This is a genomic window from bacterium, from assembly GCA_019695335.1.
In the GTDB taxonomy this organism is placed as follows: domain Bacteria; phylum CLD3; class CLD3; order SB21; family SB21; genus JABWBZ01.
The window spans coordinates 1-52,669 of sequence record JAIBAF010000022.1 but is presented as its reverse complement, the minus strand read 5'-3'; the positions used below and the strand labels follow the sequence as shown (position 1 = coordinate 52,669).

Sequence of the window (52,669 nt, the reverse complement as noted above, 5' to 3'; positions counted from 1 at the left end):
CTTCCTTCCAGACTTACTCCCAATAACTTCTGCGCTTCGACGGCAAATTCCATCGGAAGTTCGCGGAAGACTTCCTTACAGAATCCGTTGACGATCATATTGACGGCGTCTTCGGTCGAGAGTCCGCGCTGATTGCAATAAAAAATCTGGTCTTCGCCGATTTTAGAAGTGGATGCTTCATGTTCGACCGTTGCAGAATTGTTTTTAACTTCGATGTAAGGAAATGTGTGAGCGCCACATTTATCGCCAAGCAGAAGTGAATCGCATTGTGAAAAATTGCGTGCGTTGGCGGCGCCTTTTTGAACTTTGACGAGACCGCGATACGTGTTTTGACCGAAACCTGCCGAAATACCTTTTGAAACGATCGTACTGCGTGTATTTTTACCGATATGGATCATTTTAGTGCCAGTGTCGGCTTGTTGACGGCCATTGGTCACAGCGACGGAATAAAATTCGCCAACCGAATTATCACCCATCAAAATACAACTCGGATATTTCCATGTAATAGCCGAACCGGTTTCCACCTGTGTCCATGAGATTTTAGAATTGACACCGGCGCATTTACCGCGTTTGGTGACGAAATTATAAATACCGCCTTTGCCTTCTTTATCGCCGGGATACCAGTTCTGGACGGTGGAATATTTGATTTGTGCGTTGTCGAGAGCAACCAATTCAACAATCGCCGCGTGCAATTGATTTTCGTCACGTACCGGTGCGGTACAACCTTCGAGATAGCTGACGTAGCTGCCTTCATCGGCAACAATCAACGTGCGCTCAAATTGCCCGGTATTTTTTGCATTGATCCGAAAGTACGTCGAAAGTTCCATCGGGCAGCGCACGCCTTTGGGTATATAGACAAATGATCCGTCACTGAATACGGCTGAGTTCAGTGTAGCGAAAAAATTATCGGTGTAGGGCACAACTGACCCGAGATATTTTTGAACCAGGTCAGGATGTTCTCGAACGGCATCGGAGAAAGAACAGAAAATGATACCGAGTTCTTTCAGTTTGGATTTGAACGTTGTCGCAACCGACACACTGTCGAACACGGCATCGACGGCAACACCGCTGAGAATTTCCTGTTCCTTCAGCGGAATACCTAGTTTCTCATAAGTTTTTAGAAGTTCAGGATCAACTTCATCCAGACTGTTTAATTTTTTCTGCTGTTTGGGAGCGGCGTAATAAACGATGTCCTGATAATTGATTTTCGAGTAATGAACATTTTGCCATGACGGCTCGCCTTCTTCCAGCATTTTGAGCCAATGGCGATACGCCTTTAAACGCCACTCGAGCAAAAAAGCAGGTTCATTTTTTTTAGCCGAAATTAATCGAATGATGTCCTCATTCAGCCCGGGAGGAATCGATTCGGATTCAATATTGGTAACAAAGCCGTATTTGTAATCGGTACCGGTTAGTTGCTCAATTTCATGCACTTCAGTGCTCATGAAATCTCCAATATAAATTAAATATTAATAATATTTTAAAACAAACGTCATTTGAAAATTTTATTTTCAAACGGGTTGTAGTATAATCATTCTATACAAAAATGTCAAGATTAGATTTTGACTTTCTTGGTGGTAAGATATAACTTGACAGTACTGATTAAATATTACTACACTCGCGGACGGATTTATCAGAGGACGTGTGAAGATGAATATTTTGCTTATAAGTTTGGTCCTGCTATGCTTTCATAACACGGCGAAATCTCAGGAAAAAAAGATAACGCCGATTCAGAAAGGCGATTCCGCGCCATCATTTTACTTGCCCACACTAGACGGTGATAAATTTTTTTTGCGCGACTATGTCGGCATACCGCGTGAACTCAAACCATTGCCGCGCCGGGTTTTGATCATAAGCTTCTTTGCATCTTGGTGTGCTCCATGTCGTAAAGAAATTCCGGAGCTACAAAAACTTAGGCAACAATATCCCGGTAAGGAGTATGAAATAATTCTGATCAATACCGGTGAAAAAGAAGAGTTCGTCAAAAAAATTACATCAGATCAAGGATATTGGCTCCCGATACTTCTGGATCACTATGGAGTTGTGGCCAAAAAATATTGCCCGTCGGATTCAACCGGCGCCATAATATTACCAACTCTCGTTATTATCGGCGAAGATGGCATTATCCAATACGTTCGTACAGGCTACGAAGATGGGGATGATGAACCGATCAAAAATATCATTAAAAGTCTGAAAGCTGATTGAAAAAAATGTTTGATATAAAACTTTTTTAAAAACCTCTTGCAGTTGGCATCCGGAAATCCTATCCTTGCCCCGAAAAAAACAACGAAATCACCATTTAATTTTAATGATATTCAGATTCATTACAATATTGGCAAGTATCATCATTGTCAATTCTTTATCGGCGCAATCGCAATGGTATTGGCAAAATCCGATTCCTGCAGGTAATGTTTTTACAGATGCGCACTTTAATAGTCAGGGGCATGGAGTGGTAATCAGCCTGCGCGGATCCGTGACCAGAACAACGGATGGCGGTGGTACCTGGCTGACTCCGGATAGTGTCAGCAATCGCGACCTGACTGCGGTTTCTTTTATCAATGAATCGACCGGATTTATTGCCGGTGACAATCGAATTTATCGTACTCTTGACGGTGGCAAAACGTGGGATGAAAGGTATCATTCGGAAGATACCGTATTTTCCGTTGAAGATTATTTCCTGGATATCGCCTTTGGCGATCAACAAACCGGATTTGCAGTCGCGTATCTTGGAGAAGTCCTGCGAACCAACAATGGCGGGGCGACATGGACTCCACTGCCTCCACTGCCGGATAATCCGCAATTATCAGCCGTAATGATGCGTACTTCGAACACTGGTATCGTTGTTGGTACAGGAAGTTCCACACACAATTATTCAATTTATCGTACGACGGATGGCGGCGATTCGTGGACAATACCCGCTATTACCAATAAATCTGACGATGAATACATCGGGCTTAATCACGTCACGTACGTAGATAATTCGATCTGGGTTGGAGTTGGAAGAAACGGAGTAATTGTACGTTCGACTGATGATGGAAAAACTTGGAATAAAATTCGCGAAGAAACGGACATAATCGCTTTTGATTTTTATCATGTTGCTTTTCGCGATCCTTCGAATGGAGTCGCCGTTGGTGATGCAGGAAAATATTTTACCACTTCGGATGGCGGGCTTTCATGGAATGAAGAAAGTATCGGCATTGACGATGACATTCGCAGTATCCAATTTCTGACGGACGGAACGGAATGGTTGGTAGGCGCTTTTAACACAGTTTATAAAAAGCCGCCGGGAGCAAATCGGACATCACGCATGCAAGGCGCCGTCGAGCCGGTACTTGATATAAAATTATTTTCTTCTACGCACGGTATTGGCGTAGGCGATCACGGAACGGCCGTATATACTACTAATTCCGGAAAACAGTGGCATACAGCCTCGCTTAATTCTTCGAGAACTTTTCATTCCTTGTCTTTAACCGGCGAGGAGTCGGCTATCGCTGTCGGTGACAGCGGATGGGTGATTCGCTCAACCGATGGCGGAATATCGTGGTCATCAATGCATTCGGGTTATTACAACACGCTTTACGGAGTGGATTTCGTTAACTCGAACAATGGGTTATCGGTTGGTCAATCCGGTATTATTTTGCGAACCACGGATGGTGGTAGCTCGTGGACACAGTGTGTCTCTAACGTTATAGCCAATTTACGGTCCGTTAAATGGGTAACACAACAAAAAGCAATAGCCGTTGGCTCGCATGGGCTGATTACACGGTCGACCAACAGCGGATTGTCATGGCAAGTCGTCGCTTCTCCAATTCAAAGTGATCTCCGATCGGCAGTTTTTGCGGATAGTATGAACGGCATTGCGGTTGGAATCGATGGAGCGGTCATTCGTACAACCAATAGCGGATTTTCGTGGGAAAAAATTGTCATTAAACGTGACGGAGGTTTGGGCGTACAGATACCGATCGAAGATGCTTTCTACGACGTGGATTTTATCACGCCGTCAAAGGTAATAGTTGTTGGAGAGTTCGGCTCGGTCTATCGGAGTCTGGATACCGGCAAAACTTGGCAAATTGATACGGCGTATGCTACCAAATTTTTTCATGACGGTTACGCCGTTGATTTTCTAAATGATACTACCGGTACAACTGCCGGTCAATACGGTAATATCATTGCCTATCGTCCGGCCGGATTCGTTCCACATGAACCGGAACCGGAGATTCCCGAAACGATATTTCTTGCTCAAAATTATCCGAATCCTTTTAATCCTGAAACGCGCATTCCGTATGGTTTGACTAATCCCGGCCCGATCAAGATTACGATTTACAATGTTCTGGGACAGGAAATACGGACATTACTTGTCGCGCATTCACATCCTGCCGGTGAATTTACCGTTACATGGGACGGAAGGAATCGAAACGGTCGCACCGTTGCCAGCGGAGTGTATATATGTGTCATGCGTTCAGGAAAAATTACTAAATCACGAAAGATGTTATATGTTAAATAGATCGCTGATTATGTTTCTTCTCGCCATAGTCGGACCTGTAACCGTGTTTGCTCAGGCTCCGCAACCGCGGCGCGTCATTGTTAAATTCAAATCGGCCACATTGCAGAAACTTTCCGAACCGACCTCATCCGCATTACGAAAAGAAATGGCATTGTCGCGCGTGGCTTCCTTGCATGTGATGAATGGAGAAATCTGGGAGTTGCAGGATTCTACCGTTTCAATCTCCAATGTAGTAGCTCGGTTGCGCGATCAGGATTGGATCGAATATGCGGAGTTAGATGAATGGATTCCATTCCCCAAAATCATTCAGGAAGAAAGTGTTTCGGCAGCCGATGCTTTAGCCAGCGATCCGCTCTTCAATGATCTGTGGTCAATGAATAATACTGGACAATCCGGAGGTAAAAGTGATGCGGATATTGACGCCGTTGAAGCGTGGAATTTTCAAACCGGTAAACGAATCAAGATCGGCGTGATCGATACAGGCATTGACTGGAATCATGAGGATCTTAAAGAAAATATTTGGATCAATCCGGGCGAAGATATCGATCATGACGGAAAACTTACATCCAACGATCAGAATGGAATCGACGACGACGGTAATGGTTTTATCGATGATATAGTGGGTTGGGATTTTGTTAATAATGACAATCAACCATACGACGATATAGGCCACGGAACACACGTGGCCGGAACAATTGCTGCAGTTGCCAATAATGGAAAGGGCGTGGCCGGCATTGCGTGGAGTGCACAGCTAATTGCATTGAAATTTTTGGGTAAACGCGGTGGTCGAGTTTCAGACGCCGTGCAAGCGATTGACTATGCCACGATGATGGGCGCGAAGATTACCAATAACAGTTGGGGCGGGAGCGGTTACTCACGCGCTCTTTACGATGCAATTGAAGCAGCGAATCATGCCGGATGTTTATTCATGGCGGCGGCCGGCAATGATGGCTGGGACAATGCCGTATTTAGTCAATTCCCGGCTAATTACGCATTGGATAATATTATTTCCGTCGCAGCGACCAATCGGCAGGATGTGCTGGCTGGTTTTTCTAATTATGGAAAAACCATTGTCGACCTTGCAGCGCCGGGGGACGAAATTATAAGCACTGTTCCTAATAATAAATATGCCAAATATTCCGGTACGTCGATGGCAACACCGTTGGTCACCGGCGCGGCGGCTTTATTATGGTCTGAAAATCCGCAATTGCCCCATTGGCGCATTAAAGAAATTTTATTGGAAACAGCCGATAAATTAAACTCGCTTGAGAGTAAAGTCGTAACCGGTGCAAGACTCAATGTATTACAAGCGCTTTTAGAAACTCATACTTCAGTTATTGTTGATCCCGATACGATTTCATTTCCTGTGATCTTGACGGGATTGACATCCGAAAAAGCCATTCGCATAAAAAATTATACTGATCAAACCAAAACGATTACTGCAAGTTCTAATTCGGCTGCATTTCAGCTATCTGAAATGTCTTTCCAACTGGCGCCTCATACAGCCGTTGATATTTCGTTAACTTTTTCTTCGGTAGTTGCCGATAATTTCGAATCAACCGTTGTGATTAAGGAAAACGATATTACGATTAAATCGGTGGTCACCGCGGCGACGGCCGTTAATAATCTCCCGACGGTGGGTTATTCAAAAGATGTATTTCAAAAACAAATGCTTTCGCAATCAACGGTATACGACACGCTTAAACTGAATAATTTGGGCAACAGCGATCTTAACTGGAATATTACTTCGCCCATGCCGTCATGGTTGAGTATTATGCCAATGAGCGGAACGATTCCGTCCGGGCAAACGACAGAGGTTGTTTTAGAATTCTCTTCCAACTCGCTCAAAGTTTTTGATGAGCATTTTACCAATATTGATTTTGCGACTAACGATCCGAATTTAGTACTATTGCGCATCGGCGCATATGTAAATGTTGAACAATTTACTCGCGTCACCACTGGATCCATCGTGACTGGCGGAGGAAATTCGTATTCGAGTAATTGGATTGATTATAACAACGACGGTTTTCAAGATCTTCATGTTGTAAACTACGGTGAAAACGATTTTTTGTACAAGAATAATGGTGATGGAACATTTACATCCATAACCAATTCCGGGATTACACAAGATGGCGGCGCAGGATCGTATTCTGCAAGCTGGGCGGATTATGACAACGACGGATATGTTGATGCGATGGTAGTGAATGCTGACGAAAATGGAAATAATGCGTTATACCGTAATAATCAAAATGGCACATTTACAAAAATCACCGGTCAGATCGATCACGGGGCAGCAAAGCAGTATTCAGTTGCCGGGGCATGGGGAGATTTTAATAATGACGGGTTTGCTGATTTATTTGTAGCCAATGAAGGTTTTATAGTCAATCGATATGGGAAGCAGAATTTTTTATATTACAATCAAAATGGAATATTTACACGTTCAACTCAGCCATTGATTGCCAATGACACGACTTGGGAGAATAGCGTTTCACTGGTCGATTATGACAATGATGGCGACACGGATGTATTGACAACTAATTGGCCATATCCTAATATTTTATACACACAAACCTCTGCCAATCAGTTTACGCGTATGTTTCTCGGACAAGGAATTCCGAATGATTACTGGAGCAGTAACTGGGCCGATTATGATAATGACGGCGATCTCGATGTTTTCATGACAGGATTATCCCAAGTGAGTTTGAATCCCAATAAACTTTTCCGTAACGATGGTAACGGAATGTTTACGGAATTGGTTGACGCCGAAATGGCTAAGCATCGTGCGTATTTCTCGATCGGAAGCACTTCGGGCGATTTTGATAATGATGGCGATATCGATATTTATGTGGCCAACACCAAAGATTTTGTTGGCGGTCCTGATCCGGGTTTCTTTTTTGTCAATGAAGGTGGCATGCAATTTAAACGTATTGAAAGCAGTGTCATCACTTCTGAAATGATCGTGGGACACGGTTGCAGCTTTGTTGATGTCGATCGAGACGGTGATTTGGATCTTTTCGTCGCCGCAGGTACGGACGATCACAATGATCCCGACAATCCAATCTCAAACAATAACTTGTTGTTCCTCAATAACGGCAATGCTTATCATTGGATGAGTGTGCGTGCAGTCGGTGAGACGGCTAATCGTAGCGGAGTAGGAGCTCATATTCGTGTGAAGGCGACGATCAACGGGCATTCGGTTTGGCAATTGCGTGAAGTACAGTCATTGACGGGTTATGCATCGCAAGACGGCTTTGAAATCCATTTTGGGTTAGGCGATGCTACGACCGTAGACTCACTTGTTATTGACTGGCCGAATACAAATCATACACGTACAGTTTACACGAATTTAGCGGTCGATAAATTTTATACAGCCAAAGAAAACGGGCAGATTCTTTCAAAATCGCCGCGAACGAAAATTCCCGAAGTTTTTTCTCTTGAACAGAATTATCCAAATCCATTTAACCCGACGACCTCGATACACTATGAATTATCCCAAAAGGCAAAAGTGACATTAAAAATTTATAATGTTTTCGGGCAGGAAGTGAAGACATTGATTGCCGGAAAAGATCATGTCGCCGGGCGTTATGATGTCGAGTGGAATGGCCGTAACGATCAGGGAAATCAGGTCGCGTCAGGCATCTATTTTTATCGTCTCCAAGCCGGTTCACTTAACAAAGTCATGAAGATGACGTTTATAAAATAAGCGCATGTTGCATCATAGATAAAATTCAATTATTTTTAATTCTAGTTAACTGAAAATGCACATGAAAATTTTGATTCTAAACGGACCCAATCTTAATCTGCTCGGCGAACGTGAACCGGAAATTTACGGACACGAAACCTTAGCGGATATTGAGAAAAAGTTGCGTGGAAATTTTCCCGACGTTGAGATCACCATGCGTCAGTCGAATGTTGAAGGCGAGTTGATTAATTGGATCCAGGAAGCGCGCAAAACCTTTCAAGGCATCGTATTGAATGCTGCGGCTTTGACGCATTATTCGTACGCATTACGGGATGCCATTGAAGCGATTACTATTCCGGTTGTGGAAGTCCATATTTCCAATATCTATGCCCGGGAGACATTTCGGCATCATTCGGTTTTGGCGCCTGTATGTATCGGACAAATTTCTGGGTTTGGTTCCGGGAGTTACGAGCTGGGCGTGCGGGCTATTTTAAATTATCTGCAAAAAAAGAGTTGATAAGACTCACGATTAGAACTGTTGAAATTAAAAACCCCGAAGATATCTTCGGGGTTTTTTGTTTATTTTTTCTTCTTCTTGGCAGCTTTTTTAGTTTTTTTCTTCGGAGCCGATTTTTTCACTTTTTTCTTAGCTGTTTTTTTCGCCGGCTTGGATTTCTTTTTCTTTTTGTTTAATCCCAATGCATCCGCCATGGTGATGCCGATGTCTGCGGGACTTTTGACAACCGTGATGCCGGCCGATTTCAAAGCCTTCATTTTTTCTTCAGCGGTACCTTTACCGCCGCTAATGATCGCGCCGGCGTGGCCCATACGGCGTCCCGGAGGCGCAGTCTGACCTGCAATAAATGCTACGACCGGTTTTTTGAAATTTTTCTTCACCCACGCGGCAGCTTCTTCTTCCGCCGTGCCACCGATCTCTCCGATCATGACAATGCCATCGGTATCTTTATCTTCAGCGAACAGTTTGAATGCATCGACAAAACGGGTGCCGATTACCGGATCGCCGCCAATGCCTATACACGTGGACTGTCCGATACCGAGCTGCGTCAATTGATAGACGGCCTCGTATGTCAGCGTCCCTGAACGCGAGATTACTCCAACGCGGCCGGATTTGTGAATGAAAGCAGGCATGATGCCGACTTTACATTTGCCGGGCGAGATCACACCGGGGCAATTTGGACCAACGAGATGTACGTCTTTACCCTTGAGGTATTCATATACGCGCGCCATATCCGATGCAGGGATGCCTTCCGTAATACAAATAATGGTTTTGATTCCGGCCTCGGCTGCTTCGATGATCGCATCCGCAGCAAATGCCGGCGGAACGAAAATTACCGATGTATTGGCCTTAGCCATTTTAACGGCATCGGAAACGGTATTGAATACCGGAACATCATATTTGAGTTTGTCTTTTTCGTTGCCTTTATACTTCATACCGCCTTTGCCCGGCGTGACACCGGCAACGACATAAGGGCCGTATTCCGTCATTTGGCTCGTGTGGAAAGTGCCTTCTTTGCCTGTGATGCCTTGCACCACCAATCGTGTTTTCTTATCCACCAGTACGCTCATCGGATGATTCTCCAGAAGTTAAAAGTTCAAAAGAAATTTATAATTTTAATCAATGTATGCAACATAATACAACTCCAAAAACCGGCAACCACGTCATCCATCATTACGCCCCAGCCGCCTTTCAATTGTTGCATGTGATCGGCGCCCAACCATTTCGTAATATCCATCAAGCGGAATAGAATTAATCCTATCAGAATCCAAATCCATGATTTTGGGATTAGAAACAGCGTTAACCCCATTCCAACAATTTCATCGATGACAACGCATGAAGGGTCGTGTCCGTAGATCGTTTCAACGCGTGTGGCTGTCCACACGCCTAGGCTGAAAAACAGCGCAAGTATAATGAAAAAAACCGCATGAATCAATACCGAAGGCTCATTTGGGAAAAAAATATAATACAAAAAAACGGCCAACAAGCTTCCTACCGTGCCTGGCGCTTTAGGAAAATAACCGACGCCGAACCCGGTGGCGATCAACTTGGAAAAAAACATCATAAGGGATTAAGAATTTTTGAAGAAACTGAACATGGCGAGATGGCGCAGGCTTTCACGATTTTGATATAAGTAGACAATGCCGGATGCAGCCGTCAGCATGGTGACGCACAGCATTCCCGCATAGATGACGTTGTATTCATTAATAACCATGACCGTCGTATTGATATGGTCACGATAATCGGTTTGCCACGAAGTAAGTCCGGATTGTAACGAAACGAAAATCAAAATCACACCAATCATAATCATCTGAGAAACGGTTTTGAACTTGGCAAACAAATTGGTCATCATCGGTTGACCATGGCTCATCGTATACGAACGCAATGTCGTAACGACAAAATCACGCGACATAATCACCACGACCATCCACAATTTGACGACGCCGAGATAAACCAATGAAAAAAATGCCGAGAGCACTAAAACTTTATCGGCCAATGGATCAAGGAATTTTCCCCATGCCGAAGTATAACCGTATTTGCGCGCAAGGTAACCGTCATACCAATCCGTTACGGATGCAAAAAGAAAGATTAAAGCGGCGAAAATTTGCAGACTGTCGCTCAATAAACAGTAAACAAAAACAGGCGTGAGTAAAATGCGAATGACCGTAAGAATATTGGGAAGGCTGCGCATCCATTTCCCCCAATTGAATTAATTTAAACAGTGACTAAGAAATAACTTGTAATCCAAAAAGCCGCGAAATATATTTACACGCCTAATGTATCAGAATTGATGTTTTAAGGCAAGTTTTTTCTTAATTACCAATGTGTTAATACGGTATTTCGCGATGATCTGGCACTACATCGATAGCGGCGTCCATCCCGGTCAATGGAACATGCATCAGGATCAAAAACTGGCGAAGGAACTTGGAAACGGTTTGCGTCCACCGACTTTACGTTTTTTTCAATGGCAGCCTTATTGCATTTCGCTCGGTAAACATCAGAAGATCGATGATATTGACATGGAAAAATGTACATCCGAAAACATTGACGTGGTGTATCGCCCGACCGGAGGCCGTGCTATTCTGCATGCGGAAGAATTGACTTACAGCGTCATTTTCAGCGAACGTAACGCAGGGGGAATTGAAGAAACGTATCGTCAAATCAGTGAAGCGCTCGTGACGGGCTTACGGGAAGTTGGAATTCCGGCGGCGATGGTGATGACGCAACCGGATTTTAAATCCCTGTATCGTCAAACGCAATCAATGTCTTGTTTTTCAAGTTCCGCTCGATATGAAATACAAGTCGATGGCCACAAACTCGTCGGCAGCGCGCAACGTCGTTTAGCAGGTGCCGTACTCCAACACGGATCCATTCTCACCGGACCGTATCATCGGAGGTTAATTGAATTTCTTCGATTAAACGATCAGGACCGTCAAATGGCCGAAACAATGATGAACGAAAAAACCATCGACATTAGTCAAATCAAAAATGTCGATTTGGGCGAACTCAAGCAGTCGATTCGAACGGCATTTCAGAAGCTTTTTAACATTGAATTTATGGATGAACAGCTTGAAGATTGTATTTCAGCTTGATGAACTTCCGTGTTTGCGCAATTGCTTTAATAAACTGTTAAAATCTTTAGGCAATGGCGCATCGATAGTTTGCATACTGTGTCGGCGTGGATGCTCAAATGTTATGGATTGAGCGTGAAGGGTCAGTCGGGACATAAGCGGCTTTTCGATTTCACCGATTTTGGTTTTATAATCTTTCTTCAGTGTAGAAAGATAAATTTCATTCTGTTCTCCATAAATTTCATCGACGGCCAACGGATGGCCGATTGCTTTGAAATGAATGCGAATCTGATGGAGACGTCCGGTTTCAGGAGCCGCTTCCACCAATGTGTAGGATCGAAACGTTTCCAAAACTTTATAGTGCGTGATCGATGGTTTACCTTTGGAATCAATACAAACGGTTCCGGGATTGGAAGGATGTTCGGCAATGGGTAGATCAATCGTACCACTCGACGATGATACAATACCGCTTACTAGAGTGAGGTATATTTTTCTAATGGAATGTGTTTCAAATTGACGGTTCAATACCTGATGCGATTCCGCATTTTTGGCGACGATCATTACGCCGCTTGTTTGTTTATCAATACGGTGAACGATCCAAATTTTTTCATACTGTTTTTGCAGCAAGCCAAGAACATTGGAAATAGTACGATCAAAACGGTCGGGAATAGATAAAACGCCGGCGGGTTTATTAATCAAAATACAATCGTCATCTTCGAACAAAATTTCCATACAGGCAAGAATAAGCGTAATCCTTTTGAAGTTCAATTAGATTTTTAGGAAAAGTATGAACGATCTTCCGAACGTGACGATTTATACCGACGGTGCTTGCAAAGGAAATCCCGGACGCGGCTCGTGGGCGGCCATTTTGATTTGGAATAACGGCGAAACCGTTATCAAAGAAATTTCCGGAGTGTTTGAACAAACGACCAATAACCGGATGGAATTGACCGCCGTTGTCGAAGCGCTGAAAAACTTAAAGAAAAAATGTAATGTGACCATTTACTCCGACAGCGCGTACATCGTAAATGCGTTTCGGCAAAATTGGGTGACCAATTGGCAGCGCAACGGTTGGAAAACGGCGGATAAATCGCCGGTCAAAAACCGTGAACTTTGGGAAGCCATTATCGATTATTGTTCACAACATCATATCCGATTCGAAAAAGTTAAAGGTCATGCCGGCGTTCATTACAATGAACGTGTCGATCAATTGGCCAACCTGGCATTAGAACAATGAAATGGGCGCATCGAATTGAATGGGTACTGCTTCGGTGTTTTCAAAAAACCTTGAAACATACTTCTGCCGATCGAGCATCCAACGCAGGGGCCTGGTGCGGACGGCTTTTCTACAAACTTGGCATCAGAAAAAAAGTTACGATAGCAAATTTATTGGCTGCAGGAATAGTAACTGAAGAAGTTGCGGCAAAGCGACTCGGAAGGAAAGTCTATCAGAATCTGGGCCGGACTTTTTTTGAATTACTGATTTTACGAGAGATTGATGTTTCAGACGAAACTTTTTTTTGTTTGGAAATTCCGGACGGATTCGAAGAAGCGATTAAAAACGGCGCCATATTTATTTCGGCCCATATAGGCAATTGGGAGTTGCTGGGCAAGAAGCTCGTTCAACGCGGAATCCGGTTGGCAGTAGTCGTGAGGAAGCAGACCAATCCGTTTATCGATCGATTGGTCAACCATGAACGTGAGGCTTGTGGTATGAAAGTCGTTTTTGATGACGAACCGCTCAAAATCCGCCAATTGATCGACGAGCATTATTGTATTGGCTTATTATCAGATCAGGATTTCGGAAGTAATACCGTTCAGGTTGAATTTTTCGGTCGAAAATGTTTTGCGCCAAGCGGACCGGAATTCCTTACTGCTAAATATCGGTTGCCGGTTTTTATGTGCCTGGCGCAACGCGTTGATAAAAATCGACACATTTTTAAAGTTGAACAACTGCAAATGGTCCAAAATTTTACACAAACATATACATCCAAAATCGAGGCTGCAGTTCGGGAAATGCCTGAACAATGGCTTTGGGCGCACAAACGCTGGAAAGAACGGCCTTGATTTAAAAAAACTGTTTCGCTAAAATAGTCTAGTACTGCCTTCCTGAATTGACCCTATACAGTATGATTTTGAAAAGGTTACAAAATACCGACACGGAAACGCTCCCATCTTCTACAAAAATTTCAACTGAAATTTTAGTTGTCGATGATGAAGAAAATGTGTTGCATGTCCTAAAACGGGTGTTGGAAGAAACGTACGTCATTTATACAGCGACGAACGGACAAGACGGCCTGAAGGTATTGAAGCAAAATCCCAATATTGCATTGATTCTATCGGATCAAAGAATGCCGAACATGTCGGGAACGGAATTTCTCAACCGTTCAATCGACATCAAACCGGATTGCGTCCGGATCATACTTACCGGGTATACGGATGTTAAAGACCTCATCGAATCGATCAATGCCGGGCGTGTTTTTCAATATTTAACCAAACCTTTCGAACCGGATGACCTGCGTATTGCCGTTAAACGCGGCGTCGACTATTATATCAAGAGCAAAGAGTTAGAAATTGCTCATGCGGAACTCAAATCTGCTTATGATAATCTTAAGAATGCCAAAGAGCAATTGGCGCGCACGGAGAAGATGTCGATGCTCGGTCAATTGATGGGCAGTATTTCGCATGAGATTCGTAACCCGATCAATAATATCGGCAACTCCGTACGCCTCATTCGATTTGACTGGGATGTCGTCAAAGATATTTTGCTTGCCATCGACAATGCTTCACAAAAATATCCTGAAATTAAAAAAATCTTTGCCTCACTTGTTGAAAAATTCAATATCCGCAATTCCGTCAATGATTTCGATGCGGCTTTGCAGATTATCGGTCACTCGTGCGAGTTGGTTACGGAAATTATCGAAGATCTCCGGGGGTTTTCACGGTTGGATGACGCGGAATTTGCACGCATGGATCTTCACGGTGCGATTGAACGTGCTCTTTCATTATTGCGGCCTAAATTCAAACACCAGGTCGAATTTGTAAAAGAATTTTCGCCGATCTCTCCTGTGATGGGTCTGCCGGGACCGGTTTCGCAAGTCATGATCAATATTGTCAATAATGCCGCGCAGGCTGTTTTTGATAAAAAAGGGGTTGTCAAAATTAAGACGGAAGAAACGAACGGCTTTGCAAAAGTTTCTATAACTGATAATGGCATAGGAATTCCTCCCGAAAACATGAATCGTTTATTCGAAGCTGGCTTTACTACAAAAAATGATGAGGAAGGCACTGGGTTAGGTCTGACGATTTCGTACGAAATCATGCAGAAACATAAGGGGAAAATTGAAGTGGTGAGTGCGGTAGGTAAAGGAAGTACGTTTACGTTATATTTTCCAATCGATCAATAAAAGTGCCGAGGAGGGGAGTTGAACCCCTACGCCCTTGCGGGCACTAGTACCTGAAACTAGCGTGTCTGCCATTTCACCACCTCGGCAAAAGCGAAGCGATTATACAAAATTAGGTAAGAAATTTCAATAAGAAATTTCAATAAGAAATTTCAAATGATTATTCGACCTCTCCGTCGTAACGCTTTCATAAAAAATTATATATATTTTTCACTTTTACTTTAAAGAAAAAAAACCTATACTTCCCACGGTTCACACTAGTCACCTGTTTTATCGAATTTCTATCTTTCGCTGTATTAACCTGGTACTTGCATGCTTCTCGAAGAGGTCATTGGCCAATTAAAGACATTGGCGCATTTGGAAGCAGTAGAAAACATGCGTCGTATTGAAGTTCCTACCGACCATGTTTTAGGCGTGTCCATTGCCGCTTTGAGACGATTTTCCAAAAAGATCGAAAAAAATCATAATTTAGCTCAACAATTGTGGAATGCCGGTTTCTATGAAACCCGTGTGCTCGCGGCTTTTATAGACGAGCCTGATAAAGTTACGGAAAGACAAATGGACCGCTGGATTCGGGAATCAGAATCGTCAGAGCTTTGTGATCTATGTTGCGGTAATTTATTTGATAAAACTCCGTGGGCATATCAAAAAGCTGTCGAATGGTCCGGTAAGAGTGAAGAACTGACCAAACGATCAGGATTTATGTTAATGGCGGAACTGGCTGTTCATGACAAAAAAACGGCCAACGAAGAATTCACAGCGTTATTGGAAATCATTAAGCGCGAAGCGTCCGACGACCGCAGTCTTGTAAAAAAATCAATGGGGTTAGCCTTGCGTCAGATTGGAAAACGCAATGCGTGCCTGAATGCTCATGCTATACAAATAGCTACATTACTTAATACTTCCGAACTTAAACCTGTTCGCTCAATAGGCCAGGAAGCATTGCGTGAATTAACCGATGCTAAGTTACTTCATCGGCTCCAACCTCTTCAATCTTCTTAAAATCCCGCATACATAATTGCTGTGTCTCCCGGCATTTTCTGATTCGAGAAATTATGTGAAATGACTGCGTTTTGATCCAATACCACAAAACGTTCATTCCCTATTCGTATCTCATCGGAATCATTCACCTCATAAGCATACGCGTCAAATACCGGGATACCGTTAATGATAGTCCCATTGGTGCTATGCAGATCACGAATATACAAGCGCTTATTTTTCCAGCCAATTGCCGCATGATGTCTGGAAACGAACGGCGCATCGATGACGATACGATTGTCAAATGCACGCCCAATGGTTAACTCGATGTCTTCTTCAAGCAGAAAATTACGGCCACTGTCGATATGATAAAGATACTTTAAAGATTTCACAAAGACCTCCTTTGGTTGTTATGAGGTCAAGGCGGGTCACATGCAACTTACAATTCTCTATCTAACAGAACATTGACGGCGGTCACATTTTTTTGGGAAAAATGTCGTAACTATTGAATGGAGTTTTAACGTTTTGTAATCTTAATGTCGAAAGGCATACTATGAAGAATAGTAGTATCGTAATTATTTTACTGATTACCGCAATTGGAGTGCATGCACAGGACAAAGGATTTGGGTTGGGTGTTATTATCGGGGAACCAACCGGTTTGAATGGCAAATATTGGTTAACCCAAAACACGGCATTGGATTTTTCGGCAGCCTGGTCGTTCGTCGATGGAGGCCGTAAGGGCGATGACAAAGACGCTGTACAGCTGCATTCTGATTATTTAATTCATCATTTTAATCTGATTCCGGTTGATAAAGGCAGACTTCCTTTGTATTACGGTATTGGGGCACGTATCGTATTAAGTGATAAAACCGGATTCGGCGCACGTATTCCGGTAGGCCTTGATTACCATTTTCAAAATGCGCCCGTTGATATATTTTTTGAAATTGTGCCGGTGCTTGATTTAATTCCCAGTACGGATTTTGATCTCAACGGCGCCATTGGTGTACGTTTTTGGTTTAAATAATTTTCTAAACGGAGCAAAGATGAAACGTTGGTTATTGATCATCGGGCTTTTACTTAACACGCTGGCCGCTCAGGAAATGACAAACAAATCCGGTACGGCCAATTACGATTTGACTGCCAGATTATTACCTGTACAAAAAGCCGTACAGGGGTCGTACAAATTGGAGTGGTGGAATTTTTCTAAAGATACGGTTCGAGAAATGCAATTTCATCTCTATCTTAATGCTTTCAAAAACGAACGATCAACTTTTTTCAAAGAAGGGGGCGGTAGGACCCGTTCGTCATCCGAAGCGATGAGTGAACAAGATTGCGGATGGATTGACAGTCTTGAATTTAGTATCGATGGAACAAAACTGCCTTACGAATTCATACAAATGGATGATGAAAACGAAGACGATCAAACGGTTATTCGTATTTCGTTGCCCCACCCAGTATGGCCTCAATCTTCCATACGGATCGATGGCCGTTTTTACTCTAAATTGCCTAGGGTATTTGAACGAACAGGATTCACTGAAGATGAGTTTTATATGATCGCACAGTGGTATCCTAAAATTGGTGTATGGGAAAACGGGCAATGGAATTGTCATCAATTTCATGCCAATTCCGAATTTTATGCTGATTTCGGAGATTACCGTATGCGCATTACCGTTCCCTCCGAGTACATTGTTGGCGCCAATGCGCAGTTAGAAAAGAAAGAAACGTATGATAGTACAACAACGTACCATTTTTTTCAAAAGAATGTGATCGATGCTGTGTGGACGGCATCGCCGCATTTTACGGAGATGAAACAAACTGTGGCATCGGGAGAACGCTCCGTCGAAGTAACTTACTTATTTTCGCCGGGTCGGGAAAAAATGGCTGAACGTTATCGGGCGTGCGTTCCGGCGATGTTTCAATATTTTTACGAATGGATCGGTGAATATCCTTATCCGAATTTTACTATCGTAGATGTGCCGCTTGGAGAAGAACTGGCGTCGGGCGGTATGGAATATCCTACATTAGTGACAACCGGATCGTATTTTGGCCCATATTGGATGAACCGGTTTGTCGATAACTCATTTCTTGAAGTAGTGACATTCCACGAATTTGCACACAATTATTTCCAGAGTATGTTGGCTTCGAATGAATTTGAAGAACCATGGCTCGATGAAGGATTCGCATCGTATGCCGAACACCGTGCTCTTGAGCGTTATTTCAATACCCCGGGTAAAGTCGGTTTGATGTTTGATATAGGTGGAGCGGCCTATACATCAATGGATTATCATCGTTCGAGTTATCTCAAACATCCTGATAGGGGTACGGTTGCCGGAAAGTCGTGGGTGATTCCCAGAAGCTTTTACCAGACGGCCGTTTACAGTAAACCCGTCTTAATTCTGACGACTCTTGAACGTTACCTCGGGCGTTCGGTAATGGATAAAATTTTATCAACGTATTATCAACGATGGCGTTTCAAACATCCGAAAACGCAGGATTTCATAGATGTAGTCAACAACGTTTCCGGGCGCGACATGCAATGGTTTTTTGATCAATTTATTTTTACTTCCAAAGCGGTCGACTACGAAGTAGTTGATATTACTTATGAAACAGATGAAGCATCCGGGCTGATCCATAACATCGTGAACATACGAAATAATGGAGAAGCGGTGATGCCGGTCTCGATTTGTTTTCGATTTGAAAATAGCGATTCACTGACGGCCGAATGGGATGGAAAAGCAACTGAAAGAAAATTTGAATTTAACACCACTTCAAAAATCGTTTCATGTTGGATTGATCCCGAAAAAATCAACGTAATGGATGTACGCTGGAGTAATAATTTTTTGTCAGTCGAATCTTCATATGAAGGCATTGCCCGATATACTTTGAGAATTCAGAATTGGGTACAATCTTTATTAATGAATTTGTCCGTGTTTATTTGAGGAAAAAAGTTATGATCGATCTGTGGAGTTCTAGTTGGAGAAAAATCGGGCGTTATAAAGGCTTGGTTGTATTGTTGTGGATTTCGACGATTTTATTTTCTTTACCGGTGATGATTTATCTTCAAACGTCTTTTGGACGCTTAGATAAAACCCATGTTCCGAACGAATGGCTTCAATCATTTGTTTTTACTTACCTGACAGAATTTATTTCCGATGATCCGGCATTTCTCGGGCTATTATTGGTGTTAATAGTGCTTTTGGTTTTCATGTACGCCCTGCTCAATGTTTTTCTGACAGGTGGCATCCTTGGCGTCGTTACAAAGTGCAGTTCGGTTAATGATTCTATGGAATGGTCCTTTTTTTGGTTAAGTGCAAAAAAATTCATGGCTCGCTTTTTTTTGCTGTTGATGATAACCGGTGCAACAAGTCTGGCTTCTATGCTATTGCTTACATTGGGATTTCCGGGTTTTGTAATGATCCTGTTGCTGTGGTGCTTCTTGATTATGGTATCGGATATGACCAAAGTCAAAATGGCTTCGTCGGATCTCGGACTTGCGCGCAGTTATTTTGATTCGTTTCGATGGGTTTCAAAAAATCTTTTTCCATTAATCGGCTTGTATCTTCTTAATATCATTCCCTTATTGATAATTTTTTTGTTATGGAGGTGGGTGGACGGTCTGATTAATGCAAATTCTACAGCGAAAATTGTTTTAATTTATTGTAGTCACCAAGTGCTGATGATTATCCGTGCTCTGGTTAGAGTCCAAATTTATGATCTCCTAGCCGTTTTTCATAAACTGAAGAGCAATCAGCCTGAAAATGTATCGGTTAATGGTACAACTTTTCAGGAAAGTGCATAAAATCACAAGCTGGTTCTTCATTGAGTTAAATGCTTGAAAAATCCGCAATTTTAACGGGTTTTTTATCAAAAAAAAGTTTGACAATTCATCTTCTTTTCAATATATTTCGGTGCTTTTTTTGTGAATTCAGTAAATTCAAGAGTTTAATTAAAAAAACGATTGAAAATCTGGTGGCGAAGCTTTAATAAGCTCGTACTACCAGCCGGGTGAGTGGTGAACATAACTTGCTACAAAGTGCAAAAAAATCATCGCCAAAGTACGTAACCTTATTGGTGATGTTCGACCAGAGTTCGAATCCTAAAAGTTTTCGAATGAAGGTTAACCGGATCAAATGGCTGACCGGTTTTTTTGCAGCTGTTTTCTTGGTATTGATCGGTTCTTTGATATATTATTATGCGCATGCCTATAAGGTTTTTTATTACGATGATCTTCAAACGCAGTACGATCAATTGGCTGCGGATAATTTGCGCGTAAAGTCGATTGAAAGGGAATACCGGCGGGTTAAACAAGAGAATGAAAAAATCCGCAAAGTTTTCGGTTTGTTAGGTCAATTGGAAAGCGACAGCGGCGTTGCAGCGCGTGAAAAGCGCGACAATAGTATGTTCAGTACTATGCAAGCAATGAACGCACCGGCTGATGAACCTATCGAATCGAAAAATATCGCGGCATCGGATCAGGAAAGATTGTGGATTCCAGATTATATGATTTCATCTCGCGTCGTTCCATCGCTGATGCCGGTTAATAGTAACTTCATCGCCCGTGGATATAAAGAAGTCAGCGAAAACCAGAAAGCGCCACATTACGGAATCGATATTGTTGCCGAAGAAGGCGCTTTAGTTAAAGCAACAGCCGATGGCTGGATTATGTTTGCAGACTGGTTGACCGATTACGGCAACACGATTATTATGTATCATGGTTACGGATATTTTTCTGTATATAAACATTTGGAACATATCTTGAGCCGTGAAGGATTGGCCGTAAAGTTAGGCGATCCGATTGGAACGGTTGGGAAAACAGGATTAATGGCAACTGGGACGCATTTACATTTTGAAATTTGGAAAGACGGTATCGCACAAGATCCGGGTGAATTTTTGCCGCAGATCCGCGAGGCTTTGGCGGCATCGCAAATAGACAGTTTAACCATCAAACCATAGTAAAGGCATTATATGGCCTTTGGTAACAAAGACAACCCTCAAGAAACCCCTACCGGTTCAGGATTGAATTTAATCGGCCGTGGTACGTCCATTACCGGCACGATTCAGTCAGCGTCGAGCATTCGTATCGAAGGCGAGATCAAAGGACAAGTCATCTGTCATGATCTGGTCACCGTAGGCGGAACGGGTGTTATCGAAGGTGATGTGACGGCCAAAAATGTGGTGATCGGCGGTAAAGTCATCGGCAATTTGGTCGTACAGGAAAAGTTAGTGCTGGAAGCAAAATCGGTTGTAACCGGTGACATCAAGGCCCGGCGTCTTGTGATCGACGAAGGTGCAACTTTCGACGGACAATGCGCGATGAAAGACAATGGACTGGTCATGACTGAGAACCCTAATAAGGATTCGATAGAATCCAAGCTGAAGAAAACCGGTCAAGCATAAACCGGGGTTGTGAGCGATCCTAAAAAAATCCATAAGTCCGTTGGTGAAACAACGAGTCAATTAGGACCCATCCTGACATGGGGATGGCAATTTGCATTGACGCTGGGAGCGCTGGTATGGATTGGTCACTGGCTGGATGAAAAATTTGAGACGAAAATTTTGTTTGTTTTAATTGGAATTTTTATGGGACTTTTCGGCGGATTCTACAGGTTATTCAGGATTGTCGCCGAATTGCCTAAACCAGGAAAAAAAGAAAAACAATCGTGAATCAGAAATATTTTTTATTTACTATTTTTGTAATTGCCATTGTCGTGTTATTGATACTTAATTCTTTTTTGACAACATCCGGCGAAATGACCATCGTACTTTCTGGTCTTGGGTTGGCATTGGTTCACGTATTATCGGGTTTTTATATGTCACGTTGGGCGTTAGCCAAACCTGTAAAACTTTTCATGAGCATCGTTATGGGCGGTATGGGAATTCGTCTCATGCTCGTGGCAATTGTTTTGGTGCTGATGGCTAAGTTAGTGAACATTGATCTTAAATTATTCGTTGTCGCTTTTGGAATTTATTATTTGTTGTTTCAAATCGTCGAAATTTATTTTATCAATCGCGGTCTTCAACTGAAGAAGGTGATGAAGAACTCATAGCATTGTTGGCGGTTATGCCGGAATGCTCGAAATCATAGGATACTACGCTCATGCTGTTTTCAACTGCCGCATCAACGGCTCAGGATTCTTTAGCCCATGCGCCCGAAAAGGTCGATATCGGCGGGACGATCCTCCATCATATTACTAATTCCAATCAGATCGAAGTTCCTTTTTTAGGATACGTAAATTTACCGCATTTTCCTGATATTCACATTGCTGGTTTGACCATCAATCTTTCACCGACGAAACACGTCGTGATGATGTGGCTGGTCGCTTTACTACTGCTTCTGGTTTTTACCGTGCTTGCCCGTCCAAAACTTATTCCCAAAGGATTATACAATTTATTCGAATCCATCATTGTTTTTATTCGGGAAGAAATTGTTCGTCCGAATTTCGGTGACAAAACCGATCGCTATATTAATTATTTCCTGACACTATTTTTCTTTATTTTATTCATGAATTTGCTTGGCCTTATCCCTTTCGGCGCAACGGCCACAGGCAATATCGCGGTCACCGCAACTCTTGCGGTGTGTACATTTATTGTGACCCAATTTACGGCGATCAAAGCGCAAGGTATTGGTGGGTATCTCAAGCACCTTACAGCCGGCGTGCATTGGCTTTTGTGGCCGATCATGGTGCCGGTTGAGGTCATCGGCCTTTTTACTAAACCGTTTGCATTGAGTGTCCGTCTTTTTGCTAACATGACGGCAGGACACGTGGTGATTTTGTCCCTGATTGGATTGATCTTTGTGCTGAAGTCGCTTGTGGTGGCTCCGATTTCAGTGGTCTTTGCTTTATTTATTTATGTGCTTGAATTATTTGTCGCATTTCTTCAGGCGTATATTTTCACATTACTATCGGCGTTATTTATCGGTATGGGGTTGCATCATGCGCACGATTCGCATCACGATGAAGCTGGTCACGAAGCGGCGCATCATTAAATTATTTTAAAATTTTCATTAAACACTTTAACCAACATTAATCGGAGGACATTGAACATGGGTGATTTAGGATTAGGCTTTTTGGCTGCAGGTATTGGCGCAGGATTGGCGACGATCGGTGCAGGTATGGGTATCGGCAGGTTAGCGGCGTCGGCGCTCGAAGGCAGCGCGCGTCAACCGGAATCGGCCGGCGATATTCGTACAACGATGATTATCTCCGCTGCGCTCATCGAAGGTGTGGCGTTGTTTGCGGAAGTTATTTGTATCCTTTTGGCTCTCAAATAACAATAACGTTTGTAAAGGCGGGAACGAAAAGTTCCCGCCATTTACCGGCTCAAAATTTATAAAATAACACAGGGATGCTATGAAGACGTTATGGCTATTGGCTTGGCTTTCTGGCGATGGAGAGCATAAAGGCGGTTTGCTTGACATTGATCCGGGATTGATGATCTGGACGATCATTATATTCATTCTTCTTCTCATTTTGCTTGGTAAATTGGCGTGGAAACCGATCATCAAGACGCTGCAGGAACGTGAAGAAAAAATTAAAAATTCGCTCGATCAGGCTGAAAAAGCCCGCCGCGATGCCGAACAATTAATTGCCAAAAATGAAGAAATTTTATCCCGTGCCAATCGCGAAGCACAGGACATTATGAAAAAAGCCAAAGAAGAGGCGGAAAAATTACGTTTCGATTATGCTGTCAAAGCCAAAGAAGATTCGGATAAAATGGTGGCATCGGCTAAAAAAGAAATTGAGAATGAGAAAAACACTGCGTTGATGCATCTCAAAAACGAAATTGCCGGGATCGCGGTGGAAGCCGCCGGCAAAGTCATCGGCGCCAATCTCGACGCGGACAAACACAAAAAACTGATCGACGATTTTATTAAAGAATTACCGGTCAATAAAAACTAAAAAAGATCTATGAAAAGTACCCGAACGGCACGACGATATGCGCAGGCTTTGTTAGAACTGTCCAGTGACGCCAAAGTGATGGAACGCCTGACGCAGGATATCCAAGGCCTGAAAGAAGCGGTCGACCAATCGCCTGAATTCCGTAATTTTTTGATCAACCCAGTAATCAAGGAAGATCAAAAGAAAAAAATTATTAAATCAATGTTCGAGAAAAAAGTTTCAACCGAAGCGCTCCAGTTTCTGGAAGTTTTGTGTCAGAAACGCCGGGAAAATATTCTGGGTGAAATCGTCGAATCGTTTTTAGATTTACGCAATGAACAACTCGGCCTGGTCAACGCTGAAGTCGTATCCGTTGTTGATTTGCGTGCCGATCAGATCGAAGCTCTGAAGAGCAAATTGAAATCGTTGACAGGAAAGACGCCGCAACTTTCTTTTCGCAAAGATCCTAGCCTCATCGGTGGTTTTTTAGTTCGCGTAGAAGATACGGTCATCGACGGCTCCGTCCGCAGGCAGCTTGAAAAATTGCGCGAAGGTTTCGGTAATACACATGCACATTGAAAACAATTGAAATTTAGAATATAAAGGAATTCAACTATGGCAGTTTCATTAAGACCGGATGAAGTATCCAGTATCCTGAAGAAGCAGCTTGCGGAATTTGAACGCGAGATTGATACGTACGAAACAGGTGTGGTTCTCCAGATCGGAGACGGTATCGCGCGCATTTACGGCTTATCCAAAGCGATGGCGAGTGAATTGATCGAATTTCCCAACGGTTCGATCGGTATGATTTTGAACTTGGAAGAAGATCACGTAGGCGCCGTGCTTTTCGGTGAGTCAAGTGAAATCAAAGAAGGCGACATTGTCAAACGTACGGGCCGCATTGCGGAAGTACCGGTCGGAGAAGAAATTCTCGGTCGTGTGGTCAATGCACTTGGCCAGCCGATCGACGGCAAAGGGCCGATTCACACCAAACACACATCGTTGATTGAACGTAAAGCCTTGGGCGTGATCGAACGCCAATCGGTAAAAGAACCTTTGGCAACGGGCATCAAAGCGATCGACGCGATGATTCCCATCGGACGCGGCCAGCGTGAATTGATCATTGGCGATCGTCAAACGGGTAAGACTGCCGTTGCGGTCGATACGATCATCAATCAGAAAGGCAAAGGCGTTTATTGTATCTACGTTGGTATCGGTCAGAAAGAATCAACGGTAGCGCGCGTCGTCCGCACACTTGAAGAAAATAATGCGATGGAATATACGATTGTTGTGTCCGCTTCGGCATCGGAACCGGCACCGTTGCAATATATTGCGCCGTATACGGGTGCGGCGATGGGAGAATTTTTCCGCGATAGCGGACGTCATGCGCTGATTGTGTACGACGATCTATCGAAACACGCAGTGGCGTATCGTCAGGTGTCGTTATTATTGCGCCGTCCTCCGGGTCGTGAAGCGTATCCGGGCGACGTATTCTATCTGCACTCACGGTTGCTGGAGCGCGCGGCCAAACTGAACGACAAACTCGGCGGCGGTTCGATGACGGCTTTGCCGATCATTGAAACGCAGGCAGGCGACGTCTCGGCCTACATCCCGACCAACGTTATTTCGATCACCGACGGGCAGATCTTTTTGGAATCGAACTTGTTTTATTCCGGTATTCGTCCTGCGATCAACGTCGGTATTTCCGTGTCGCGCGTCGGTGGAAGCGCCCAGATCAAGGCGATGAAGCAAGTAGCCGGCCGTCTGCGTCTCGATCTCGCTCAATACCGTAACCTTGAAGCCTTTGCAAAATTCGGATCCGATCTCGACAAAGTCACTCAGCAACAGCTTCGCCGTGGTGCACGATTGGTAGAAATTCTCAAGCAAGGTCAATACGAACCGTATTCCTTTGAAAAACAAATTTCGATTATTTACGCGGCGACGAACGGTTATCTTGACGAAATTCAAGTTCAGGATTGCCGACGCTTTGAAAAAGAAATGCTCGAATACATGGAATTGCGTTATAAATCGTTGCTGGATGCTATCGCGACGAAAAAAGAATTGACGGACGAAATCCGTAATCAATTGAACACGGTAATCGCCGAATTTAAATTAACTTTTAAAGTTAGCGCGTAAGCGCGGGGTGCCTTTCTACCGGCATCCTCAGCAGTTATTCTAAACGTCCTCCCTGATCAAACGTCACGGAGCGGCAAAAAACAAAGAGGAGAGTTATGAAAAGAATGTTAAATGTAATAGCCATGATGTTCGCCGCATCCGTGATCGTGGTTGCCTGCGGTGGCAGCGCTAAAGAAATTCCAATGGACAAGATGGCCAAAATTACTTTGAAACTTGTTATGGAAGGCAAAATCGAAAAAGATAAAAGCCCCAACGATCTTGAAAATACAGTAGTCGAGCCTTATGCCAAAGAAGAAGGATTCACCGCAGCCGATTTCAAACTTACGGCCAATATGATCGACAAGGACGAAAAGAAACAAAAAGAATTTGAAGAAGTCATCGGTAAACTGATGATGGAAGAAATGATGAAAGCATTGGGCGGATCGGATCTTGGCAAAATGATGCAGGGCGCCGCGGATTCAGCCGCAACGGGCGAAACCAAAAAAGAAGAAGCAAAATAATATAGGCCGAGAGGCTTGCTGAGGATGTTGGTAGAAATCATTCGCCGGCAAAACAATACCGTTCATATTTACCATAAAATGTGAGGTTGATTATGAAACGTTCACTAGGATTCATTGCAACGATCATCACGATCATGGCGCTCGGCTGGTCCGGGTGCGCACAAAAACCCAAAGAGATTCCAATGGACGCGTTCGTGAAAATATTTCTGAAAATGGCCGGCGATGAAGTTTTTATAAAAAAATATCAACGCCCGGAAGATGCCCCAATAGATGAAATCGAAAAATTTACTCAGCCATTAGGCTATACAGGCGCCGATTTTAAACATACGATGGCCGAGATCAACAAAAACGACGAAAAGAAAAAGCAATTCAACGATATATCGACGCAGGCGATCATGGAAGAGGCTATGAAAAGTCTGGACGAAAAAGCCCTTTCCGACAGCGCTGACACTGAAAAGCAATAAAAACACAGGCTATTTTTAAGGAATTGCATGGCAACGTTACGTGAAATCAGACAACGCATCAGTACCGTCAAAAGCACTCAAAAAATTACGAAAGCCATGAAAATGGTAGCAGCGGCAAAATTGCGCAAAGCGCAGGAAAATATTTTGTCCGCCCGGCCTTACGCGTATAAATTGGGCGCTCTGATCAAACATCTGGCGCTCGATCCTCAAGCGCAAAAAAATCCGCTCATTCACCATCGCGAAGTTAAAAACGTTTTGCTCGTTGTAGTGACGGCCGACCGTTCGCTGTGCGGCGCTTTTAACAGCAACATTATTCGCCGTGTCAATCAATTGATCGGTAATGAATTCAAACCCTTTCATGACGAAGGGCGTTTGAAACTGATCACGGTCGGAAGGAAAGGCGATGAATTTTTTACCAAACGCCATTATCCGGTGGCTCAGCGGTTCGTCAATTTTTTTAATCATCTTCAATATGGAACGGCGCAGGATATCGTATCGGCGTGTGTCGAGGAATATACGTCCGGCCGCGCCGATGAAGTACATGTGATTTACAATGAATTCAAATCGGCTTTGCAGCAAAATCTGATCGTTGAAAAAATGCTGCCGGTCGAACCGGAAAAGGTTCAGGCCGATCGCCGGCATAGCGTAGAAACCGATTATATCTACGAACCATCTCAATATGAAATTATCAATACGCTTGTTCCCAAACATTTGAATGTGCAGATGTGGCGTATTTTGTTGGAATCTTTTGCCGCAGAAATGGGCGCTCGTATGACGGCGATGGATTCTGCGACAGAAAACGCGGGTGAGCTTATTCAAACGCTGACGCTGTTTTACAACCGCGCTCGACAGGCGGCGATTACGAAAGAAATTCTTGAAGTCGTCAGCGGCGCCGATGCGCTTCAACAGGCCGAATAAAATTTAACATTATAAGATAAAAGGGCTAAGCTAACATGAATAAAGGTAAAATCGTTCAGATCATCGGGCCGGTGGTGGATGTGGAGTTCACGGGAGGCCACCTTCCTCACATCTACAATTCCAATATCGTTCACCTTGTCGATGGAAAAAAATTAGTACTCGAAGTTCAGCAACATCTCGGCGAAAACCGCGTGCGTGCCGTGGCTATGGATTCCACCGACGGTTTGGTTCGCGGAATGGAAGTCGAGGATACCGGTAATCCGATTCAAGTGCCGGTCGGCGATCAGGTTCTCGGACGTTTGATGAATATCATCGGCGAACCGATCGACAATAAAGGTCCTGTTAAAACTGAAAAACTTTATCCGATCCACCGTCCTGCTCCGAAGCTGAGCGAACTGGCGACGAAAAGCGAAATGTTTGAAACCGGCATCAAAGTCGTCGATTTGATCGAGCCCTATTTGCGCGGAGGAAAGACCGGGCTTTTCGGCGGCGCCGGCGTTGGTAAAACGGTGTTGATCCAGGAATTAATCAATAACATTGCCAAGCAGCACGGCGGTTATTCCGTGTTTGCAGGCGTCGGTGAACGTACTCGCGAAGGTAACGATTTGTATCACGAAATGACGGATTCAGGCGTTATCAATAAAACCGCACTTGTTTTCGGTCAGATGAATGAACCGCCGGGTGCTCGTCAGCGTGTTGGTCTGACGGCATTGACCATGGCGGAATTTTTCCGCGACGAAGAAGGCCGCGACGTGCTGCTCTTTATCGACAATATTTTCCGTTTCACGCAAGCCGGCTCCGAAGTATCTGCATTGTTGGGCCGTATGCCTTCCGCTGTAGGTTATCAGCCGAACCTTGCTACGGAAATGGGCGAATTGCAGGAGCGTATTACGTCAACGAAAAAAGGTTCGATCACATCCGTGCAGGCGATTTACGTGCCTGCGGACGATTTGACCGATCCGGCGCCGGCAACGGCGTTTGCTCACTTGGATGCAACGACCGTGTTGTCTCGTTCCATTGCTGAAATGGGTATTTATCCCGCGGTGGATCCGCTCGATTCAACTTCGCGTATTTTGGATCCGCAAATCGTCGGACAGGAACATTACGACGTGGCAAAACGCGTTCAGGAAATTTTACAAAAATATAAAGACTTGCAGGATATTATCGCTATTCTCGGTATGGACGAATTGTCCGACGAAGACAAAGTCACCGTTGCGCGTGCGCGTAAGATCCAGCGATTCCTGTCACAGCCGTTCTTCGTAGCGGAACAATTTACCGGAACGCCCGGCCGTTACGTCAAGAAAGAAGATACGGTTGCCGGCTTCAAATCTATTGTCAACGGCGAAATGGATGAATTGCCGGAGCAGGCGTTCTACATGGTCGGAACGATCGACGAAGTGGTCGAACGTGCGAAACAAATGCGCGCGTAAGGATAAGCCCATATGGAAAAAACTTTTCATCTTGAAATTATTACACCTCAGCGCGTGATTTTCAGTGGCGACGTTATTGATTTTGCCGCACCTGGAACCAATGGTGGATTTGAAATTTTGAAAAATCATGCCGCGTTCATTACGTCAATTAAAATCGGTGAAATGCGGGTTCGTCAGACCGACGGCTACGACGATTATTACGCGACGAGCGGAGGATTCGTCGAAGTGCACGACAATAAAGTCATCGTGTTGGCTGAAACATGCGAAAAAGCATCCGAGATTGATGTCAATCGCGCCAAGTTGGCTCATGAACGTGAATTGAAGCGTCTTGAAGAACGGAGCAATCTTGAACCCAACGGCGCTATGCAAGCGATTGCGAGAGCTCGTAACCGAATGCGAATTGCTGAAAGACGTTTGAAACGATAGAATTATACATTCGTTTATAAAAAACCTCATGATTTTCATGAGGTTTTTTTATTTTAAATTGTTTGAAAGAATTCTATTAAGTCGTTGGCCAGCAATTGTGGTTGTTCAATCGCGGCAAAATGTCCGCCGGTCGGCATGTCCGTCCATCGCCGAATATTGAATCCTCTTTCGATGAATTTGCGCGGTGGGAAAGGTTCTTCAAATGGAAATCGCGCAATACTTACAGGAACATTGATAAAATCGTTCTTACCAAACCGCATCGGTACTTTACTGTTCTCGTAGTAAAGCCGGATAGAGGAATGCATCGTTTCGGTAACCCAATACAGCATGACGTGTGATAACAGTTCATCTTTGGTGAAAACGTTTTCGACGTTGCCTTTGCAATCGGCCCAGCCATATAATTTCTCAACAATCCATGCAGCCATACCAATCGGAGAATCATGTAATCCGTATGCCAGCGTTAACGGTTTGGTTTTGTGCTGGTGTGAATAAGCGCCCTCTCGCCGGTACCAATCCTCGTCGTCTTTATCGAATTGAGTTTCCTCAGGGGTCCATTGCTCGCCATCGGGCAAATATGGATAATAATTTCCTGGAATATAATTTAAATGTAATCCGGCTACATTATTGGGGTACTTCAAAGCGAGTGCCGTACTGACGCCGGCACCGAAATCGCCGCCTTGTGCGCCAAATTTATCATAACCCAATTGTTGCATCAGCTTAAACCACACGTCAGCCATCAATCCGACGTTATTACCCGGAACCGTAATTTTCTGAGAGAAACCATAACCCATCATTGACGGAATCACAAGATCAAATGAGAAGTCTTTGTTTTCAGTCAATAACGGAATCAATTTCATCATCTCCAGAAATGATCCCGGCCAACCGTGAGTGATGATCAGCGGAAATGTTTTTTTCCCTTTTCCTTTGATATGGAGAAAGTGAACTTTGTATCCGTCGATTTCGGCGATAAAATTCGGATACGAATTGATCTCATGTTCCGTTTTTCGCCAGTCAAATTTTTCTGACCAGTAGACAGCCAACTCTTTCATGTAATCCAATGAGGCGCCGAACGTCCATCCGGAGTTGTCCATAGTGTCTGGCCAGCGCGTGTTTCGGATCCGCATTTTTAAATCATCGAGAACGGCTTGAGAAATATTGATAATGAAAGGTGTCATAAATTCTCTTTTTATGAGTTTTAATTTGATTCCTTACTTTTGGCTTTGCTGATTATATCACCACTTAATTCCAAATCCAGTCGAGATCAGGATGCTATTTTTATCAGTTCGGCGGTACAGACCAAGTTTGAAGTTACCGAAAAAAAATGAGGCATCGCCGGAAATGCCTACAAACCATTTTTCGGGTTTGGCTAACCATGGGTTGCGCCACGTTCGAAGAACCGAAACACCGTAAGAATATCCAAATAGGGCCGGGCGGAAGTATGCCGCATGTCCAATAAATCCACGTGCGCCGCCGAGGCCCGCTTCGGCTTCAATTGAAAAGCCGCTAATCGCTTTTAGATTTCCATCGGTCTCGAATCTTCCGCCAATCAAACCAATCGTTGCGCTGACTTTTTGGGGATTGGTGACGTGCACTCCCCATAAAAAGCTCACCACCACATCCCCCGGTTTTTGTGCAAACCCAATTCCAGTGAACAGGATCAGAAATACCATCAAACGATTGATCATAATGAAGTCAGTTAAGAGTCAAATTTATAAAGAACTAAAATACTATTTCACAGGATTTTATCCAATACAAATTACTGCAATTCAATCCTCAAATCAGGCATTTCAAACCGACCTATTGCCATTCAGACGAAATGCCATACGGATCGGATATCCGGCCTATATATTTAATGCAACGTTCCAAACGGGAAGCGACGAATTGTTACCGTAATCAATTTTATAAACAACCAAACGAAAGGGAAAACGCAATGAAAAAACTATTCTTAATGGCCGTATTGACAAGCCTATGCTTTTCACGTCTTATGGCACAGGATCACAATACAATTCAGTCGATGATCCTTGACGGCAAGGTAAAATTTGAAACGGCCTACAAAAAATGGAGCCGTGACGAGATGGTTAGCGCGAAAGCGATTTTTGAAAGAGCACTGGCCGTCGAGCCGGACAATGTTGATGCCCTGTATTGGAAAGCATATGCCGATTATCGTTTGACCATACGCAGTTTGTATGGTTCTCAAAAAGATGAGCAGATGGCTGAACAATTAGTCGAAGAAGGTATTCAGACATTGGAAACGGCAATCAAATTATCTCCGAACCATTCAGAGTGTCTTGCATTGATCGGCACACTGACAGGAATGAAAATTTCATTCAATCCGATTTCGGGAATGTGGCTTGGTCCGAAATCGAGTGGATATTACGACGATGCTATTAAAGCCAATCCAAAAAATCCACGTGCTTTTCACCTGAAAGGGATTGGCAAACTGAATACTCCGGCAATGTTCGGCGGCGGTGCGGATAAAGCCATTCCTGAATTTGAAAAAGCAATTGCGCTTTACAAAGAACAAGTAACGGACTCTATGTCAATAACACCGGGTTGGGGTTATGACGAATGCCTGACATTCACCGGTAATGCTTATGCCGAGTTGAAAGATAATGAAAAGGCCATGACTTATTATAAAGAAGCGCTCGCTATCAACCCCGATTCACGGCAAGCAAAAGTTGCAATGGCTAAGTTGGGAGCGACAAAGTAAATATTGCCTCGAGGCATGACTTTAAAAAAAAAGAGAACTTTATGACACGAACAGTATTCCTTTGGTTAACAATCTTTGTGATGGTCACACCATCACGAGCGCAGGAAAAAATGATTTTTAAAGGAACCATTATAGATAACAAAGGCGAAAAACTGGCTTTTGTAAATGTCTTCTTCAAAGATGGGGATTATGCCGGCGACGTGAGCAATGACAGCGGTTACTTTGAAATTAAAACTTCGGTTCCAGGTCCTCGGACCTTGGTCGCCGCTTTAATTGGTTATGAAACTTTTCAAAAAGCGATCCAGCTTCCGCATGAAGCTTTCATTGAAATAGCGCTTGAGGAGAAATCGCTCGATTTAAAGGAAATAACCATTGAAGCAAGTGCGTACACCGGCGGTGAAGGTAAAGTGACGCTGAATAAAATTGATGTCTATACTACTCCGGGAGGCGCTGCCGATATTTTTCAGAGCATTAAAGTCCTGCCGGGAGTTGTGCAATCGGACGAAACTGCTGCTTTGCCTGTTCGTGGCGGAAGCCCGTCGGAAAATCTGATTCTGATTAATCAAGCGACACTGAGTCATCCGTATCATAGTGAGAACACGGCAGGTAACGGGCTTTTTACGGTTGTTGAAACGGCTGTCATGAAACGGTTGTACTTTTCCAGCGGCGGTTTTTCAGTTAAGTATGGCAATGCGTTGTCAGGCGTATTGGATATTGAAACCGAAAATCGGATCCAGCAAAACCGATTTAACCTCGATTTGAATATGGTCGGGGTCGGCGGCGGGCTTCTCCGGGTTGTGAATGATAAAGTCAATGTACAACTTTACGGAAAAAAAACGAGTACGGACCTTCTTTTTAAATTGAACAAGCCTGCTTTCGATGTCGTTGAAGATCCGACATCGTCGAATGTTACCGGAATTGTGAACTATAATTATTCAAAAACAGGATTAATTCAATTGTTTGGACTCTACAGCGATGATGCGCAGAAATTTGATCTCACGCTTCAATCCAGTCAAGGCCGGTATGATTTGACGTCATCGAATCAAGTCGCAAGCTTATTATGGTCGGATGTTATCCGAAAATCATGGTTTTCGAAAACGGCGCTTTCTTTTTCGGGTTACAGCAATCGCTGGGAGTTTTTTGATTGGTACCGCGATAATTATGAATATAATCTAAAATTGCGATGGGACAATACGGTCGAAATCAATTCAAAAATGATACTGCTGTTCGGCTCGGAAGCGTATCTCGACCGATATGACATGAATTTTTTGCTTCCGAAACGACGGGGAGAATTTTATCCCGGCGCTGACAGTGTTCGCACTCAAAGTAACGATCATTCTTTTGTGCAGGGCAATTACGTCGAATTGCAAAATAAACTGGCACGTCTTTGGTCGTTGTCTTTAGGCATACGTGAAGATTATCATTCATTGTCGCAGTCTTTGACGGCGGATGTTCGTGGATCGATTGCGCACGAAATTGCATCGAATACATTCTTGAGATTTTCTGTGGGATCGTTCCATCAATATCCCGGAATAACCATGTATGATCAAAACTCCGGAAATCCCGATTTAAACCCTATGCAGGCCGTTCATACCGTCGTCGGATATGAAAAAAATATGGATGCCGTACAATTGAAAATCGAAGGATACTACAAATGGTATACTAAACTGCCGCTTGAAGATGATCAAAAAAACTATGTCAGTAAAGGCAAGGGTTTTGCGCGGGGCCTCGATTTTTTCATCAAAGGAGGTATTGGACGCACATCAGGCTGGATATCGTACAGTTTTATTCAGACACAGCGCTCGGAGTTGGATGTTCTTACCCGTCGTCCGACGATATACGATGTCACGCATAACATCAAAATTGTCCAGAAAACACGATTAGGGAAAGGATTTGAATGGTCATCAACGGCGCGGTACGCCAGCGGCAGGCCTTTCACGCCTATTGAATCCGGATCGTATGACGGACAATACTGGAGACCTGTTTATGCTCAGAAAAATTCAGACCGGTTCCCGGCATTTAAGCGGATCGATTCACGTCTCTCAAAACTCATTTTCTTCGGCGAACGGAAATACATTGTATTGTATATCGAAGGACTGAATATTTTTGGGTTTAAAAATATTCTCGATTACAGTTATTCGGAGGATTTTGCACAACGCAATGAAGTGAAAAGTTATTTCAGTAACCGAACCATTGTAGCCGGTTTTAGTGCAAGTTTATAAATGCGATTGTAGTTAAACCGATAATTCAATATTTTAAAGGAATCTTGTATGACGGATCAGGAAAAATTTCAGCAAGCGCAACGCCGCGTTTCAGAGTTAAAAAATTTTTATGGTCATCTGATAACGTATCTTTTGATCAATATCTTAATGGTGGTTTACAATATGATAACTTCTCCTAATTACTGGTGGTTTTATTGGGTCACATTCGGGTGGGGCTTCGGAATTCTGTCGCACGCTGCCCGCGTGTTTTTGATTGGCGGTCGTTTGGGCCGAGAATGGGAAGAAAAGAAAATCCGAGAATATATGGAGAAATAATCATGAAAAAGTCCTTTGAACGGCGTCTGTTTCATGAAATACTAATGTATCTTGGAATTAGTTCGGCATCAGCGTTCATTTTCGGAAGTCTATATATTTCCAACTGGACGTGGAAATCGTATCAATTCTCATTTCTCGTTGCGACCGTATTTTATATTGTTATGCGCCTGTTGCCGGGATATGCAGCGCCGAAGATCGTATCAAAAATTGTTCCGGCAGGTTTTAAACGGTCAGTCAAAACGGTTGCGATTGAATTAGGCGTGTTTGCCATGTCAGGATTACTTGGAACCTACATTGTGTTGACGATTATGACGTTGATCAGCGGAAAAAATTTCTTGGGTTCGGCACGCCTTGTTTATACGCAACTTTTTATCGGATTGATCATCACCCTGCTCGTTTCGACCAGTATTTATGCAACGATTTTCTATCGTGAAATGATCCATAAAATGTCCGAAGTGCAACAAGCAAAAGAATTAGCCATACAGTCGGAGCTTAAAGCATTGCGTGCGCAAATCAACCCGCACTTTTTATTTAATACGCTCAATTCCATTTCCGCATTAATTGCCGTTGATCCTAAAAAAGCCGATCGTGTCACTCAAAAACTTGCAGATATTTTCAGATATGTTTTGATTGCATCGGAGAAGGAAGAAGTTACTCTTGAAGAAGAATTACGTTTTATCGAAAATTATTTGGAAATAGAGCGTGTTCGTTTTGAGGATCTTTTAAAAATCGAAAAACATATCACCGAAGAATCGCTGACGCTGTTCGTTCCAAGTTTGATTTTGCAGCCTATCGTCGAAAATGCGCTTAAACATGGCATAAGCAAAAATATTAACGGCGGTACACTGACACTGCGATCTTCGTTAGAAAACGGTTTTCTGATCGTAAGTGTGGCCGACGATGGTGACGGATTTGAGCGGGAAGAAAAATCTGACGGATTGGGTATCGGCTTGGCGAACGTTGATCAACGTTTGAAAAAAACCTATGGCCAACAATTTGGCGTTCAGATTGAATCGGACTTACCAAAAGGTGTGAATGTTCGCCTCACTCTTCCAGGGAAACATCGGGGCTAAAACTATGGAAGGAACTGTCTTAAATGCTCTAGTCGTCGACGATGAAAAATTAGCGCGCGACAAACTCAAACGACTTTTAGAAGAATTGAATGATCCGGGATTAAGTGTGATCGGCGAAGCTAAGGATGGACTGGAGGCTATTGAAAAAATCGAATCGCTCAAACCGGATGTCGTGTTTCTCGATATTCAGATGCCGGGCCTTAGCGGATTTGAAGTCATTCGTAATCTGAATTACGTACCTGCCGTCATTTTTTCAACCGCTTATGATCAATACGCCATTCGCGCATTTGAAATCAATGCGACGGATTATCTGCTTAAACCATACGACAAAGAACGTTTGTCGGCTGCCATAGGAAAACTCAAACGAATTTCACCTGGCCAGGATTTGCAACGAACGGTCAAAAAGATCGTAACCGATCTGATGCAATCGGCGGGTCAATCTTTTATTGAATTGTTACCGACACGCGTTAATCAACGGATCAAACTCATCAAAACGAAAGATGTCCTATGGTTTGATACCGAACACAGCATTACGTTTGCTCATGTAAGCGGGCATCGCTACGATCTGAAATACACATTGGATGAATTGGAGGGGCGCCTCAATCAAAAAGATTTTTTCCGAACGCATCGGTCGGCAATTGTTAATTTGCATCACATTACCGAAATCGTTCCATGGTTCAACGGACAGTATAAGTTGATCCTGAATGATCCGGCCAAAACTGAACAAATAGTCAGCCGTGGCCGGGCTCAGGAATTGAAACTGTTACTGAATCTTTGATTGCGATCATGGGTCACTATGTAATTAGCACATACAGGGTTATCAGAAGTATCTTTGATTGTAATAAACAAAGTAATGACGGAGTCAGGCTCTGTACATATATTGTCAGGAACTACAGTCGTCTTATATCTGTTTGATGGGTCTTCAAAGGAGACGTCATTATCGGACATAAAGCCACTATTAGAACCAGTAACATTAATAATTGGAAATTATTTTTCATAATCCTCCGCCGATAAGTCAGATTATCAACCATTCTTTTTCGAATTAAAATGTAAATGATAGTTCGGTGACTATCTTGGAGGATTGGCCTAATTGTCGCCCTTCTAAATGGTGAATGATCGGCAATTGATAATTTAAACCTATCGAAAATTTACTCCAGGCAAAAAGCACATTGGGTGAAATCAACACGGTATGTCCGCCGCTATTGTCGATGATTTCATCAGATTCCAGTTCATGCCCTTCCCATTCTCCGTCGAGATTTAATCCCATCGCCATACGAAACCGATCGGGGTCTTCATCGATTGAAATCATGTTTTTGTTGGTATCGTAGACGTAGTATCGTAACCCGGCCCGGTAATTTACAAAATCGCCAAAGGTGAAATGGTGCGCGCCTTCCGTATTATACCGATATATAAAATCAGCAAGCATTTCCCAGCGGTTTATTTCTTTAGAAGCATCGATTATAAAAATATAGTCGATGGAACCGCTTCCGCTTTGCACATGCATGTGTGCCACGTCGCCGTCGTCAAGTTGTTTATTGGTTTTTCCAGTTGGCAACTTTATTCCGGCCTGAATAGTGATCCGCGAAGAATAATTGGGGCGTGAATTATGATAAACATCAAAGCCTGCAATTAAGCCGACATCCCCTAATCCGAACGTCGATACTTTTTCATAACCGGTTGTCATCACATCCTTTGTCGTACGCTTTGTGAGCGGAATTATAGCGCCCAAACTCCACCGCTCGCTTAAGCGATAATTAATCAACCAATTCATTGTTATATACCGTTCGTAACTTCCATTTTCCAAATCATCTCCGCCGTGAAAAGCTTGCGATTCCTTTAAAAGTGCAGAACGGAATGGCGAAGCTTCTAATATATGGGCGTGTGCCGATCCATAAATGTCTGACAAATTGGTATAACGAAAATTGAGACTGAAAGTAAATTTAGATTGCGCTGAAGGCATACGGCATTGGCAATTGTCACAGGCTGTGGCCGAATAAGCGGAAAGGATTATCAGTAGAACGAAAATCGATTTCATTTTATTTTCCTTTTTAATGATGTACACGACTAAATAAGCATTGAAATGTAACTAAAGCTTCATTGACAGGACACTTTGTTTGGGGTCCTGATCGAAGCTCATTTTGTCCAGGTTTGAACAAAATTTGAGGGTATAACCGGCGTACATCGACGAATAATTATCGCTGCCGTCGCAAGTCAGTTTACACATTAAGCATTTATCGATAACGTGATCTTGTTTGCCATCGGTGGAATCTGCGCTGACAAGAAGTGCTGCCGTTGCAGAGTCCGCGACTTCATTTTGTTTTTGTGATGGTTGATTACTGCACGCAACGTAGATCAAGGCTATTGACATTATTGTAATTATACGTACGCTAAAACTAAGTTTAGAGCTTTCCATTTTTCTACTCCGCTTTTGTAACATTGAGGAAAATATCGTTATTGCCGACGTAGGGCGACGGCAAAAGTTGTATTACAAAATATCGATGTTAGAATCAGGAATTGGGAGGGTGATCAACGAGGCAATAAATGGGTGAAGGCCATTGTAAGAAATGAGGACCTGAAGGTTTTATCTTTTTTCCAGGCTGGATTGTCAGAAAATTTGAATGCAAGCTGCAATAGAGTATTTCAAACAATTTTTCTTTGAGCGCCGGAACAGAATCTTTTTTTTGTTGATGATCTAACTGTTTCCTAAGCTGGCATCTTCCCTGGCACGTGTTATTCAGTTCGTCTTTTTTCACGCAAGTTGTTTTGGCAATGACAGCCTGATTGATTTTAAAATTTAAAATAACAGCCAGATTACCAAAAGGCTGAAGTAAAAGAACCGTGGCCGTAAAAACGCAAAAAAAAGATCGCATGAGTGCATTCAAATTGGTTAATCGGTCAAACAATACGTTAATCTTCAGAAATAGTCAACGGTTTCGTTTCAGAAAGAGGATGATTTATTTTTCTTTATTATAAATAGCCGGTCTTTTTGCCAGAAATGCTTCGATTCCTTCCTGACCGTCCGGATGCGCGGCACACGCGGCTAGCGCAAAGCGTTCATTCTGAATATGCGTTTCAAAAGACGTATTAAAAGAATCGGTGAGCAATTGTTTTGACCATCCGAAAGATGACAACGAAATTTTCAGAACATCGTTGAGTAAAACCATCGTAGTGTCGAGGAGTTGATTGGGCTCACAAACACGCGTCGCCAGGCCGAGTGTCAATGCCTCCGACGAAGAGATGGGTTTATCGAATGTTAAAATTTCCATTGCTTTGGCGAATCCTATCAAGCGCGGGAGCGAAAATGTACCGCCGCCGTCCATGGACAATCCGTTGGAAGTAAAGCCTTGCCGTAATACAGCCGTAGTGGACATGACGCGAAAATCGCACGCGAGAGCGAGTGAAAAACCGCCACCGGCGGCTATGCCATTAATGGCGGCAACAACCGGTTTGCGCATCCGCCGGATTTCAAGAATACCTTGATGAAACCGGCTGGATAATTCGTGAAAAGCCGCTGGAAGTCCGCCGTCAAATTGACGTGCCCAGCTTAAATCGCCGCCCGAGCAAAATGCTTTACCTTCACCGGTGATTAAAATGCCGTGAACTGAATCGTTTTTTGCATACGCGACTACATGGCGCGCCAATTCAGAAATCATTTCGAGATCGAGTGCGTTGTAACTTTGCGGACGATTGAGTTTAATGATCGCGATGCGATCACGCATTTCCGTTAAAACTTTTTCGGACATGATAGTTCTTTCTTCAAATTTTATTTGTTAGAAGTCAGGTTTAAATTTCCGTCCAGGTATTTCAGATTAAATTTAAACCGGTCGATGCGCCATGTCTCGCCGATTTTTCGAAGATGGAAATTATAACTGCCGACGAATGTTCGCGTGTTCCTATCGGTCGGATTTGGAAAATAATGACTGGCAATCCCATAACAAAAAGCATCGGCTTCGTTACCGGTTACGGCAATTTTATAATTGCCAGCCTGGTGATGAATGGCTTTCAAGTCTTTGAGGCCGGTTTCCCACCCGCCGGTAATTTGCTGAGGGGTTAGCCGGGTTGGTTCACCGCCTGTCAACGACGTCATGTCAAATAAAACCGTATCGGCAAAACACGACTGGACTTTACTCCAGTCACGGTTATCCGTACTTACAAACAAATCATTGATTACGTCCATAATTGCATTTTGATCGGTGAGCATTCGAACCTGCATCGCCAGTTTTTGATCGGTCTGTTGACATGCGACGATGACGAGTAAACTTGCAATGAACAATCGTTTCATACAATTAATCCTTTTAGAATTCTGTTATGATAAATGGGCCGATGCTTGGTTAAAAATTTTAGTAAAACTTTCCTGTACGGATTGAACTGGCTGCGATTGAATTGGAAAAGGATTGACGTGCGTATAGTCGTGTTCAAAATCCATAACGTCCACGCGAACAGGGATATTGCGGTAGTCTCCTTTTAATGTATTCAATACTTCCGCTGGCGGAATCACTTCGTCTTTGGCCAATGTAACGGCTTGAATACGTTGGCTCAGGTTTTCCATACGATCTTCTCGCATGCGCTTTAAACGGGGATTGCTCAGCATTGAACGAAAATAAAGCCCTGATGGATGCAACTCGCTGAAATAATGTCCCAATCGTTCGTCCCGTTTCATTTCATTGTCCAGATGTTCCATGAAAAATGAATAAATAGTCACTGAAGCGGCGCTATCCAAAATATAACGCGATACTGGGTACATCCGGTCAAGCGTAGGGCCTCCGCAAAATATAAACAAGCGAGAATCGGAAAATAAACCGCCCGGATCATTCATGAGTACTAATTCCGTCAGAAAAGCGCCGATAGAATATCCGAAAAGATCGACCATTGCATGAGCCTGAATATGAGGATGATCGTTGCGACGGATTTGCCGCAAGAGTTGGATCAGGTCATGATAGGTTTGCAATCCGGACCAGAAAAAACGTTGAGGCGTTTTATGGAGACGTGTGCTGATAGCCGCATTGACAAAGGAAGAATGGGCAATCGTATTAAATTGTTGTTTCCGCTTTTCGGAAATGGATTTCATTTCTCGGGGATCGCTCCAAGCAGCCGGCGCGCGATTCATGTGAAAAGCTATCGGAAAAAGCACAACAGCCTTGTTCGTGGATTCCGCTAGGGTCAATGCCCACGGCAGATACTTGTCCCATGATTTTTCATTAAGGCCATGCAGCAAAAGAATAGCGCCATCGGCTTTCACGGTACGCGAGGATTTGAAAATCGAATAACGAAAACGCCGGTTGCATTCAAAACTGCAGTCGGGTGCATCTAAACTCGGATGTCCTGGAATATCGGCGTCACCGGTTGTATATGATTCATGAAAAGTAATGTCATGGTTCCGGCAATAATAATCGATTCCTCCCGGCAGTACGTCGCTATTTTCCGACACAAACGTTTCATGAATGATGACCATATTACGGTCAGGAATTTCTACGCGGTCAAGGGCGTCGTTATACAAAGATTGTAATAAAGTATAATCAGATTGATACGGCATAATGAAGCACCGTTAGGTAAAATAAAAAATATAGAGAAAACATCGAAAAGGTATGGTATATCCAAATAACTCGCAAGCATAAGCATAAAAGATTAAAACTTGATGGGATAAAAAATTTCACTTATTTTGGTTTGGGTTCAAGCACTATCATGCACACAAGAGGGAACATTCCATGTTTGTTTATTCCAACCGATGGCCGTCGGGCATCGTACGTGAAAACGTACAAAGAATTTCAGAAAAACTCATCCAAGCAATTTGGGACAACTTATTCCTTACGGTCGATGACATCCGGACGACGAAAAACCTGTCTGTCAAAATTCTCGACCGGGGCCAATGGAATTTTGATGCGGGGCCGGATTTTATTGGCGCCACGATCAGAATCGGTGAAGAAGTTTTAGTAGGCGACGTTGAAATCCATTGGCGTTCATCTGACTGGAATCTTCACTTTCATACGCACGACGAGAAATATAACCGTGTTATTGTGCACGCGGTTTTCATCGACGATGACCCATCGCCGCAATCTTTCCATACTATTGAATTGAAGAACTTTCTTGGCGGATCGATAATCGCCTTGTCGGAGCGGATTCAAAAAGCGAATTCCAAAAACGATTCTATCTACTGCTATGATCAGTTGCCGGCTATTCAGCCTGAAACGGTTAAAAACTGGATTCTTCATAACGGATTGTTACGATTAAAATTCAAAGCCGGTGAGATCAAACGACTGAAAGATACGTCGCAATTATCCGTGGATGAAATTTTTTACCGTGGAATGATGGAAGCTTTAGGGTTTTCTAAGAATCGGAAACCGTTTTTGCGGTTAGCCGAAATTATTCCGTATCGACTGTTAGTCCAATTAATTCAGGAAGATGAACCAAGCCGAGCGTTGATGCGTATGCAGGCGATTTTGCTTGGTGCAGCCGGATTATTGCGGCATGATCTGCCGGATGCAACGTCCGTTCCTTTTATTCAAAGGCTTGAAGATTTATGGGCTGAATTTCAGAATCAACACTCGGTCGTTCCCATGCAAGAACGTGAGTGGAAGTTTTTTAAATTGCGTCCCGCCAATTTTCCGACCATGAGAATTGCTGGTATGGCCAAATTCATTACAACCTTTAAAAATGAAAGTCTCGCCGGTATTTTTCTTAATATTTTAAAATTGCATTCGGATCCAAACACAATCATTGCCGAAATGGAAAAGAGCCTGATCACGACTTCATACGGATATTGGAGTACCCACTATGCATGGGGCGATGAAGGCAAACGAGGCCACACCGATTTGATTGGAGAGCAGCGTGCTTTTGAAATCATTGTTAATGTGATTTGGCCGATCTTATTGATGATAGCAGAAGAAAGTGCAGACAACGGTATGATTATAAAATTAATTGAAGTTTATGGTAAAGTTGTAAGCCGTGAAAAAAACACGATTACACAGGCGATGAAACGCCAATTGGAAAACCGCTGGGGGGAAAATCAAAAGACGCCCTATTCCATGCAATATGCGCAAGGCTTAATTCAACTTCATCATCGCTGCAATGAATACAACTGTTCGTCGTGTCCGATTTTTGATACGCTGATGGCGGGCAAGAGCTGACAACTACGAAGCATACAATTGACTGTAAATCCATCGATCAAGCATAATCTTACGGATGTAACTTCCCGTTTCAAGCAGCTCTACAATTTCAGGAAATTCTTCAGGTTCATCGGCATCGTAATATTTCATCCAAAACGTAGCACGGTGAGGGCCGGCATTGTAGGCGCCTAAAATTGCCGGGACGTAATTTTTGTAAGTTTGTGCCTGCTGATGCAGATAAAACGAACCCAGGCGGATGCTTGATTCAGGGTTTTGTAAATGCATAACCTGAAAATCATCCAAGTTTAGCAGGCGGGCGAGTTCGTTGCCGGTAAAAGGCATGATCTGCATCAGTCCAACTGCGCGTGCCGATGAAATGGCATTGCTGCGAAAAGCGCTTTCGGATTTGACTAATGCCAGGAGTAAGTTCTCATCCAATCCGTGTACGTGCGCATAATGCTGAATTACGGGAATATAATAACGCGGATAAAATAATTTAGTATACTCATCCGAAAAATCCGATATCTGTTTTTTATATTTTGTACGTAGTTTGACTGCTGCATCGACGGCTAAGTTATATCCACCGATATATTCGGAAAAGCTTTTTAAAAATTTCGTCCGTTCAAAAGTTGAATAGTATTTGTCCTTCAGTGGCAAAAGCTCTCTTTCCGCGTACGTCGGATCGAGCACATCGCAGCCGATCCACGCCTTGGTAAATTCCGGTTCCAATGTCTGCAGCACTTCATCCGGCGCATCAATGAAAGGATCATTTTCAGTGGTCCGGATGCGCGGTTTAATTTCATTTTTTAGCGCCGACCAAAGGTTGCCGTGAGAAGTTTGTGTGTGTGAAAAGACGTCAAATAAATTTTTCACTTCCGAACGGCCGGACAACATCTGGGCGCCGAGCATTCCGTAATAATCCGAATAACGCGACGTAGCGAGTTGGACATAAAGGGCTTGTGCCTCTTTGGGGCGGTTCATTTTTTCATACGATTTGGCAATCCAGTAGCGGCATCGCGATTCCATAAACGGCAGCGTGTTTTGCAGCAATTGGAGTTTGCTGACTGCCTCACCGTACTCTTCCATTTTGTAATAGTTAAATGCTTCACGGAACGCGGCGTGATAACCGTAGAGCGATGAACGTTGAGCCGTTTTTTGAACATCGCGGTACCAGCGATTGGCTTCACGTAAACTTGCCGTGTCGCCTTTGGCGGAATAATTATTTGCAATTTCATACGCGATGTAATTTTTCCACGCTTTGTTCAGCGCAACATTTTTCAGATAATCTTGATAAGCTTTGATGGACAGATCGAGTTGATCGCTGTACCGCGCCGCTTTAGCGAGATTGAAAAGCGCTTCTTTATGGCGGTATTTATTCCACAATGCCTGATACCGCGGAACGGCAGCTGAAAAAAGTCCTTGGGCGTTGTACACTTTGGCAATGGCATAATCGATGGATTTTTGGTCGTCATCGGCGGGATAGCGGATTTTCGCTTCGGCTAATTCATTGAGCGCTTCCTGGAAATGTCCTTGCAAAACTAAAACTTCATTACCGGCGATAAATTGTTCGGCAGTGACCGGACTGCCAATTTTCGTTTTGATTTGCTCGATAAGTTGTTTGGCCTGATAGGCTTCGTCTGTATACCGAAAATTATTGATCACGGTACGCAATTCATCGAGTGCCTGTTGATGGCGTCCGCGATTCCAGTGCGACCAGCCGGTGAGAAGCGTAACGACAGGCTCGAACTGTAATTTATACGATTTGTCGGTTTTTATTACGTTGTCAGCCGAAGCCAGAAAAACATCCGATTCATTGAAGCGTTTACGGCTATTGAGTAATTGAATCAAAGTAATGCGTGTTTCCATTCCAAAAACGGAATTCGGAAAAGATTGAAGCAATTGTTTGTAAGTGTCGATGGCCTGATCGGTGCTGTCGGGAAAAGACGTGTAGGTACCAGCCAGTTGGTAAAGAGCGTAATCGCCCATCAATGAATCTTCTGCGGCAATGTGCCAATAGGGTAATGCCTTCTCGGATTGGTTCAAATTTTTGTAACTGAATGCGATTTTAAAATTAAGCCGGAAATCATTTTGCAATTCCGGCGCAAGGTCTCTCGCAAACAGTAAATGAGTTAGCGCGTGAGCGTAATCTTTTTGCTCATAGAACTGGTTGGCGCGTAACATAAAACCTGCGTATGGCGTATCCGAAGGGACATCAATGTAAGCAGCGAATGGATTACGTTTGGAATGATCGTTATGGAAAGAAAGGGCTACCGGGAGGACAATAAAAAAAGGAATCAGTTTGGCGTAGCGAACCAAAAGATGGAAAACCATCATTCAAAAAACTCCTTCTTGGTGAGAGCTTAATTAAAATTAAAATACGCAATGAAGCGCGAAAGCGCAAGGTTATTTAGGGGTTAGAGATATAAATTTGATCCATTAGAATGTAAAAAACATGGGATAGTCGTTGCTAATTTTGATGAAATCGGTTACTTTGGCGTGTATTTTTTAAAGCAGGAGAAATTTCTATACAATGAAGACCATTCTGGGGAAAGTCGCTCAATTTTGTTATGAGCACTACCGCATTGTGTTGCTGATACTGATCGCCATTACGGTTGTGTCAACGCGGTACATGATGGATATTAAAATCAGTACCAATAATTTTGATTTGCTGCCGCAAGATTCGAAATTGATCAAAGAATTTTGGGAAGTGAATGAAGATTTCGGTGCGCCGGAGAGACATATTATCCTTGTTGAAACGAACGATTCTTTACCGCCGGAACCCGATCTCATCAAATCCTTTGCGCGGCAAATGGGTGATTTGCTGATGCAAACAGGCATGGTGGCATCGGTAAATTATGCCGTGACCGATCAGGACAAAGCTTTTATTGAAGATTTTTTTGTCAAGAACGCGTTATTGTATTTATCCGAAAGCGACCTGGATACGGTATTGACGAAGTTTGAGGATCATGAGATTGAACGCCAGATTTTGAATTGTAAAAACATTCTGAATGCTCCGGTTCCGCCGGATCCGCTGATCAAAAAAGTTCTGCGCGAAGATCCGCTGCTCATTTCAGAGTTTTTTCTTCCTTACATCGAAAAAATGCTCGGTCCGCAAAATGCTTCGTTGATCCGGGATAAAGAAAGTTATTATTTATCTAAGGATCGCCGGACTTTGCTTATGTTTGTCAAACCGACCGGCGTACCCAACGACACCAAATTTTGTCATGAAATAGTCAGCCGAAATCAGGTACTGGTTGATTCACTGCTATTGACAATGGGGGAAGAAGGGTCGCGACTCAAGATCACTTTGGGCGGTAATTACGTGTCGGCTTTGACGAATGCGCGAGCGGTCGAGCAAGGATTGATCAATAGTTCATTCATGGTTGTGATCCTGATTCTGATCCTGTTTTATTTCTTCTATGGTAATTTTCGCGCTTTGTTTTTTATTACGGCGCCGATTTTGGCCGGTGTGACATGGGTTTTTTGTTTCGGCGATTTGCTGTTTCAAAAAGTTAATATCATCACCGCTTCTGCCGGAGCGATGTTATTGGGGCTTGGCATTGACTATTCCATTCATATTTATAATCGTTTTATCGAGCAGGAACAGCACACCCGGCACAACAGCGTAGTTCAAAATCTTGTGATTACGTTTCGCGAAACTGGCGTCAGTGTTTTTTACGGCGCCGTCAGTACCGCCGTAGTATTTGCTGTTCTGATGGTGACTGAATTCAAAGGCCTGTACGAACTTGGTTTTCTTGGCGGCGTGGGAATTATGATTTTATTTGCCGCCGTTTTATTTTTTATGCCGGCCGAAATCCGTATCCGTGGCCGGAAAATTTTGAAGGGAAGACCTCTACAGACGACACTTAGTAAATTACTGGACGCTATTTCGAAATTTGTGCTCCGCCATCCCAAATATATTACTACAACCGGGATTGCCATTGCCGTAATTATGATTTTGGTTTTGGTTGGGGTAGTTCCAAGTCAGGATCAAGGTTTGGGCGTGACGTTTGATGAAAATATCGAGAACATTCGCAGCAAAAATGACGTCGATTTGAAAATGATCAAACGACTGCAGGAAAAATTCGGAACGCACTTCAAACCGATCAGCGTTGTTTGTACTGCACAAACCGACGAAGAACTGATTGAGCGGCTGCACAGGCTCAATCAAAAAATGGATGAGTTAGTCACAAAAGGTATGGTCAAAGATTATAATTCTCTGTTGCGTTACATTCCTTCGTTTGATCAGCAGGAAGCGAACATTGCGAAAATCAAAAACCTCGATGTTGAAAGCATTCTTTTTAAGGTGCGACTAGAAATGTCCAAAACCGGTTTACGGATGAATTATTTCCGCCTCGACCGTTTGCGCAACATGCTGACCGTAAGGGAGCCGATCACTTTGCATAGTTTTCAGAGCGAGGGCTTCGGCGATATCATGAAACATTTTTACGTTGAGAAAAACGGGGTCAAAAAAGTGATTACGCAGGTTGAGTTAACCGGTGACTCCTATGAAATCGACATTGTCAATGATTTCATTCGTGAGTTGCATCGGGATTCAAAACTCGATACAGAGCATACGATCATAACCGGCATTCGCGTCGTAACAGCGGAATTTCTAAAATTAGTCAAGAAAGATTTTGGCATCGCCGTGATATCGTCAATGATTACAGTACTTCTGCTCGTTATCATTAAATACAGAAATTGGCGGGCGATCCTTGTATGTGTGGTTCCGCTGATTTTTTCGATTTTGTGTATTTTGGGAACGATGCGTCTTCTGGGAATCAAAATCAATTTCGTTAATATGATTTGCGTCCCCCTGTTAATAGGATCGGGCGTCGATTATGGAATTTATATTATTTCGCGCTATCTCGAAGATTTGCGTCATGATGTTTTTGCCGCGATACACGAGACCGGCCAATCGCTTTTTCTTTCAGCATTGACTACCGTCATCGGTTTCGGTTCACTTATATTTGTAGACAACCGCGGCCTGTCCAGCTTAGGTTATATGTGTTCATTTGGCATAATCATTTGTTCCGTGTCGTCGGTGTTAATTCTTCCCGCGATGCTCCGGCTTTGGGGTAAACGTATTTGGCGTGAGAACCTGGAAATGGAACAGATCGCGGCAGGTATTTCTGATGGCAACGGCCACCTTGCAAAAAAAACCGTTGAAACCAAAACGGCCAAATAGCAGGCCTACAAAAACGGAAGGAGTGACAGGTGCGTTTAATCATTGTTAGTTTAATAGCAACGTTGGCTTTTGGCGGATGCATTCCCAATCCCATCTATACTTCCAAAAAAGATCGCATCAAAAAGAAAAAAGAAGTTCTGACCGATAACACGTCAACGCTTCCCAATGGAGGGCTAAATGGCGGTGTTGCCGTAAGCATAGCAGCGGGAAGCATTTCTAAAGATCAACAGGAAGCAATGATCAGGGAAATCGATTCGTGGCTGGGGACGCCGTATAAATTTGGCGTTGTTGAAAAAAACAAAGGCGCCGATTGTTCGGGGTTTGTCGGATCGGTTTTTAAAAAAGTTTTAAATGTTGATTTGCCGCGGCAATCGGCCGACATGTATGCGCTGGGTAAACCGGTAGAAGAATCAGATCTGGTGTTTGGCGATTTAGTGTTTTTTCAGAATACGTATAAAGGAGCGCAAGGCGCGTCGCATGTCGGTATTTATGTCGGTAATGATCGATTTGCTCATGCCAGTACTACCGTTGGCGTGACGTATTCCAACTTGACAGAACCGTATTATTCTCAACATTTTCTCGGCTATAAACGCGTTATAGGAAATTAAATTATGCGCCGTTTAAAATCGTTATTTGACAATAATCGCAAGTGGGCGGAAAAAATAAAACAATCGCATCCCGGATTTTTCCAGGAATTGTCCAAACAACAATCTCCAAAATATCTTTGGATCGGATGTTCGGACAGCCGCGTTCCGGCCAATGAGATCGTCGGACTCTTGCCGGGCGAATTGTTTGTTCACCGCAACGTTGCCAATGTCGTCGTGCATACGGATTTCAATTGTTTGTCCGTGATCGAATATGCGGTTGACGTGCTTGGCGTAAGTGACGTGATCGTCTGCGGCCATTACGGATGCGGCGGCGTTCGTGCCGCGCTGGCGAATTCACACCTAGGATTGATCGATAATTGGTTGCGTCATATTCGCGATATTTATAAAAAACATCAGACGCAATTGGATGCTATTACCGATGAAAAAATCAAACTTGACCGTTTATGCGAATTGAATGTTATCGAGCAGGTCAATAACGTATGCAATACGACGATTATTCAAAAAGCTTGGTCACGCGGTCAGGAGTTATCGGTACATGGATGGGCGTACTCCATCGAAGACGGCCTTTTAAAAGATCTGAATGTGTGTATCACAAGTGCGGGCGAAGCGCTTTCGAGCTTTTAGAAATTTTTTTGAAATCCAATAAAAAAAGGCGAGCTATAAGGCCCGCCTTTTTTATTCTAACTATTCCAAAGAGCTTAGAAATATACCTGCCAATTGACGGCGACCAAATTCGCTGCATAATCGCCGTTTTTCTTCGAGAATTTGCCGTAAATATAGTTTAACTGAATTTTAGAATTTTTTTCGACAAAGTAATTGACTCCGAAAGTTAAACGCGTTCTCGGAACTTCTTTGCTCGCCGTTTCATAATTTGTTGATGCGTATTCGTATCGCACGCCCGGCTGCCATTGATCGTTCAGCTTATACAAAACTGCGACGTATCCTGCAGGCTGAGATTTCTGCGGTTTTACTTTTCCGTCTTTGGCGAAAATTACTTCGCCGTAAGTTGTAATGGCATTTTTAACATAAGCCGCTTCGCCGCCAAACCTGTTTTGCGGGGTTTTGCCGTCGTTACCGTTATGGCCTTTGTAAAAAGATCCACCTATTGACAATCCGTCCATCGGTTTGACGACCACGCGTCCGGCAAAATCTTTTTGCTGATTACCATCCGTTTTATTTTGGCTGTTACCTTGGATGATCATCAAGGCGCCTTCTACAAATTGATTGGGTTTGGCGCTGATTTGAAGACCAAGGTCGCGTTTGTCTCCGAAAGAGCGAACCGATTCAGCACGTTCGATAAAATTAAGTTTAGCACTCGATTGAAGGCCTTCATATGTGAGTGGATATTTGAATTGTCCGACCTGAAGATCGAGTTTATACTGTTTATTGAGATGATAGGTGATGAAAACGTCTTGGAGAATGGCAAAATCGGATTGTTTTGTTTTGGCTTTGTCAACAACGGTGTTGGTATCGGGTTTGGATGAACTATTGGCCAAAAGTTTAGCCGGGTCAAACATCACGGTAAACGCAACTTTTTCGCTGATATCTCCGGTGAATTTAATTTCAGCACGGCGAATGCGAAACGTGTTGAAGGTCTCATTGCCTTTGTCTTTGTTTTTAAAATTGGTAGTATTCCATAACTGGATCAGCGTACCGAACCTGACTTTGGAAGATTCGCCGGTTGTCACAGATTCGTCCTTCTTTTCTTCTTGTGCAAAAAGTCCGATTGTAAGGAATAAGCACACGAATAGTGTCAAGGATCTCATGATTCTCCTTTGTAATTGTTAGGTTAAGAAATTTTTAACACGCAATTTTAGATAGGTTAACTTAATGTTAACGCAGAATTATATTAATGAATTGTTATCTAAATATTATCTAAAAGATATTAAATGGTAAATTTTGTTAAAATGTGCCTGAAAATTTTAACTAGAACGGATGCTCCAGGGAAAGGTATAAAAATATATCAGTACCTTTATCCGATCCATTAAGTTGGATTGGTACAGCCAGTCCAGGAACGATTTGCAAATTGCCTGCGTTATGGGCGTAACGTAAACCGGGATTGATTACATAAACATTGTCGCTGCCATCGGGAAATTCGGACAAAAATTCAGCCATAAGATTCAAGGTAGGTGTTGCCAGCCAGATCAAACTTCCGCCCGCAAAAAAATTTGCTTGTTCGTCTTTTTGTAAATAGGTGACCCCGGCGTTGACGTGGGCGGCCCATTGAGCGGCAATCCGGCGGCTGACCGGTAGGTTGAATTGATATCCTGTTTGATTGTCACTTAGTTCATCCTTACCGGTCGGTAAAATGAGCGAAATTCTCGGAGCAACGGCCCAATGGTTGTCATCAAGCAATTGGTAACGGTAATTGATCATTACATCCCCAAATCCGGAAGTCTTATCCGGCCAAACGTAAGGAATGCCGTAACTGAATTGATGGCGTTGAGACCATAGTGGCCATTCCTGAGTAAACAAAAACTCGACATCTTTATTATGAGTTCGGACGCCGTTAAAAATATGCTGGACGACACGTGATTCCTGATTATAAGCTTCTTCAATTAAAAATGAATTGTCTGCAATTGCTTCAGGATATTGATCTTGAGCATTAATTGTTGCGTGAACTGTAACGACCAACAACAATAGTAATATCTGTACCATACGGCTCCTTTCTAAAAAAAATATTTAATAACAAAAATATATACTTTCAGAAATTAAGATCAATTTCTAAAAATTTTCATCACTAGCGGTTATTACGCCAATCATTTTATCCTTGCAAAAACAGAGTACAAATTAGTACTATATACAAGCTTTAGTGTTTGACTAAGCAATTATATTTATGTGTTGTTCCGTTTTAAGATTATTCATAGTTTGATCGTTAGGAATCAATCAGACCCATCTCCGAGGCTTTCGGATTAGGATTGATTTTCTGCACAGCAAACAGCCTCCAACTCTACTTCATTTTCCGACAGCTCAGTATGAATTATCGGCAAACTTAAAATGGCCGATTCATTAAATATAATTGCCGCTATTGGTACCTCTATGTGCCAATTTGAGGATGATCCGTCGGCTTTGCATAACGACCAGTATTAACTCCAAGGAGTAATTGTTAATGCGTTTTGGAAAAGTATGGGATTCATATTCCCGTGATATCAAATTAATGCTCACATGTGTTATCGCGGGTATTGCGGTTGGTTTGTCGGTTGTTTTTTTTCACGGGATTCTAAAGGCTTTTGAGAACATGATAACTGCGTTTCAAACGGCCGAACTGAGAGAGTTTTTACCTCTCGTCCCGATTATTACGGCTTTAGGAGGATTGAGCGTTGGTTTGCTGGACCATACAATTTTTAAGGGAATTACAGGAGAAGGCTTTCGAGGCGTTGTCAAAGCGATTGCGATAGAAAACGGTATCATGCGCCGACGGCATACGCTCAAAGCCATTATTACATCTGCTTTTTCCATTTCGACGGGCGGAGGAGCCGGACGCGAAGCCCCAACGGTTATTATGGGAGCCTCTCTCGCATCCGCGGTCGGCCGGCTATT

Annotated in this window: 52 protein-coding genes and 1 tRNA gene; 36 read left to right on the top strand and 17 right to left on the bottom strand. The window is 43.3% G+C overall.

The window, feature by feature from the left end; genetic code table 11:
• A partial coding sequence (gene sufB, locus K1X84_07725) for a Fe-S cluster assembly protein SufB (GenBank protein ID MBX7151513.1) occupies window positions 1-1,445 on the bottom strand: 1,445 nt, incomplete at its 3' end.
• Between the two features lie 205 nt (window positions 1,446-1,650).
• Here sufB and K1X84_07720 point away from each other — a divergent pair.
• The 4 genes from K1X84_07720 (at window position 1,651) to aroQ (ending at window position 8,703) form a co-directional block, all read left to right on the top strand.
• Window positions 1,651-2,205 (top strand): TlpA family protein disulfide reductase, encoded by a 555-nt coding sequence (locus K1X84_07720; GenBank protein ID MBX7151512.1) that lies wholly within the window; start codon window positions 1,651-1,653, stop codon window positions 2,203-2,205.
• A gap of 64 nt (window positions 2,206-2,269) precedes the next feature.
• Complete coding sequence (locus tag K1X84_07715; GenBank protein ID MBX7151511.1) at window positions 2,270-4,504, top strand: T9SS type A sorting domain-containing protein; 2,235 nt, start codon at window positions 2,270-2,272, stop codon at window positions 4,502-4,504.
• Window positions 4,494-8,207 (top strand): S8 family serine peptidase, encoded by a 3,714-nt coding sequence (locus K1X84_07710; protein ID MBX7151510.1) that lies wholly within the window; start codon window positions 4,494-4,496, stop codon window positions 8,205-8,207. Before K1X84_07715 ends, K1X84_07710 begins: the two co-directional genes overlap by 11 nt.
• 61 nt (window positions 8,208-8,268) lie before the next feature.
• The gene (gene aroQ / locus K1X84_07705) at window positions 8,269-8,703 is read left to right on the top strand and encodes a type II 3-dehydroquinate dehydratase (GenBank protein ID MBX7151509.1); all 435 of its coding nucleotides are present in this window, start codon (window positions 8,269-8,271) and stop codon (window positions 8,701-8,703) included.
• A gap of 62 nt (window positions 8,704-8,765) precedes the next feature.
• Here aroQ and sucD read toward each other — a convergent pair whose 3' ends face one another.
• From sucD to pgsA, 3 genes are read right to left on the bottom strand one after another with little or no spacing between them, the layout of a single operon-like run.
• A complete protein-coding gene (gene sucD / locus K1X84_07700) occupies window positions 8,766-9,773 on the bottom strand; it encodes a succinate--CoA ligase subunit alpha (protein ID MBX7151508.1) in 1,008 nt (335 codons plus the stop codon).
• A 26-nt stretch (window positions 9,774-9,799) separates the two neighbouring features.
• On the bottom strand, window positions 9,800-10,267 hold the full coding sequence (locus K1X84_07695) for a phosphatidylglycerophosphatase A (protein MBX7151507.1): 468 nt from the start codon (window positions 10,265-10,267) through the stop codon (window positions 9,800-9,802).
• Between the two features lie 6 nt (window positions 10,268-10,273).
• Complete coding sequence (gene pgsA / locus K1X84_07690) at window positions 10,274-10,894, bottom strand: CDP-diacylglycerol--glycerol-3-phosphate 3-phosphatidyltransferase (protein MBX7151506.1); 621 nt, start codon at window positions 10,892-10,894, stop codon at window positions 10,274-10,276.
• 154 nt (window positions 10,895-11,048) lie between these two features.
• Here pgsA and K1X84_07685 point away from each other — a divergent pair, with 154 nt between their 5' ends.
• Window positions 11,049-11,795 carry a lipoate--protein ligase family protein gene (locus K1X84_07685; GenBank protein MBX7151505.1) on the top strand — a complete coding sequence of 249 codons (747 nt, stop codon included), beginning with the start codon at window positions 11,049-11,051 and terminating at the stop codon, window positions 11,793-11,795.
• On the opposite strand, the gene K1X84_07680 is transcribed toward K1X84_07685, so the two are convergent.
• Window positions 11,787-12,473: an RluA family pseudouridine synthase gene (locus K1X84_07680; GenBank protein MBX7151504.1), complete on the bottom strand. Its 687-nt coding sequence runs from the start codon at window positions 12,471-12,473 to the stop codon at window positions 11,787-11,789. The two genes, K1X84_07685 and K1X84_07680, sit on opposite strands and share 9 nt — an antisense overlap.
• Before the next feature lie 88 nt (window positions 12,474-12,561).
• On the opposite strand from K1X84_07680, the gene rnhA reads away from it, so the two are divergent.
• From rnhA to K1X84_07665, 3 genes are all read left to right on the top strand, one after another.
• Window positions 12,562-13,011 (top strand): ribonuclease HI, encoded by a 450-nt coding sequence (rnhA, locus tag K1X84_07675; protein MBX7151503.1) that lies wholly within the window; start codon window positions 12,562-12,564, stop codon window positions 13,009-13,011.
• Window positions 13,008-13,841: a lysophospholipid acyltransferase family protein gene (locus tag K1X84_07670; GenBank protein ID MBX7151502.1), complete on the top strand. Its 834-nt coding sequence runs from the start codon at window positions 13,008-13,010 to the stop codon at window positions 13,839-13,841. Before rnhA ends, K1X84_07670 begins: the two co-directional genes overlap by 4 nt.
• A gap of 68 nt (window positions 13,842-13,909) precedes the next feature.
• Window positions 13,910-15,181, top strand: a complete 1,272-nt coding sequence (locus tag K1X84_07665; GenBank protein MBX7151501.1) for a hybrid sensor histidine kinase/response regulator — start codon at window positions 13,910-13,912, stop codon at window positions 15,179-15,181.
• Between the two features lie 3 nt (window positions 15,182-15,184).
• Here the strand turns inward: K1X84_07665 and K1X84_07660 are convergent.
• Window positions 15,185-15,267: transfer RNA gene (locus tag K1X84_07660), tRNA-Leu, on the bottom strand.
• A 223-nt stretch (window positions 15,268-15,490) separates the two neighbouring features.
• Between K1X84_07660 and K1X84_07655 the strand changes: the two genes are divergently transcribed.
• A complete protein-coding gene (locus K1X84_07655) occupies window positions 15,491-16,180 on the top strand; it encodes a DNA alkylation repair protein (protein ID MBX7151500.1) in 690 nt (229 codons plus the stop codon).
• Here the strand turns inward: K1X84_07655 and K1X84_07650 are convergent.
• Entirely contained in the window at window positions 16,177-16,548 is a 372-nt protein-coding gene (locus K1X84_07650; GenBank protein MBX7151499.1) for an FHA domain-containing protein, read from the bottom strand. The genes K1X84_07655 and K1X84_07650 overlap by 4 nt on opposite strands.
• A gap of 161 nt (window positions 16,549-16,709) precedes the next feature.
• Here K1X84_07650 and K1X84_07645 point away from each other — a divergent pair, with 161 nt between their 5' ends.
• The 17 genes from K1X84_07645 to K1X84_07565 all read left to right on the top strand — a co-directional run bounded on the left by K1X84_07645 (window position 16,710) and on the right by K1X84_07565 (window position 29,910).
• The gene (locus tag K1X84_07645) at window positions 16,710-17,180 is read left to right on the top strand and encodes a hypothetical protein (protein ID MBX7151498.1); all 471 of its coding nucleotides are present in this window, start codon (window positions 16,710-16,712) and stop codon (window positions 17,178-17,180) included.
• A 19-nt stretch (window positions 17,181-17,199) separates the two neighbouring features.
• Window positions 17,200-19,095: a M1 family metallopeptidase gene (locus tag K1X84_07640; protein ID MBX7151497.1), complete on the top strand. Its 1,896-nt coding sequence runs from the start codon at window positions 17,200-17,202 to the stop codon at window positions 19,093-19,095.
• An 11-nt stretch (window positions 19,096-19,106) separates the two neighbouring features.
• A complete protein-coding gene (locus tag K1X84_07635) occupies window positions 19,107-19,955 on the top strand; it encodes a hypothetical protein (GenBank protein ID MBX7151496.1) in 849 nt (282 codons plus the stop codon).
• A 311-nt stretch (window positions 19,956-20,266) separates the two neighbouring features.
• Window positions 20,267-21,109, top strand: coding sequence for a M23 family metallopeptidase (locus K1X84_07630; protein MBX7151495.1), 843 nt, complete (start codon window positions 20,267-20,269; stop codon window positions 21,107-21,109).
• Window positions 21,110-21,121: 12 nt separating this feature from the next.
• The gene (locus tag K1X84_07625; protein ID MBX7151494.1) at window positions 21,122-21,553 is read left to right on the top strand and encodes a polymer-forming cytoskeletal protein; all 432 of its coding nucleotides are present in this window, start codon (window positions 21,122-21,124) and stop codon (window positions 21,551-21,553) included.
• 9 nt (window positions 21,554-21,562) lie between these two features.
• Complete coding sequence (locus K1X84_07620; protein ID MBX7151493.1) at window positions 21,563-21,820, top strand: AtpZ/AtpI family protein; 258 nt, start codon at window positions 21,563-21,565, stop codon at window positions 21,818-21,820.
• Entirely contained in the window at window positions 21,817-22,203 is a 387-nt protein-coding gene (locus tag K1X84_07615; protein MBX7151492.1) for a hypothetical protein, read from the top strand. The genes K1X84_07620 and K1X84_07615 overlap by 4 nt, the downstream gene beginning before the upstream one ends.
• Before the next feature lie 50 nt (window positions 22,204-22,253).
• Window positions 22,254-23,144 (top strand): F0F1 ATP synthase subunit A, encoded by an 891-nt coding sequence (atpB, locus tag K1X84_07610; GenBank protein MBX7151491.1) that lies wholly within the window; start codon window positions 22,254-22,256, stop codon window positions 23,142-23,144.
• Window positions 23,145-23,201: 57 nt separating this feature from the next.
• Complete coding sequence (atpE, locus tag K1X84_07605; protein ID MBX7151490.1) at window positions 23,202-23,429, top strand: ATP synthase F0 subunit C; 228 nt, start codon at window positions 23,202-23,204, stop codon at window positions 23,427-23,429.
• A 79-nt stretch (window positions 23,430-23,508) separates the two neighbouring features.
• On the top strand, window positions 23,509-24,057 hold the full coding sequence (atpF, locus tag K1X84_07600) for a F0F1 ATP synthase subunit B (GenBank protein ID MBX7151489.1): 549 nt from the start codon (window positions 23,509-23,511) through the stop codon (window positions 24,055-24,057).
• A 9-nt stretch (window positions 24,058-24,066) separates the two neighbouring features.
• Window positions 24,067-24,615 carry an ATP synthase F1 subunit delta gene (gene atpH, locus K1X84_07595; protein MBX7151488.1) on the top strand — a complete coding sequence of 183 codons (549 nt, stop codon included), beginning with the start codon at window positions 24,067-24,069 and terminating at the stop codon, window positions 24,613-24,615.
• 36 nt (window positions 24,616-24,651) lie between these two features.
• Window positions 24,652-26,172, top strand: coding sequence for a F0F1 ATP synthase subunit alpha (atpA, locus tag K1X84_07590; GenBank protein MBX7151487.1), 1,521 nt, complete (start codon window positions 24,652-24,654; stop codon window positions 26,170-26,172).
• 95 nt (window positions 26,173-26,267) lie between these two features.
• Complete coding sequence (locus tag K1X84_07585) at window positions 26,268-26,672, top strand: hypothetical protein (protein ID MBX7151486.1); 405 nt, start codon at window positions 26,268-26,270, stop codon at window positions 26,670-26,672.
• Window positions 26,673-26,764: 92 nt separating this feature from the next.
• On the top strand, window positions 26,765-27,136 hold the full coding sequence (locus tag K1X84_07580) for a hypothetical protein (GenBank protein MBX7151485.1): 372 nt from the start codon (window positions 26,765-26,767) through the stop codon (window positions 27,134-27,136).
• A gap of 27 nt (window positions 27,137-27,163) precedes the next feature.
• Window positions 27,164-28,054 (top strand): ATP synthase F1 subunit gamma, encoded by an 891-nt coding sequence (gene atpG / locus K1X84_07575; GenBank protein MBX7151484.1) that lies wholly within the window; start codon window positions 27,164-27,166, stop codon window positions 28,052-28,054.
• A gap of 35 nt (window positions 28,055-28,089) precedes the next feature.
• Window positions 28,090-29,484: a F0F1 ATP synthase subunit beta gene (atpD, locus tag K1X84_07570; GenBank protein ID MBX7151483.1), complete on the top strand. Its 1,395-nt coding sequence runs from the start codon at window positions 28,090-28,092 to the stop codon at window positions 29,482-29,484.
• 12 nt (window positions 29,485-29,496) lie between these two features.
• Complete coding sequence (locus K1X84_07565; GenBank protein ID MBX7151482.1) at window positions 29,497-29,910, top strand: F0F1 ATP synthase subunit epsilon; 414 nt, start codon at window positions 29,497-29,499, stop codon at window positions 29,908-29,910.
• Between the two features lie 53 nt (window positions 29,911-29,963).
• On the opposite strand, the gene K1X84_07560 is transcribed toward K1X84_07565, so the two are convergent.
• Both K1X84_07560 and K1X84_07555 read right to left on the bottom strand, forming a co-directional pair.
• Window positions 29,964-31,085: an epoxide hydrolase gene (locus K1X84_07560; protein MBX7151481.1), complete on the bottom strand. Its 1,122-nt coding sequence runs from the start codon at window positions 31,083-31,085 to the stop codon at window positions 29,964-29,966.
• A 57-nt stretch (window positions 31,086-31,142) separates the two neighbouring features.
• Entirely contained in the window at window positions 31,143-31,595 is a 453-nt protein-coding gene (locus K1X84_07555; GenBank protein ID MBX7151480.1) for a hypothetical protein, read from the bottom strand.
• Window positions 31,596-31,840: 245 nt separating this feature from the next.
• On the opposite strand from K1X84_07555, the gene K1X84_07550 reads away from it, so the two are divergent.
• From K1X84_07550 to K1X84_07530, 5 genes are read left to right on the top strand one after another with little or no spacing between them, the layout of a single operon-like run.
• Window positions 31,841-32,620 carry a tetratricopeptide repeat protein gene (locus K1X84_07550; protein MBX7151479.1) on the top strand — a complete coding sequence of 260 codons (780 nt, stop codon included), beginning with the start codon at window positions 31,841-31,843 and terminating at the stop codon, window positions 32,618-32,620.
• Between the two features lie 41 nt (window positions 32,621-32,661).
• On the top strand, window positions 32,662-34,842 hold the full coding sequence (locus K1X84_07545; protein ID MBX7151478.1) for a TonB-dependent receptor: 2,181 nt from the start codon (window positions 32,662-32,664) through the stop codon (window positions 34,840-34,842).
• 48 nt (window positions 34,843-34,890) lie between these two features.
• Window positions 34,891-35,157 carry a 2TM domain-containing protein gene (locus tag K1X84_07540; GenBank protein ID MBX7151477.1) on the top strand — a complete coding sequence of 89 codons (267 nt, stop codon included), beginning with the start codon at window positions 34,891-34,893 and terminating at the stop codon, window positions 35,155-35,157.
• 2 nt (window positions 35,158-35,159) lie between these two features.
• Complete coding sequence (locus tag K1X84_07535) at window positions 35,160-36,230, top strand: histidine kinase (protein MBX7151476.1); 1,071 nt, start codon at window positions 35,160-35,162, stop codon at window positions 36,228-36,230.
• A gap of 4 nt (window positions 36,231-36,234) precedes the next feature.
• On the top strand, window positions 36,235-37,008 hold the full coding sequence (locus K1X84_07530) for a LytTR family DNA-binding domain-containing protein (protein ID MBX7151475.1): 774 nt from the start codon (window positions 36,235-36,237) through the stop codon (window positions 37,006-37,008).
• A 264-nt stretch (window positions 37,009-37,272) separates the two neighbouring features.
• Here the strand turns inward: K1X84_07530 and K1X84_07525 are convergent, their stop codons facing one another.
• The 5 genes from K1X84_07525 to K1X84_07505 all read right to left on the bottom strand — a co-directional run bounded on the left by K1X84_07525 (window position 37,273) and on the right by K1X84_07505 (window position 41,763).
• Window positions 37,273-38,265, bottom strand: coding sequence for a transporter (locus K1X84_07525; GenBank protein ID MBX7151474.1), 993 nt, complete (start codon window positions 38,263-38,265; stop codon window positions 37,273-37,275).
• A 51-nt stretch (window positions 38,266-38,316) separates the two neighbouring features.
• Window positions 38,317-38,643 carry a hypothetical protein gene (locus K1X84_07520; protein MBX7151473.1) on the bottom strand — a complete coding sequence of 109 codons (327 nt, stop codon included), beginning with the start codon at window positions 38,641-38,643 and terminating at the stop codon, window positions 38,317-38,319.
• 541 nt (window positions 38,644-39,184) lie between these two features.
• Window positions 39,185-39,973, bottom strand: coding sequence for an enoyl-CoA hydratase/isomerase family protein (locus K1X84_07515; GenBank protein ID MBX7151472.1), 789 nt, complete (start codon window positions 39,971-39,973; stop codon window positions 39,185-39,187).
• Window positions 39,974-39,993: 20 nt separating this feature from the next.
• Window positions 39,994-40,512, bottom strand: coding sequence for a nuclear transport factor 2 family protein (locus K1X84_07510; protein MBX7151471.1), 519 nt, complete (start codon window positions 40,510-40,512; stop codon window positions 39,994-39,996).
• Between the two features lie 24 nt (window positions 40,513-40,536).
• Window positions 40,537-41,763 carry a hypothetical protein gene (locus tag K1X84_07505; GenBank protein MBX7151470.1) on the bottom strand — a complete coding sequence of 409 codons (1,227 nt, stop codon included), beginning with the start codon at window positions 41,761-41,763 and terminating at the stop codon, window positions 40,537-40,539.
• A gap of 172 nt (window positions 41,764-41,935) precedes the next feature.
• Between K1X84_07505 and K1X84_07500 the strand changes: the two genes are divergently transcribed.
• Window positions 41,936-43,354, top strand: coding sequence for a DUF2851 family protein (locus K1X84_07500; GenBank protein MBX7151469.1), 1,419 nt, complete (start codon window positions 41,936-41,938; stop codon window positions 43,352-43,354).
• Between the two features lie 3 nt (window positions 43,355-43,357).
• On the opposite strand, the gene K1X84_07495 is transcribed toward K1X84_07500, so the two are convergent.
• Window positions 43,358-45,667, bottom strand: a complete 2,310-nt coding sequence (locus K1X84_07495) for a transglycosylase SLT domain-containing protein (protein MBX7151468.1) — start codon at window positions 45,665-45,667, stop codon at window positions 43,358-43,360.
• Window positions 45,668-45,863: 196 nt separating this feature from the next.
• On the opposite strand from K1X84_07495, the gene K1X84_07490 reads away from it, so the two are divergent.
• Genes K1X84_07490 through can form a run of 3 tightly spaced genes read left to right on the top strand, consistent with a single transcriptional unit; the run spans window position 45,864 to window position 49,753 of the window.
• Window positions 45,864-48,521, top strand: a complete 2,658-nt coding sequence (locus K1X84_07490) for an MMPL family transporter (GenBank protein MBX7151467.1) — start codon at window positions 45,864-45,866, stop codon at window positions 48,519-48,521.
• Between the two features lie 29 nt (window positions 48,522-48,550).
• Entirely contained in the window at window positions 48,551-49,129 is a 579-nt protein-coding gene (locus K1X84_07485; GenBank protein ID MBX7151466.1) for a C40 family peptidase, read from the top strand.
• Between the two features lie 3 nt (window positions 49,130-49,132).
• Complete coding sequence (gene can, locus K1X84_07480; GenBank protein MBX7151465.1) at window positions 49,133-49,753, top strand: carbonate dehydratase; 621 nt, start codon at window positions 49,133-49,135, stop codon at window positions 49,751-49,753.
• Window positions 49,754-49,827: 74 nt separating this feature from the next.
• Here the strand turns inward: can and K1X84_07475 are convergent, their stop codons facing one another.
• The gene (locus K1X84_07475) at window positions 49,828-50,895 is read right to left on the bottom strand and encodes an OprO/OprP family phosphate-selective porin (protein MBX7151464.1); all 1,068 of its coding nucleotides are present in this window, start codon (window positions 50,893-50,895) and stop codon (window positions 49,828-49,830) included.
• A 160-nt stretch (window positions 50,896-51,055) separates the two neighbouring features.
• Window positions 51,056-51,787: a transporter gene (locus tag K1X84_07470; protein ID MBX7151463.1), complete on the bottom strand. Its 732-nt coding sequence runs from the start codon at window positions 51,785-51,787 to the stop codon at window positions 51,056-51,058.
• A 451-nt stretch (window positions 51,788-52,238) separates the two neighbouring features.
• Here K1X84_07470 and K1X84_07465 point away from each other — a divergent pair.
• Window positions 52,239-52,669 (top strand): chloride channel protein (locus K1X84_07465; protein MBX7151462.1); only part of this gene is annotated, 431 nt, incomplete at its 3' end.

Excerpts from the sequence above, each read along its gene's own strand:
- K1X84_07720 (MBX7151512.1), top strand. The coding sequence starts at position 1,651 with ATGAATATTTTGCTTATAAGTTTGGTCCTGCTATGCTTTCATAACACG.
- K1X84_07710 (MBX7151510.1), top strand. The coding sequence starts at position 4,494 with ATGTTAAATAGATCGCTGATTATGTTTCTTCTCGCCATAGTCGGACCT.
- aroQ (MBX7151509.1), top strand. The coding sequence starts at position 8,269 with ATGAAAATTTTGATTCTAAACGGACCCAATCTTAATCTGCTCGGCGAA.
- sucD (MBX7151508.1), bottom strand. The coding sequence starts at position 9,773 with ATGAGCGTACTGGTGGATAAGAAAACACGATTGGTGGTGCAAGGCATC.
- K1X84_07695 (MBX7151507.1), bottom strand. The coding sequence starts at position 10,267 with ATGATGTTTTTTTCCAAGTTGATCGCCACCGGGTTCGGCGTCGGTTAT.
- pgsA (MBX7151506.1), bottom strand. The coding sequence starts at position 10,894 with ATGCGCAGCCTTCCCAATATTCTTACGGTCATTCGCATTTTACTCACG.
- K1X84_07685 (MBX7151505.1), top strand. The coding sequence starts at position 11,049 with ATGATCTGGCACTACATCGATAGCGGCGTCCATCCCGGTCAATGGAAC.
- rnhA (MBX7151503.1), top strand. The coding sequence starts at position 12,562 with ATGAACGATCTTCCGAACGTGACGATTTATACCGACGGTGCTTGCAAA.
- K1X84_07670 (MBX7151502.1), top strand. The coding sequence starts at position 13,008 with ATGAAATGGGCGCATCGAATTGAATGGGTACTGCTTCGGTGTTTTCAA.
- K1X84_07655 (MBX7151500.1), top strand. The coding sequence starts at position 15,491 with ATGCTTCTCGAAGAGGTCATTGGCCAATTAAAGACATTGGCGCATTTG.
- K1X84_07645 (MBX7151498.1), top strand. The coding sequence starts at position 16,710 with ATGAAGAATAGTAGTATCGTAATTATTTTACTGATTACCGCAATTGGA.
- K1X84_07640 (MBX7151497.1), top strand. The coding sequence starts at position 17,200 with ATGAAACGTTGGTTATTGATCATCGGGCTTTTACTTAACACGCTGGCC.
- K1X84_07635 (MBX7151496.1), top strand. The coding sequence starts at position 19,107 with ATGATCGATCTGTGGAGTTCTAGTTGGAGAAAAATCGGGCGTTATAAA.
- K1X84_07630 (MBX7151495.1), top strand. The coding sequence starts at position 20,267 with ATGAAGGTTAACCGGATCAAATGGCTGACCGGTTTTTTTGCAGCTGTT.
- K1X84_07625 (MBX7151494.1), top strand. The coding sequence starts at position 21,122 with ATGGCCTTTGGTAACAAAGACAACCCTCAAGAAACCCCTACCGGTTCA.
- atpB (MBX7151491.1), top strand. The coding sequence starts at position 22,254 with ATGCTGTTTTCAACTGCCGCATCAACGGCTCAGGATTCTTTAGCCCAT.
- atpE (MBX7151490.1), top strand. The coding sequence starts at position 23,202 with ATGGGTGATTTAGGATTAGGCTTTTTGGCTGCAGGTATTGGCGCAGGA.
- atpF (MBX7151489.1), top strand. The coding sequence starts at position 23,509 with ATGAAGACGTTATGGCTATTGGCTTGGCTTTCTGGCGATGGAGAGCAT.
- atpH (MBX7151488.1), top strand. The coding sequence starts at position 24,067 with ATGAAAAGTACCCGAACGGCACGACGATATGCGCAGGCTTTGTTAGAA.
- atpA (MBX7151487.1), top strand. The coding sequence starts at position 24,652 with ATGGCAGTTTCATTAAGACCGGATGAAGTATCCAGTATCCTGAAGAAG.
- K1X84_07585 (MBX7151486.1), top strand. The coding sequence starts at position 26,268 with ATGAAAAGAATGTTAAATGTAATAGCCATGATGTTCGCCGCATCCGTG.
- K1X84_07580 (MBX7151485.1), top strand. The coding sequence starts at position 26,765 with ATGAAACGTTCACTAGGATTCATTGCAACGATCATCACGATCATGGCG.
- atpG (MBX7151484.1), top strand. The coding sequence starts at position 27,164 with ATGGCAACGTTACGTGAAATCAGACAACGCATCAGTACCGTCAAAAGC.
- atpD (MBX7151483.1), top strand. The coding sequence starts at position 28,090 with ATGAATAAAGGTAAAATCGTTCAGATCATCGGGCCGGTGGTGGATGTG.
- K1X84_07565 (MBX7151482.1), top strand. The coding sequence starts at position 29,497 with ATGGAAAAAACTTTTCATCTTGAAATTATTACACCTCAGCGCGTGATT.
- K1X84_07560 (MBX7151481.1), bottom strand. The coding sequence starts at position 31,085 with ATGACACCTTTCATTATCAATATTTCTCAAGCCGTTCTCGATGATTTA.
- K1X84_07555 (MBX7151480.1), bottom strand. The coding sequence starts at position 31,595 with ATGATCAATCGTTTGATGGTATTTCTGATCCTGTTCACTGGAATTGGG.
- K1X84_07550 (MBX7151479.1), top strand. The coding sequence starts at position 31,841 with ATGAAAAAACTATTCTTAATGGCCGTATTGACAAGCCTATGCTTTTCA.
- K1X84_07545 (MBX7151478.1), top strand. The coding sequence starts at position 32,662 with ATGACACGAACAGTATTCCTTTGGTTAACAATCTTTGTGATGGTCACA.
- K1X84_07540 (MBX7151477.1), top strand. The coding sequence starts at position 34,891 with ATGACGGATCAGGAAAAATTTCAGCAAGCGCAACGCCGCGTTTCAGAG.
- K1X84_07535 (MBX7151476.1), top strand. The coding sequence starts at position 35,160 with ATGAAAAAGTCCTTTGAACGGCGTCTGTTTCATGAAATACTAATGTAT.
- K1X84_07530 (MBX7151475.1), top strand. The coding sequence starts at position 36,235 with ATGGAAGGAACTGTCTTAAATGCTCTAGTCGTCGACGATGAAAAATTA.
- K1X84_07525 (MBX7151474.1), bottom strand. The coding sequence starts at position 38,265 with ATGAAATCGATTTTCGTTCTACTGATAATCCTTTCCGCTTATTCGGCC.
- K1X84_07520 (MBX7151473.1), bottom strand. The coding sequence starts at position 38,643 with ATGGAAAGCTCTAAACTTAGTTTTAGCGTACGTATAATTACAATAATG.
- K1X84_07515 (MBX7151472.1), bottom strand. The coding sequence starts at position 39,973 with ATGTCCGAAAAAGTTTTAACGGAAATGCGTGATCGCATCGCGATCATT.
- K1X84_07510 (MBX7151471.1), bottom strand. The coding sequence starts at position 40,512 with ATGAAACGATTGTTCATTGCAAGTTTACTCGTCATCGTCGCATGTCAA.
- K1X84_07505 (MBX7151470.1), bottom strand. The coding sequence starts at position 41,763 with ATGCCGTATCAATCTGATTATACTTTATTACAATCTTTGTATAACGAC.
- K1X84_07500 (MBX7151469.1), top strand. The coding sequence starts at position 41,936 with ATGTTTGTTTATTCCAACCGATGGCCGTCGGGCATCGTACGTGAAAAC.
- K1X84_07495 (MBX7151468.1), bottom strand. The coding sequence starts at position 45,667 with ATGATGGTTTTCCATCTTTTGGTTCGCTACGCCAAACTGATTCCTTTT.
- K1X84_07490 (MBX7151467.1), top strand. The coding sequence starts at position 45,864 with ATGAAGACCATTCTGGGGAAAGTCGCTCAATTTTGTTATGAGCACTAC.
- can (MBX7151465.1), top strand. The coding sequence starts at position 49,133 with ATGCGCCGTTTAAAATCGTTATTTGACAATAATCGCAAGTGGGCGGAA.
- K1X84_07475 (MBX7151464.1), bottom strand. The coding sequence starts at position 50,895 with ATGAGATCCTTGACACTATTCGTGTGCTTATTCCTTACAATCGGACTT.
- K1X84_07470 (MBX7151463.1), bottom strand. The coding sequence starts at position 51,787 with ATGGTACAGATATTACTATTGTTGTTGGTCGTTACAGTTCACGCAACA.